Source organism: Collinsella sp. HCP3S3_E11 (genome assembly GCF_052067375.1).
GTDB lineage: Bacteria > Actinomycetota > Coriobacteriia > Coriobacteriales > Coriobacteriaceae > Collinsella.
In genome coordinates, this window is sequence record NZ_JBQHQI010000003.1 from 115,343 (window position 1) to 167,226 (window position 51,884).

A 51,884-nucleotide genomic window follows, 5' to 3' on the forward strand; every position below is an offset into this window, starting at 1 on the left:
GGTATCGACGAGCTGTTCGCCGTGATGCGCTCCACGCTGGCGGGCTATTGCACGTTTCCCAAGCCGCCCGAGAGCATTTTTTCGGGCACGGCGGCACTCGACGATGTCGAGCTGTCGATTTTGCGCCTTGCCTGCGAGGGCAAAAGCCGCCGCGAGATCGCGGCCGAGCTGTTTATGAGTGAGGGTACCATCAAGCGTCGCATCTCGGAGATTCTGAGCAAGACCGGCTACGACAACATCATGCGTCTTGCCGTGCGCGCGGTAACGGAGGGCAGCATCGTTCCCAACATGGAGCGCCCGTAATCGACGCGCTCGCCGTGTTCCGGCGCCGTAAAGATAGGCCGCCCGCCGTTTTGCATCAGAAAACGACGGGCGGCCTGCTTGTGCGGCTGTGCTGTCGGCATTAAAACGACGGGGCCGCAGGATCAACTCCTGCGGCCCCGCCTGGCAAGTGCGCGGATGTGTCCGCCAATCCGTGGCTGATGTTACGTGCCGCTACGCGATGGTTGCGGTGTAGGAGGCGACGTCCTCGTAGGAATCGGTCAGATAGGCGTCGATGCCGATGGTCGTGTTGACCAGGTCGTCAAGGCTGTCAAGCTCGCCGCTCGAGAATGTGAATTCCTCGGTGGCGTTGGTGCCGGGCATCAGGTTAGCCGAGAACCAGGGTTCCTTCATGGTGCCGTTGACGTTGGTCTTGCCGGAGGGAGCGTAGAAGGTCAGGTCCTTGTCGCTCTTGTTGGTGATGTTGACGACAAAGCCGATGTCGCCCCATTCGTCCTTGAACTTCTCGGTGATGGTGATGGTGCACAGATCGTCATCGGCGACGGTGACGGCGGGGGAGATTTCGACGCTCTGGACGTCGTCGTCTTCGACGGCCTCATCGATCTCCTCTTCCTTCTCGGCCGCCTCGCGATCCTTTTTTACCGTACCGGACAGATCCTTGTCGGACTTCGTAAAGATAAGCTTGTCGCCCTCCACCTCGAGGACGAGCTTGCCGTCCTTGAGTTTCATGTCCTGCGAATCGCCGTCGGCGGTGATGGTTGCAGTGGTGGCGTCCTTGGCCTCCCATTTCAGGTCGGCGACCTCAAGGAACATGTCGAGGACGCCCGTGCCGTCTTCGTCGAGGATCAGGATACAGTTGAGGCCCCACTCCTTGAGCATATCCATGTACTCATCGGTGAGCTCTTCGCCCTCCAGGGTTCCACCCGAGAGTTCCCAGCTGCCGACGAAGTTGGCCTTGGGGTCCTTGCCGCCGCCGCTGCAGCCCGTCAGGGCAAAGGCGAGCGCCAGGACGCATGTCAGAAATGCGAGTACGGACTTTTTGAACGTTGTCTTCATGGTGTCCTCCTTTATCGAACGAAACCCATAGAAGCAAATGCGGGGGTGGCGGACCCCCCGCCAATTACCAGATAGAGGGGTTAGGGCCTAGGCGTTCCGCAGTTGCTGCAGAACTTGCCGCCGTTTTCGCTGCCGCAGTTGGGGCAGAACCACTTGGCCGGTGCCGGGGCGGGTGCGGGACTGCCGCATTCGGGGCAGAACTTGCCGGTGTTGGTGGCACCGCAACTGCAGGTCCACGTGCCGGCCGCGGGGGCAGCGGCAGGAGCTGGTGCGGGGGCGGGTGCCGGAGCCGGCTGTGGGGCGGCCTGCTGCTGCGCCTGGCCGGCGGCGAACAGCTGGCTGGCGTTCATGCCGCCCATGCCGCCCGCCATGCCCATGCCCATAAAGCCGGCCATCGCGCCGTTGGGGTTGGCGGCTGCCGCGCGCATCGCATCGCTCTGGGCGCTGGCGATGTTGGCGGCTGCCATGGTGGGATCGCGCATGACTGCGGCCTTCTGCAGGTCCTTGATCATTTGCTCGTCTTCTTGCGAGGCGGCGATGGAGTTGACGCCAAAGCTCACGATCTCGACGCCGCGCAGGTCGCGCCAGTCGGCGGAGAGAACCTCGTTGAGCGCGCGGGCGAGCTCGGTGGTGTGGCCGGGGATAGCGCTGTAGCGGATGCCCATCTCCGAGATCTTGGCAAAGGCGGGTTGCAGAGCGGTGAGCAGCTCGGACTTAAGCTGGCTGTCGATCTTATCGCGCGTGTAGCTATCGGTCACGTTGCCGCACACGTTGGTGTAGAACAGCAGCGGGTTGGTGATGCGGTACGAATACTCGCCGTTGCAGCGAACGGAGATGTCGACATCCAGGCCAATGTTGTTATCGACCACGCGGAAGGGCACAGGCGAGGCGGTGCCGTACTTGTTGCCGATGATCTCCTTGGTGTTGATGAAGTAGACACGCTGGTCCTTGCCCGCGTCGCCGCCAAAGGCAAAACGGCTGCCGATATTGGCGAACGTCTCCTTGATGGAGTCGCCCAGGTTGCCGCTAAAGACGCTCGGCTCGCTGCCGGTGTCAAAGACAAACTCGCCGGGCTCCAGCGCGACCTCGATGATCTTGCCGTTTTGCACCACGAGCATGCCCTGGCCGTCGTTGACGGCGATGACGGAGCCGTTGGAGATGACGTTGTCCTCGCCGCGCGTGTTGGAGCTGCGGCCGCCGGTGCGCTTGCTGCCCTTGCAGGCCAAGACGTCAGCGGGCATCGATTCGCAATAGATATATTCCTTCCACTGGTCGGCCATGACGCCGCCGGCAGCTCCCAATCCAGCTTTCAAGAGTCCCATGGTGATCTTCCTTTCTCGTCAAAGGCCGGGTGGTATTGGTCAGAATGGCTAATCGTCCTTGTTGTCCTTCATGACAACGGTGGTCTCGGTGTGGCTGAAGGTGTCGTGCTTCTCGGTCAAGTCGAGCTCGCCGCAGTAGCAATCGGCGTGGGTGGCCTCGTTGGCCGTCTTGAGCTGGCCTACCAGCAGCACGTCTCCGATGATTACGATAATCAGCGGTGCGACGATGTTGATGAGGATGCCCTCGATATCAAAGGTGAGGTAGTCCGGATCGAAGGCGTTCTCGCCCATAAAGAGAATCTGGGAGAGGACAAACCCGATCACAAAGAACAGCACCGAGGCGATGGCGAGCTTGGGCTTGGAGCAGGGCAGCTCGCCGACCATGCGGCCGGTTTGGCCGTTCATGGCAAACAGGTAGCTCTTGCCGTTCCACGAGGTGGAAAGCATCCACACGGGGAACAGAGCGTAGTTGCTGTCTTCCCAGGTGTAGTCGAGCTGCTTGCTTTCGACCTTGGCATCGTCATATTCGTCGACGACGGTCTCGCGCAGGGCCGAAATCGTACTTTCTTCCATACGACGCTCGGCGCGCGCCTTGCAGGTCTCGCAATCCTCATCGTAGCGGTTGGCGATGTAGCCGGGCATATACGCGACCGAGAACGGGCGCAGCGCGTCGTAGTCAAACGGCTCGATAGCATCCATATGGCCGTCGGGCATCTTGGACGATCCGTCGACGGGCACGCGCTCAAACGAGATTTTGCCCTTACGGTAGGCGTCGTAGTGGTCGGTGGTCGTGACGGTGCGGTCGGATTCCTCGGTCACGGTCTCGTTGGTCGCATCGAAGTACACTTCGCCATCCACGCGGGCGCCGTAGAGCCAAAACGGCACGTAAACGCCTTGGACCTCGTCGATGTGGTTGCCGGTGACAAAGCTCTTGGGCAGCAGGATTTTGCCCTTGTAATGCTCTTTGAGTGCTGCCATGACATCATCGCGCCCGAGCTTAAACGGAATCACCAGGTCGGGTGAGAAGTCGCCCGAGAGCTGGCCGGGCGCCACGGCGGAGTTGCCGCAGTATGGGCAGGTGGTAACGGCGACGGTGCCGTCCGAGACCAGCTCGGCGCCGCACGACGAGCAGATGTAGCCGGCGTTTTGGGCCAGATCCTGCACGGCATCGTCGACAGCAGGTTTGGGGGCCGCGGCTGCGGCATCGGCTTTGGCATCTGCCTTGTCCTGGCGCTCGCGATAGAGGGCCTCGACTTCCTCGACTTCAAAACGCGAATCGCAGTAGTCGCAGACAAGCTTTTGTTCGGCACTGGCAAAGTGAAGGGGGCCGCCACACGCGGGGCACTGATAGTTGACACTCTCGAAGGCCATGATCGGTCCTTTCCGTGCCGGAGGCTATGCGCCGATGGCGCCGCCGCAGTATTCGCAGCGTCCGCTGGCATCGGGAATGGTGGTTGCACCGCAGAAGGGGCAGGTGACCGCGGTCTTGGGGGCCTTGGCGGCCACGACGCTGTCGCGTGTCTCCTGACGCAGCTGTACCAGCGCATCGCGGACTTCGGTTGCCTGGCGCTTGGCCTCGCGATATTCGATGGAGCCACGCTGATCGATGGTGGAGTCGTTCACGCGCAGGTTGATCTCGGTAAAGTACGGCGTGTTGACGTGAATGGTCAGGTTAAAGTCGTAATCCAGGTCGTAGCGCGGCGGGTTGTAGCTCTCGCGCTCGCCGTCCTTGGTCTCGCGATAGATCTCGGTGCGATGCTCGTCGATATCCATATCGCAGCCGAGTACCTGTGAGAACTCGATGATGTCGGGATTGGCGTCGCGCCAGCGGCTCTGCGAAGTGATGATCAGCAGACCCGCGTCTTCGTCGAGCATGATGTTGGTGCGCCCGGCAGAGAGCGTGCGCGTTGGGTTGAACGAGGCCAGGCGCTCGGCGTTGGCCTCGCGGTAGGCGAGTTGCTCGCGGATATCGTCCGCGGTGCTGGAGCGCCAACCACTAAAGAAGGGGGACAGCTTGCCTGCGCACTCTTTGCACAGGTAGCCTTCGTTGATCTTGGTCTTTCCCAAAATCCCCAGTTCGGTACCGCAAATCGCGCACTCTTTCTTCTCGAACATCTTGTCAAAGAAGCCCATGGCTGCCTCCCATCAACAGGTAGCGTGTGTCACTTTTGATGATGGGTGAGCGCTCGATCTTTCACGATACCCAGACGGCTCAACGAGTCTCCACAACTGGGACACATGGCCCATTTTCGGCCACTCATTGGCCACTCATTGGGGACGTACTTAAATGAGTGGCAGTTGGGGATGCTCCATGCCGAATGTGGGCGCCGCCCCTGCTACGCCACGGTCACGGCAACCTGGGCGTAGCGGCTGCAGGGGCGCTCGGCGCGGCACTCGTGATGTTTGTGGGTATTGCGATTACGCTGTTGGGACAGTTGGGGCAACGGGCCGATGATGCCGTGATGCAGGACGGGCTGGCGCTTGCTGCCGACAATCTTGGTGGAGATCTTGCGCCCGCATGTTCCGACCCCGCGCTTGTGGAGGCAGCGGAGCCCACGCCCGATGAACGCCTCGATGCCTTCGTCACCACCTTTGGGCTTACAGAGCGCGAGCGCGATATTCTTGAGGCCTTGGTCGTTTCGGATCAGAGCGTTCAGGACATTGCCGCAACGCTTTTCCTTTCGCGCTCTACGCTCTACCGCCACATTTCCTCGATCAACAGAAAGACCGGTACCGCCTCGCGTGTGGCCCTTATCAACTTCTTCTGGTCCTGGGCACCCAAGGACTAGCGTATGAGCCGCCGCCCAGTTCCTTACTCTAACGGGGGGGGGGATGTGGCTCCAAAGCGCACCCGCATCGACGCTTCGCCTGCGCTAAACTGGAGAGCACGTACGCGATTACGAGAGGAGCCCGCATGGAGGCTTACAAGCAAGAGTTCATCAAGTTTATGGTTGAGTCCGACGTCCTTAAGTTCGGCAGCTTTACGCTCAAGAGCGGCCGTCAGTCCCCGTTCTTTATGAACGCCGGCGCTTACGTGACGGGCTATCAGCTCAAGAAGCTGGGCGAGTATTACGCCCAGGCCATCCACGATAACTTTGGCGACGACTTTGATGTGCTGTTTGGACCGGCCTACAAGGGTATTCCGCTGGCCGTCGTGACCGCAATTGCCTACCACGAGCTGTACGGCAAGCAGGTCAAATACTGCTGCGACCGCAAGGAGGCCAAGGACCACGGTGCCGATAAGGGCAACCTGCTGGGTTATGAGCCCCAGGACGGCGACCGTGTGGTCATGGTCGAGGACGTTACCACCAGCGGCAAGTCCATCGACGAGACCTATCCCAAGGTTAAGGCTGCCGCCGACGTCGAAATCAAGGGCCTGATCGTGTCTCTCAACCGCATGGAGGTCGGCAAGGGTGGCGTGACCACCGCTCAGAAGGAGATCGAGGCAAAGTACGGTTTCCCCGTCGCGAGCATCGTCTCCATGGCCGAGGTCGTCGAGACCCTCTACAACCACGAGATCGATGGCAAGGTCGTCATCGATGACGAGCTTAAGGCCGCCATCGACGCCTACTACGAGCAGTATGGAGCACAGGAGTAGTTACGGCGTTGTACCAAACGCCGTAACCGGCCGACGCTGCGCGCCGCCCAGGGAGACAATTTGTCATTCAAAAGGCGAGGCATGACCAGAAGGTCAATGCCTCGCCTTTTTCATGCCAACTTGTTCTCCCTGGACGTCGCTCGCTGTCCGTCCTCTACTTGCGGCGTTGTCTTGCTCCGGATGCGGCCCGCTCGCTGCCGTTGCCAGAGTAGCCATTGGGGACGTTCTTAAACGACTAGTCGTTGGGGACATTCTTGTTTGACTAGTCGTTTAAGAACGTCCCCACCGACTGGGGCTGGCAGATCGATCCGCTGGGCCTGCGCATCGCCCTCAACGAGATTTACGCCCGCTACGAGATTCCGCTGATGGTGGTCGAGAACGGCATGGGCGCCTACGACGAGGTCGAGGAGGACGGCTCCATCCATGACCCGTATCGCATCGCCTACCTGCAGAGCCACATCAAGGCCATGGGCGAGGCCATTGCCGATGGCGTTGACCTGATAGCCTACACCTGGTGGGGTCCCATCGACCTGGTTTCCGCCGGCACTGGCGAGATGCGCAAGCGCTACGGCTTCATTCACGTCGATAAGTACGACGACGGCACCGGTACCTACGAGCGCCGCCGCAAGGACAGCTTCTTCGCATACCAGAAGATCATCAAGTCCAACGGCACCGAGGGCTTGGAATAATTGAGCCCCGGCGTTCCGCCGAACGCCGGACCGGCCGCCGACTACGTGACCACCGACGTCGATGACGACGGCATCTGGAACGCTTTTGTTCACCCGGGGCTTATCGAGGCTTAATCGACAATATGAGTGCCACTGGGGAAAAGGTTTTGGAAGGGCTTGGAAGGGCTTGGAAGGGCTTGTGATTCGGGCCCTTGCCTTAGCATTTTGGCCATTTGGCACTATAATCACCATAGGTATGCGCATAACGTTGCGCTTAATCAAGAGGAGAAAACGTATGGGTCTGTTTGATATGTTCAAGAAGAAGGCTGAGCCCGTGGCTGCCGCTGCTCCGGCCTCCATTTCTGCTTCTGCCGGCGCCGACGTGCTGTGTTCGCCCGTCAAGGGCAAGGTCATCAAGATGGCCGACGTGCCCGATCCCGTCTTTGCTGGCGAGGTTTTGGGCAAGGGCTGCGCCGTGTGGCCCGAGGACGACCTGGTCTACGCTCCCTCCGACGGCAAGGTGACCGTCACCATGGGTCACGCCGTGGGCCTGCAGTCCGATAGCGGCATCGAGGTTCTGGTGCACGTTGGCGTCGATACCGTCAACATGAATGGCGACGGCTTCGAGGGCTTCGTCAAGGCCGACGACGTCGTGAAGGCCGGCCAGCCCTTGCTCAAGATCGACCGCGCCAAGATCGCTGCCGCCGGTTACAAGGACTGCGTCGTCGTGGCCGTGTCCAACACCGCCGAGTTTGCCGATGTCGAGCTCGCCGTCGAGGCCGAGTCTGCCGTCGCCGCCGGTGACGCCATCGTTAAGGTCGTCCGCAAGTAGTCTGCGGCATCCAGAAGATGCACAAGGGTGGTCGGGTTATCCGGCCACCCTTTTTTAGTAGGCCGAGTAGGCGCATTTTATTGCAGGGGGCTTGCTTTATGGGCCATTCACTCGTCAAATTGAGCCGCCTACGCTTTTGCGACGTAGGGGGTTGAACGGAGCCGCTAATATGGACCTACTGTTACGACGTGCGCTGCGCGGGAAACGCAGCGCCGCTTGTTTGGAGGAATGTCATGAAAAAGAAGCTGCTGCTTGCGCCCCTGATGGCTGCCCTGGTCGCGTGCGTGGTTTTGCTTTCCGGCTGCGGAGGGCCTTCGGTGGAGGAGCTCATCACCGACGACCTTACGAGTCAGTTTGACGAGATCAAGAACGGCGGCGATGATTTCCTCTCCGGCCTGGAAGAGGCTTCGGGCGACGAGTTTGAGCAGCTGGGCATCGATCCCGAGGAGTATGCCAAGAGCTATCTCGAGGGTTTTGATTACAAGATCGGTGATGTGACGGTCGATGAGGACAAGGGCACCGCGACCGCCGAGGTCACCATCACCTGCAAGTCCATGAACAAGATCGTCGAAGATTTCGCCACCCAGTATCAGGAGAAGATCGCCGCACTCGATACGATGCCTTCCGAGGACGAGCTGTACAAGATGGCCGGCCAGGTGATGGTCGACGTGACCAAGGCCGCTAAGACCAAGGACACCAAGGTCACCTTTAAGTATTCCGCCAACGAGGATAACGAGTGGTCTGCCGACGATTCCGCAACCACCGAGATGATGAATGCGATGATGAACTAGTTCGTTGCGGCGTTTTACCAAACGCCGCAACTGCTCGACGCTGCGTGGGCACCAGAGCGACAACTTGTCATTCAAAGAGGACGGCATGACCAGAAGGTCTATGCCGTCCTCTTTTCATGCCAATTTGTTCGCTCTGGTGCCCGCTCGCTACTCGCCCAGCACCAGCGCCGCGAGCTCTGCCTGGCTGTCCACCACGTGGTCGGCGCCGGCGGCTTCCAGCTCTGCGCGGCCGCGGAAGCCCCAGCTGACGCCTGCGCTCTTAAGACCGGCGTTGTGGCCGGTCAGGATATCGACATTGGAATCGCCCACATAGAGCGTGGTCGCCGGGTCGGCGCCCAGCTCTTCCATCACATGCAGCGTGACGGGTGCCTCGGGCTTAGGCGGAAACGCATCGACACGGCCCTGTACCAGCGCAAAGCGCTCGGAACCAAAATACTTCTCGATAAGCGGGGCCGCCGAGACGTGGTCCTTGTTAGTGAGCACGGCAAGCTGCACACCCGCGGCACGCAAGCGGTCGAGCATCTCGATCGTGCCGGCATAGGGGGCGGTGTGGTCCTCCTTGTGCTCGCCGTAATAAGCCCTAAACTCGGCAAGCGTCTGCTCAAACATACGGCCGTCGCCCGCGTACTCGGCGGGCATAAAGCGCTCAACCAGCTTGAGCATGCCGTTTCCCACCTTGTAGCGGTACTCGTCAACGGCAAACGTGGGCCAGCCGTGCGCCTCGCAGGTATGGTTGCCGGCGGCTGCCAGGTCCTCGAGCGTGTTGAGGATGGTGCCGTCCAGATCAAAGATCACATGGGAAAAAGCTGCTGCCATGAAAGCTCCCGTCATTGGGTTTCAAAACGCACCCCATAATACTGGGCTTACGCGTTGGGTGTGCTTGGAATCTGAACATCTCCAGGGATATCAGGTGACATCGCGCCGACCGTGCGATTCCGCCCTAGCAAATCCTTGGCAGCTGCTCTCCCACGAGCATGTCGAGGATGCGGGTAGAGCCCCAGCCGGTGCGCACGCGCACGGCGGGACGGGAGCCCTCGGCAAGCGGCAGCACGCGGCCGATGATCGCGGCATTCTCGCCGTAGCGGGCGGCGCGCATGGCGCTCAGCGCGGCATCGGCCTGCTCGGCCGGCACCACGGCGACCATCTTGCCCTCGTTTGCCACCTGCAGCACATCGTAGCCGAGCATCTCGCATGCGGCCTGCACGTCGGGGCGCACGGGCACGGCATCCTCGTCGATCTCCATGGCAACACCGCTGGCCTGGGCAAACTCGTTGAGTGTGGATGCCAGGCCGCCGCGCGTGGGGTCGCGGAAGCAGCGCGTGCCGGGCGCTGCGGCCAAAACGTCGGCAATCAGGTGGTTGAGCGGCGCAGCATCGCTTTCGATCGTGCTCGAAAACGCCAGGCCCTCGCGTTGGCTCATGATGGCAATCCCGTGGTCGCCTAGTGTGCCTGACACCAGGATAACGTCGCCGGGGCGGCAGTTGGCGCCGCTGAGCGCCACGCCCGTGGGAACCTCGCCCACGCCGGCGGTATTGATGTAGACGCCGTCGGCCCCGCCGCGCTCGACCACCTTGGTGTCGCCCGTGATTATGGACACGCCCGCCTCGCGCGCCGTCTCGGCCATCGTCTGCACAATCTGGCGGAGCTTATCCATGGGATAGCCCTCTTCGAGGATAAAACCGCACGATAGGTAGCGCACGTTGGCGCCCGAGGTCGCGACATCGTTGACGGTTCCGCACACGGCGAGACGGCCGATGTTGCCACCGGGGAAGAACTGCGGCGAGACTACAAAGCTGTCGGTCGACATGGCGATGCGCCCGCTCGCGGGCAGCGCGGCGACGCCGGCGTCGTTGCCTTCGAGCAACTCGGGCGTCCCAAAGGCATCTAAAAAGACCTCATCGATGATGCGTTTCATCATCTGACCGCCGGAGCCATGGCCCAAAAGGACGGTGCTATCGGTGATGCTATGGGACATATCCAAAACTCCAATCGTGGGTGGAATTATATGGGTGAGGCGCAGCGTCGACCAGTCCGCCGCTCGTTAGAACGGCGGAACCTAATAGTCGCGGTAGCGGTAGTACGCCGCGCAGCTGCCTTCGGAGCTCACCATGCACGGGCCGATGGGGTGATCGGGCGTGCAAGTGCGGCCAAAGAGCGGGCAGTCGCTCGGCGTGATGGCACCGCGCAGTACGTCGCCGCAGCGGCACCCACGCGGCTCGACCGTCGCCTCAACGGGCACGTCAAAGCGAGCATGGGCATCAAAGCGCGAGAACTCAGGGCGGATGGAAAGGCCCGAGTTGGCAATTGGCCCCAGCCCGCGCCATGTGGTGTCGCATGGCTCAAACACCTGCTCGACCAGCTGTCGCGCCACGGGGTTGCCGCCTGCGTTGACGCCACGGCGGTAGGCGTTGTCGATCGTGGGCCTGTCCTCGGCAACCATCTGGACCAGCATGCAGATGCCTTGCAGGATATCGACCGGTTCAAATCCCGTGACCACGCCCGGGGTATCGAACTCGTCGACCAAAAAGCTAAAGGGCGCCAAGCCCGTGATAGTGGCGACGTGGCCCGGCAGGATAAAGCCGTCGATGGCGGTCTCGGGATCGTTGGCGATGGCGCGCAACGCCGGCGGCGTGGTCTTGTGGGCGCAATAGACCGAAAAGTTCAAAAGCCCGCGCGCCTCGGCCTCCAAGATGGCAGCGGCGATGGTGGGCGTCGTAGTCTCAAAGCCCACGCCCATAAAAATGACCGGGCGTTCGGGATTTTGCTCGGCAATGTCGAGCGCATCGAGCGGGGAGTAGACGATGCGGATATCGCGCCCTGCCGCCTTTTGCGCAGCGAGCGAGGTGGACGATCCGGGCACGCGCATCATGTCGCCAAAGGTGGTGATGATGGCGCCGTCTATGTTGGCGAGCGCGATCGCGTGGTCGATGTCACGGTTGGCGGTAACGCAGACGGGGCAGCCCGGGCCGCTCAGCAGCTTGAGCCCGGCCGGCATAATGGAGCGAAAGCCATAGCGGCCGATGCTCACGGTGTGCGTGCCGCAGACTTCCATAAGGTTGATGGTACGGTTGCCGACAAGACCGCGAATGCGTTCGATGAGCTCGCGAGCCAGCTTGGGGTCGCGAAATGCCGAAAAGTCGATACCGGAGCGCACCGGCTGTCCGGCCGCCACTAGTATGCCTCGGCCGGGTTGCTGGCCAGTTGGTCTTCTTCGGCCAGTTCGGTCATGGCGTTAACGAGCTCGAGCGTTTCTTGCGCTTCCTGCTCGTCGACGATTTGGATGCCAAAGCCGGCGTGCACGAGAATATAGTCGCCAACCTGCGCCGTCGGCACGAGTCGCAGCGACACCGGACGCTCGACGCCCATCATATCGACGGTGGCCTTGAGGCCGTCGTCGCGTTTGACTACTTTACCGGGGACGGCAAGGCACATATTGTTCCCCTTTTATACGTTTTGCGCTGGATAGGCGCTCAATAATCCATCAGTTGATGGTAGCGCTCGCGGGGTTCGCGGGCAAACGCGTTACGCCTGTGAGACGGCTGGGCACAGCGGTGTGCGAGAGCGAGCTACTGCGATGCGATCTGCGCAAGACGAGCGCTTGCGACCGCCGCCTGACCGTAGGCGATGCAGCCGTCATTGACGGGCACGGTATGGGGGATAAGGACAGTAAGACCTGCGCTTTTGAGCTCGCGGGTGAGGAGCTGGAGCAGAAGTCGGTTCATGAACACGCCGCCCGAGAGCGCGACGGTGTCGATGCTCTCGCACGCGCAGATCTCGCTGGCGATGCGTGCCGAGGAGCGCGCGACGGCGACATGGAAGTCGAGTGCGAGCCTGTCGGCGGGCACACTGGCTCTGGTTCCCTCCAAAAGCGCCGCAAAAAGTGAGCTGGGGCTCAGGACGAGAGACCTGCTCGAGGTAGCTTGGACAGTTAGTTCAGATTTGTACTTTTTAGAGTGGTAATGGGTGGTATAAATCGTCTGCGAGGGCCCCGAATGGGTTGATTTGGGGTATCCGGCGGGCGAATTAACCGCAAATGAGGTGCCTGGAGAGCCCTCTTCGGGGTAATCTGAGCCAAAACCGTTGGTTAAAGGGTCTGTTTTTAATACAAATCTGAACAAACTGTCCATTCGCAATGGGTCAGATGCGGAACAGCCGTCTTTATCGCCGGGAACATGGGTAATTTTGCTGCCGAGCGCGCGCCAGGCGGCGGCTTCGAGTTCGATGGCGGGCTCGCCTTCGTAGGTTGCCTGCCCGCAAATGCCCAAAACTGCAGCGGCGGCGTCAAAGAGACGCCCCATACTGCTCGTGCGTGGGCTGTTGATGTTCCGCTCGATCATCGTTGCCGTCACGCTGCGTGTTTGCTCGTCTAGGCCGTCCAAGAGCCGCTCGGCCCCCGGATGTTCAAGCAGGCCGAGCTCACTGAGCAGGGCAAAGGCGTTGCGGCGGGCGTCGTGCACGGAGGCCGCCCCGCCGGGGAGCGTCCAGGTGCGCAAATGCGCGGCGCGCTCAAAGCCGCCAAGGCTGGCAACAAGAAACTCGCCGCCCCAAATGGTCCCATCGGTGCCGGCGCCGGTGCCGTCAAAGGCGATGCCAAGGACGCGCGCGTCGGTTGTAAGCTGGCCCGCGGCAATCGCCTCTGCCATTACGCTCGCGATGTGCGCATGATGGTGCTGCACCTCGACGAGCGGCAGATTGCATTTTCGCGCCTGCTCGCGCGCCCACTGGCTCGATAGATAGCTGGGGTGTAGATCGCAGGCCAAGGCGGCGGGCGCCAAGTCAAAGAGATCTTCCAAGCGTGCGCGCGCGGCGTTCCAGGCATCGAAGGTCCCGCCGTTTTCAACATCGCCGATATGCTGCGACACAAAACAGGTTGCCTCGCCGTTCGTCCCTTCACGCGTGAGCGCAATCGTGGCCTTGTGTTGTGGCCCGCAGGCGAGCACGCAGGACGGAGCGCCGTCGAGCGCCGGCAACGGCAGCGGCTGGGGTGCATATCCGCGAGCGCGGCGAACGGGCATAACGGCGCCGTTCGCCGCGCGCACCACAGAGTCGTCGTAGCGCGAGAGAATCGCACGGTCGTTGCCAAGTAGCGCGTCAGCGATGCCGGCGGCAACAAGGTGCTCCCATGCAAGGGTATCATCGGTCTCGATAGGTTCCTCGCTCAGGTTTCCGCTGGTCATGACGAGCGCGTGCATGCCGCGGGCTTCTGCCGCGGCAAGCAGCAGATGCTGAAGCGGGGTGTAGGGGAGCATAACGCCGAGCTCGGGCAGATCGTGCGCGACGGATGGCGCGAGCGCGAGGGCGTTGGGGGAGCCGCCGCTCTCGCAAACGGCACGTCGGCGCAGCAGCACGATGGGGCGAATGCTGCCGGCCAGCAGGCCGCGCTCAACGTCGTTGACATGGCACAGGCGTTCAGTATCGGCAAGGCCGCGCACCATAACGGCAAGCGGTTTGTTGCTGCGGCGTTTGCGGCGGCGAAGCTCGGCTACCGTCTTCTCGTTGGAGGCGTCGCATACCAAGTGAAATCCGCCCAGACCCTTGATGGCGACGATACCGCCGTTGGCCAGCAGCTCAACACAGCGGTCGATAATGGCGTCGCTGGTCTTGCGCGTGGTGCCGACGGTCAGCGACGCGGCGGCTTCGCCGGCCTCGCGCCACGTAATGTGCGGCCCGCAATCAAAGCAGGCATCGGGCTGCGCGTGAAACCGCCGGTCAAGCGGGTTGCCATACTCTGCGGCACAGGTGGGGCACATGGGAAAGCAATCCATCGAGGTGGCCGTTCGGTCATAGGGCAGCGACCGGATGATGGTAAAGCGCGGTCCGCAGTTGGTGCAGTTGATAAAGGGATAGTGAAAGCGTCGGTCGGCGGGGTCGAACAGCTCGTGCAGGCAGTCGTCGCACGTGGCGATGTCGGGCGAGACGAGCGTCGTGTGGGCGGTTTGATCCTGCGATGCCACAATGCGAAAGCCCCGTTCGTTGGCGGCGTCCCAGTCGCCGGGCGCTAGGTCCATAACCTCGACATGCTCCACACGAGCTGCCGCAGGCGTATGCTCCGATAGCGCGGCGACAAAGCCGTCGAGCGCCTCGACCGAAGCGTGCGCCTCGATATGCACGCCATCGCCCGCGTTAAGCACCCAGCCGCAAATGCCGTGCGCCATGGCCTCGCGATACACAAATGGCCGCATGCCAACGCCCTGCACAATGCCCGTTACATGGATATGCACATGTCGCATGCGACCCTCCTTCATCGAGACCTGCCAAAAAGGGACAGGTTTATTTTGGTCGGTAAAACGTTAAACCTGCCAAAACAAACCTGTCCCTTTTTGGCAGGTGCGCCGCGCAAAGACCCGCTACAGCCCCAGGCTCTGCTCGGTGGCGGCGCAGGTGAGCTCGCCGTGTTTAACGCCGCGCAGGCCCAGCAGACGGTCAGCCAGCTCGTAGACACGCTCGCCGCGACCCTTGAGCGCCAGAATCTCCAAGCAGTTGTGGTGGTCCAGATGCACGTGCATGGTCGAGACAATCTCGTCGGTGTAGTCGTGCTGCACCTCGTCCAGACGGCGCGTCAGATCGCCGGTATGGTGGTCATAGATCATGGTGAGCGACCCGATGACCTGCTCGTCGGGCGTTCGCATCTGCTCCTTGGCAATGGAGGCGCGAATCAGGTCGCGCACGGCCTCGGAGCGGTTGGCAACGTCGCCGCGGCGCGCGATTTGCTCGTCAAAGCGGCGCAACAGGTCGTCGGGAGCGGTGACCGAAAAACGGACCAGCTCGGAGGCGGAGCCGCTGAGGCGGCAGCCCACGTCGCCGGTCGGCCCGTGCGGATGCTCGTGCTCGCAGGCGTGCTCGTGCTCGGCCACGCTACACCAGCTTTACGGAGCCAACGGAGTTATGGTCGGCCTCGATGGCCTCCTCGTAGCCCTCGAGTGCGTCGTGCGCCTCGTGGAGCGCCGCCATGGCGGCCTCGAGCTTGGCGCCAATGCGCTCCATGTCAAAGTTCTCGGTCGCATGCAGCAGCTGATGGCTCCACTCGTGGGCGAGCTCAATGGTGTCGTCGACCTGCTTGACGCTCATGGCAAGCTGGCTCATGTTCATTCCGACGTCATGCATGGGAATCTCCTTTTGTACGGGTCTAATCAGTGGTTCAGATTCTACTACGCCCGCTTTACGCATCGCCGCATAAGAAAACGGGTGCGAGTCCGTCTGACCCGCACCCGTTCACTGGGGGCTGTTTGTGATTACCATACTATCCGTGGTCGCGGGTGCAACACCCGGCTCTCCGGCGAGCGGCACAAAACCACTCATGGACGGCAACACATGACCGGCGCATTACAGGTGCTTCTCAAGCAGCGCCTGCAGCCTGGCCTTGGGCAGCGCACCGACGGAGCGGTCGATTTCCTCGCCGTTCTTAAAGACAACCAGCGTGGGGATGCTCATAACGCCAAACTTCATGGCCAGGTCCTGATTGTCGTCGACGTTGCATTTGGCGACGGTAATCTTGCCGGCCAGCTCGTCGGCCATTTCGTCAACAATGGGCGAGAGCGAACGGCAGGGACCGCACCACGGTGCCCAAAAATCAACCAGCACGGGAAGGCTGCCGTTAACGACGGAATCGAAATTCTCGGGGGTAATCTGCTTAATGTCAGCCATAGTGACCTCCATAATGCGACGCGGCTCTGCCGCGTAAAACTCAGTACGACTGTGCTTATACCCAACGGCCCGCAATGCAACCACTCGCGGGCGGCTCTTTTATATAATGGTGGGCATGCAAACGATTGGAGAGCGCATGCCCACGTCACAAAGCCAGAAAAAAGAAGCCATCGCCCAGGCGGCCGAGCAGGAGCTCGCATCGCTCGCGGGTCGCGGCGTGCGTATCGCGGGCAACGCGTGCTCGCCGATTGTGCTGGTAAAAGGAGATTTAGACGATGCCGAGCGTGCGGGTGGCGAGTTGGCTGCCGGTCCAGACGGCGCCGCGTTGCGTAAGGCGCTCGGCGCCATCGGTTACGCGCCCGAGGATTTCTGCGTGCTGGCAAGTGTTGCCGGCGCGGGCGACGGGGCGGTTGCGGCAGGCGAGGACCTGCCGTGCGAGCTGTTCCGCGAGGCGCTCGAGGCCTTGGATCCCGAGGCGGTCCTGCTGCTGGACGATCGCGCGGCCGATACCATGCGCGAGACCTACGCAGACATGCTCGTGGCGATCGACGACTTTGATACCGCCATGCTCAAGCCCGGCTTGGTCGCCCACGTGCAGGGTCGTCGCGTACTCGCGCTCGACGGCTTTGAGGCCGCGCTGACCGACAAGGCCGACAAGCAGCGCATGTGGGCCTACATCAAGCAGCTGACCCCGGCCGCCGCGCCGCTGTAGCGGACTGGCGCCGGCAAGGCGGTCCTGATGGGTCGAGCGCGGCGCCGACTTGTCGCGCCCTTACATCACTGCGCGAAACTCAAACCGATCGCCGTGAATGCGAAACTGGCAGTTGCCGTTCATGCGCTCGACGGCAAGCTTAATGCTCCTGGTTCCAAAGCCGTGTCCGGTGTGCTCGGCAACGGGCATGCCGTCGACCATGCGCGGCGGGCGCCCAAACGTGTTGGAAACCAAAAGTAGCAGTTGCCCGTCCTCGCAACGCAGGTCCAGATCGACAAATCGCTTGCCCTGGGGAGCGGCGCTTGCGGCGACGATGGCGTTGTCCAGGGCGTTCGAGAGTACGCTAAACAGATCGACGTCGGCTACATGGACGCTCTCGGGCACGGCGGCGCGCAAATCGGCGGTGATGCCGTTTCGGTTGATATCGGAGCTAAATGACGAAAGCACGATATTGACCGTGTCGTTGGCGCAGTAGCGGCGCACAGCGGTGCGGTCGTTTGTCTCGCAGAGCTCGTCGATGCGCTCGAGCGCCTCGTCGGTGCGGCCCTCCTCGATCAAAGCCGCAAGGCCGCGCAGGAAGTGCCGCATGTCGTGGCGGAGAACCGAAAGCTCACGTCCAGATTGGCGCCAGGCCTCGAGCTCCTTGATGGCTGCGCTGTCGCGGGTCGCGAGCATCCAGCGCTCGCGCTCGGCGATTTCCTTTGCCTCGTATTCGCGCAGATACACAGTAAGAAACATGAGGTAGAACGCGCAAAGCGCAAATGCCAAAAACTCAACCGTCACCACGGAGCCCGAGTGGAAGAGCGTGGTGTAGACGTTGGTGGCGTAGTCAAAGATGTAATAGACGAGCGGCAGGATGAGCAGAATCTCGAGCTCGGTGGGGGTTTTAACCGCCAGGCGCGGACCGATGTCGCTGGCCCAATGCAGCAGGATTGCAAAGACGACGGCCGTGGTGATAATGCGTGCCGCGTAGTACGCGATTTGCGAGTCGGTGGCGGCGAGCGCGGCGATGCCCATCCAGTTGCTGAACTGGCAGCTCAGATAAGCACTGGTGACGCCCAGCATAACGAGCAGCGGGCTCAGGCGATAGCGCGCGCACAGGTAGATGACGAGCGGCAGATGCACGACGAGCGGATATACCTGACGGGCGAAAAGCTCGCCGCCGACGGCATTGGCGAGGCCGAATGCGCATCCGGTTACGGCGCCGACCATCACCAGCTCAAGCGCATGACGCCGGTTGATCTCGATACCGCAGAGCGCCGCCGAGGCAAAAACGCCAAAAAGCAGGGTCGTTGCGTGGTGGATTGCCCAAAGTACCATCTCGGCCGCGGGGAGCATTAGCGCCTCCCGCTCTCGAACCGTGCCGCAAAGTAGGCATCCTGGAAACCCTGCTTGCAGCTGCGCGCCAGCGGGATGCAAGCGCCCGAGCGCATGACGATATCCGTACGGTTAAAGTGGTCGATATTGCGCAGGTTGACCTGGTAGCTACGGTGACATTTAAAGAAGTTCGCGTTTTTGGCCAGCTGGTCCTCGATGTTGCGGAACGGCTCGAGCGCTTCGATGTCGCGCCCGTCGCGCAGGTGGAATACCACGTGCTTGTTGCGGGCCTCGGCGTATTCGATATCGGACAGGCGCAGAGCATGGTATCCAAAGGACGTTTTGGTCACGAGCTCATCGGTCGCGTCAGGTCGCATGCTCGAAAGCTCGTCGAGCAGTTGCGCTAGGCGTTCGTACGTTACGGGCTTGAGCAGGTAGTCGAAGGCACGGACCTCATAGGACTCCAGCGCGAACTCGGGCGATGAGGTGAGGAACACCAGACGCACGGCTGTATCGGATTGGCGCAACTCCCGCGCGGTGTCCATGCCGTTGACGAGCGGCATAATCATGTCGAGCAGAATGATGTCGGCGCGCGATGCGGCATGGCGGGCCAGCAGGTCCTCGCCGCGCGTGACGAGTGCAACGTCGACCGCCGTGCCCGTCTCGGTCGACCAGCGGTCGATCATCCGGTGCAGTCTATCTAGAAAAGCGACGTCGTCGTCGCAGGCGATGATCTTGAGCATTCGGGCCCCCTTAGTAGTTCGATTTTGCCACATTGGGTGCGCACCGCCCGCGGGGGAACACCCCGTTTGCGCCCCACGGTGCGCAACTCGCGCCGAGCGGCAGGGCGTCAGTTTTGACGGCCGCACAATACTCCATGGATACACATGTCAATCGATGCCGGCGGTCGGACGGGGAGTCAGGCCGCCCGCCGGCGCCAAGCGATAGCGAACATTGCGAAAGCATAGGGGTAAGGGGAGCCGTGATGAGGGAGAAGAAGATGGGGATGCGCAGACTTGCTGCTTGCGTGCTGGCTGCAGCGCTGGCGCTTGGGGGCGTGGCGACGACGCTCGCCACGCCTACGGTAGCCGAGGCGTATCCGTCCGCCGCGATCAAACCGAAACACCTGAAAAGCGAGCTTTCGTATGGCGAAAGTGATGTAATCCAACTTTCCGGCGGCAAAGACTATCGGTTTGCCGGCACGGTTGATATCGACCACTATGAGGTCGAGGGTGGCACCAAGGAGAACCCGACCCGCCTATATTTCACTGACAGCTCGTCTCTGGGCGGTCCGCTGACCGTCGAGCGTGACCTTACATATTCGCAACACCCGCTCTTTGTGCTCAAGGGCGGTTATGTCGAGTTTATCGGTGATTCGGGTGTCCCGACCGAGGTACGCTGCGATGGAAAAACGTTTTTGAGCGATAGCAATGATTACGAAGCGCGTGGAGGTGTCGATAAACCGAATACGGGCAAGAGCCTCAACCTTTCCGTGGAAAACCTCAAGCTTGTTTCAAGGACCGAGAACAAAGATACCGATCGGGCAATCACGCTCTATGGAACCATGGGTGCGGGGGAGACGGCCAGCTTCACGAACGTGAGTGTCAGCGGTTGGAAATGCTGCAAGAACAGCGCATTCAAGGTTGACAAGGGTAATGAAATTTACGAAGCCTCGCCGGCGCCTGTAACTATCAGAGGCAGCCAGGTCGCGGTGGATGCAACGTTTGTCAACTGTACGTTTAAGAATAATAGTGATGACTGCGTCGGCGCCTTGAGCGTGGTCGGGCGGTCGAAGACTCCAAAAGTTACGTTGAACGGCTGCACGTTCGAAAACAACAGTCAGGGAATGATTGCGTGCGACGAGATGAAGGTTGAGAGCGGTCATGTGCATGCGGGCAATATTGGCGTCAAAAATGCCATAGTCGCCCTGAATAACTGCAGTATCCGTTCAACAAATAACACGTCATGGAATGGACCCTGCTCTTATATGTTCAATGTGTGGGGTATTCAATATCAGATGCACATGACGAGTGCCATTGCGGTGGCAAAGGATGCGTCGTGCACCATAAACGGTACGGTTATCGACGATTCGTTCGTGTTCCCCTCTGATAGATTCAACGGTCGCGACATAAGCGGTCAGGACGAGAAGCGCTGCGCGGTTTACGCCCTTGGTTCTGTGACGCTCGCCGGCAACACGAAGGTCACTACGGCCAAGGCGAAGGGCGTCGATGCGTCCGATGTCGCGTCCGATGTCGGTAGCTACGGTAAGGTTCACGTCGATGAGTCTTTTACGGGCACAGCCGTCCTGTCTATCGACGATACCAAGTTCGATCCCGAGTCCAATAAGCAGTATTACTACTATGAGTATGTGGACCTTGTCACGAGCGATCTTTCGCAGGAGGATCTCGCGAGCAGGCTCAAGCTCGCCAACGAAAACCTTGCATACGACGTTACCGATGGCAAGGTCAAGGTTATCCATCGCAAGCACGAGCACGAGTGGATCTATTCCACCAACAAGGATGGGTACAGCATCGCGGCTACGTGCAACGGACAGTATGAGGCCTCGCACTGTGTCTACTCCGGGGATGGCGAGAAGATCTCGCTGATGTCGTCCAAGAGCGGCGACCTGAGCTTTACCTACAACGGCAAGCCGCGCGATGCCGTGCTTGCTACGACTAAGCCGTCTCAAAAGGACAACGCTGTAGCCCAGGGCAAGGTAACGATTGTGAGCGCACGCTTTTACCGTTTCGTGGATGAGAATGACACCGTGGGCATCGAGATGGAAGGGTCGCAGCCGTGCGATGCGGGTACCTATCGCGTGGTGGCGACGGTTGCCATCGAGGGACAGAGCGATGTTACGCTCGAGCGCGTGTTCAAGATTAACCCCGCCTCGCTTGCGGAGAAGGACTCCAGCCGCAAGGATCTTTGCAAGGTCGAAATCATTGGCTACGACAAGTTGAAGGATAACGTCAGGTTCAGCAACGGTGACGTGCTCAACGACGTTCCGTCTTATGAGTGGACGGGTGAGGAGATAACGCCTCGCATTAAGGTGACGTATAAGCTTGGCGACGAATGGATTGAGCTTAAAGAGGGCGTCGATTTCGAACGCCTCGCTTGGGGCGAATCGGTTTCGGAGAAAGATCCAGGTGCGTACCGGAGCCAGCTCTGGGGCCTGGGAAACTTCTCATCCTACGAGTCAATTTACTCCTGCAAGTTTTTCTACTGGAGCATCTACGGCACGCAGTTCGAGAATGTTCAGGCCAAGGGCTTTGACGGCACCTATGATGGCAAGGATCACTCGCCGTCGGTGACGGTCGACAACGCCCCCGAGGGCATGCAGATCGAATATAGCGTCGATGGTGGCTTGCTGTACGAAGACCGAATCCCCTCCTATACCGATGTCACGCGCGATGTCTACGGCAACGTGTGCGCCGAGACGATTAAATATCGTATTACCGCACCCGACTACGTGCCGGTGGAGGGCGAGCTCGAGATAAAAATCACCCCCGCCGAACAGGCTGCTCCCAAGGACGTTAAGACGACGGCCGCGACCGGACATGCCTTGGCGGATGGCAGCATCGACGGGATTGATAACACCTACGAGTGGAAAGCCGAGGCCGCCGGCGACTATCAGTGGATTGCCGAAGGCGAGACGTCGGTTAAGGGCCTCGCCGCTGGCAAATACAGCGTTCGTCTTAAGGCCGACCGTAACCATAACGCCTCTGAGGCCCTGACGGTTGAGGTCAAGGACGGCCCCAAGAAGGCCGACGGTAGCGGTTGGAAGCACGACGACGCCGAGCACTGGAACACCTGCACCTGCGGCAAGGAGGACGTTGACCGCGCCCAGCACGACTTTGAGTGGGTCGTCGACCAGGACGCCACGGCCGATAAGCCCGGTTCCAAGCACGAGCGCTGCAAGACGTGCGGCTACGAGTGCGAGTCTGTCGAGATTCCCGCCTTCGGCATCAAGGGCTACTCCGACGAGTACGACGGTGCGTATCACACGGTTGATGCGACGAGTCTGCCCGAGGGCGCGACGGCCCAGTACAGCACCGACGGCAAGAAATGGTCCCTCGAGGCCCCCAAGATTAAGGACGTCGGCACGCTGACCGTTGCTTACCAGGTGACGATTGACGGTGCGACCGCCGAGGGCGAGGTCACGCTCGAGGTCAAGCCGCGCGCGATTACGGTCACCGCCCAGGCCGCTTCTAAGACCTACGGCGAGGCCGACCCCGTGTTTACGTGGGCGATCACATCCGGCGAACTCGTTGAGGGCGAGAGCCTTCAGGGTATTGAGATTGAGCGCGATGATGACGACAGCGTGCACGACGGTGGCTATGCTCTGCACCTGACGCAGCCTGAGGGCGCCAACTCCAACTACAAGATCACGTTCAAGGACGGCACCTTTACGATCGGTAAGCGCGAGCTTGCCGTAACGTGGGACACCACTACTGGGTTCACCTACGACGGCGAGGAGCACTGCCCCCAGGCGAAGCTCCACAATGTCATCGAAGGTGACGATATCTCCGCGTACGTCGACGGCGCCAAGGTCAAGGCCGGCACCTACACGGCGAAAATCACCGAGCTGACGGGCGACGACGCGGGTAACTACAAGCTTCCCGCCGAAGGCCTGACGTGCGAGTTCTCCATCAAGAAGGCGCCCCAGGGCGCGCCGGTGGTCCAGGCTGCGGCCGAGACCGTGAGCGGCAAGCGTGACGGCAAGATCACGGGCGTCGACGCGACGATGGAGTGGCGTGCCAAGGGTGCTGACGAGTATCAGGCGGTGGACGAGGGCACGGCCGAGCTTATGGGTCTTGCCGCCGGCACGTATGAGGTGCGCTACCAGGCCAAGGCCAACTACGACGCTTCTTCCGCCACCGAGGTTACCGTGGCGGCCGGTCCCAAGCTGGTCGTGACGCTGCCGAGCAATCAGGTGGGCTACGCGCTCACCGCGACGGCAACCGAGCTCGACTGGCACGGCGCCGCAACGCTCACCATGAGCATCGACAGCGCGTACTTTGCGGGCAAGGACTACGCCGTCAAGGTCAACGGCAAGGCCGTTAAGCTTTCCGCCAAGGGCACCTATGAGCTCAAGGACGTCGAGGGCGATGTGAACGTGACGGTCGAGGGCGTGCTTAAGCACGAGCCCGACGGCTCCGGCTGGGCACGCGATGCCAAGAACCACTGGCATAACTGCCGCTGCGACGACATCATCGACAAGGCCGAGCATACCTTTAAGTGGGTTGTCGACAAACCGGCGACTACCGAGGCCAAGGGCGAGAAGCACCAGGAGTGCACCGTCTGCGGCGATCAGGGCGCAACCGAGGAAATTGCGATTCTGGTACCCGAGATCATCGACGGTAAGGGCCAGACGATGGTGGTTGACGCCGCCAAGGACCTGAGCTTCCGTTCGAGCGCACCGCTCGCGTTCTTCCAGAAGGTGCTGGTCGACGACAAGGAGGTCGCCGCCGAGAACTACGTGCTCACCGAGGGTTCCACGATCGTGACGCTCAAGACGAGCTTCCTGAATACGCTCGGCGTGGGCGAACACAGGCTGAGCGTGGTTTCGACCACGGGCACGGCCGAGACGACCTTTACCGTTGCCGAGGCTGCCAAGCCCGCTCCTGGCCAGACCACTACGACTACTACGACCACGACTACGACTTCCAAGCCTAAGAAGAGGGCTAGCAAGGAGGCGTTGCCTGAGTCCGGCGACAGCACTTATGTCGTCGCGGGCGCCGTACTCGCTGCCGGTGTGGCAGTCCTGCTGCTGGCGTGGACCATCATGAAGCGCCGCGCTTAACCGCGCACCAGCTCCCAGCGGGTCCGGATCGAGCGATCCGGACCCGCTTTTATGCCCACCGCCTCTCGGACCAAGATAAAACGGGCCGCTCGAACCGTGTGGCGGATCCATTTTCGACTGTCCTCAGCTTGCCAGTTCGAAAATGGACCCGCCCCAAGATTGAATCCTTATTCCAACTTTACACCTGGCTTTACAGCTGTCTTGTCAGCTGTAAAGCCAGGTGTCATACTAAAGCCCCAAGATTCGCCAAAAGAGAGGGGCCTTGATGGCACAGAGCGCGAACATGGATGCATCGGAGCTTGCACGCGATATCGCGGCCGGCCTGGCATCGGCAACGACGGCAACGGAGCGCGCGGCACTGGTGCCCGCAGAGCTCGTCGAGGCCATTCATCAGCTAAAAACCCAACGTGACGCAGTGATCCTGGCGCACTATTATGTGGCGCCCGAGGTTCAGGCTGTGGCCGATTTCGTCGGCGACAGCTTCTACCTGGCAAAGCTTGCCAAGAGCCTGCCGCAGCAGACTATCGTGCTGTGCGGCGTGGAGTTTATGGGCGAGAGCGCCAAGCTGCTCAACCCCACCAAGACCGTGCTGCTGCCCGATCCGGGCGCGGACTGTCCCATGGCGCACATGGTCAAGCACGAGACGGTCGACGCGGCGCGCGCCGAATATGGCGACGACCTGGCCGTGGTGTGTTACGTCAACTCGACGGTCGAGATCAAGAGCTGGAGTGACGTGTGCGTTACCAGCTCTAACGCCGTCAAGATCGTCTCCGAGCTGCCGCAGCAGCACATCTTGTTCATTCCCGACCAGAACCTGGGCCGCTTTGTGGCCGAGCAGGTGCCCCAAAAGCACGTCATCCTCAACAACGGCTACTGCCCGCGCCATCACATCATCACCGTCGAGCAGATTGTCGACGCTCAGGAGGCGCACCCCGACGCGCTCGTGCTGGCGCACCCCGAGTGCAAGGCCGACGTCCTGGCCGAGGCCGACTACATCGGCTCCACTGCCGGCATCATCAAGTATGCCGAGGAGTCGGACGCGAGCGAGTTTATCATCGTGACGGTCCGCGGCGTGCTCTACGAGCTCGAGCGGCGCTGCCAGGGCACCGGCAAGAAGTTCTACTTCCCCGCGGTGCAGCCCACCTGCGTCAACATGGATCTCATCACGCTCGAAAAGCTCGTGCGCTGCCTGGAGACGGGCGAGGGCGAGGTGCAGATCGGCGTGTCGGATGAAGCCGCCGACCAGGCCAAGCTCACGCTCGACCGCATGCTCGAATACGCGGCGCGCTAGAACGATGTGACATGAGGGACCATCCCTTATGCCACATTACAAGGGAGAGGATTCCTGTGGAAACCAAACAATGCCCCGACATGGAGTGCGATGTCGTCATTGCCGGTTGCGGCGTGGCGGGCCTATACGCGGCCCTCAATCTGCCGACGAGCACGCGCGTGATCATGCTCTCCAAGGGCGCTGTTGACGAGTGCGATTCGATGCTCGCGCAGGGCGGTATCTGCGTGCTTCCCGAAGGCTCTGACTACGACGCCTTCTTTGAGGACACCATGCACGCCGGCCACTACGATAACCGCCGCGAGAGCGTCGACATCATGATCCGCTCGAGCCGTTCGGTCATCAACGACCTGCTGGCCATGGGCGTGGACTTTGAGCGCAAGGCCGACGGCAGCCTCGATTTTACCCGCGAGGGTGCGCACAGCCGCCCGCGCATCGCCTTCCATGCCGACATTACGGGCAAGGAGATCACGACCAAGCTCCTCCAGGCCGTTCGCAAGCTGGATAACGTGCAGATTTTGGAGCACGTGGCCATGACCGACATCCTGACGGGCGAGCGTGATGGCGCCACGGCGTGCATCGGCGTCGTCGCCGTTCCCGTGGACGAGGACAACTCGGTTCGCCCCGCCGACGAGCTGGCAAATGCCGCCGAGGGCGTGCATGCCGGCGAGCCGTTTAAGATCCATGCCCGCCACACGCTGTGGGCGACAGGCGGCATCGGCGGTGTATACGACCACTCGACCAACTACCCGCAGCTCACCGGCGATGCCTGCTACATTGCCCAGGAGCATGGCATTAAGATGGAGCACCTGGACTACGTGCAGATTCACCCCACGGGACTGTTCTCGCCGCAGCCGGGCCGCACCTTCCTGATCAGCGAGAGCTGCCGCGGCGAGGGCGCGATTTTGCTCAACGCCGCCGGCGAGCGTTTTACCGATGAGCTTCAGCCGCGCGATGTGGTCGCTGCCGCTATTCGCGAGCAGATGAAGCAGGATGGTACCGAGCACGAGTGGCTGAGCTTTGCCCCCGTTGAGCGCGACGTGGTGACCGGACACTTTGCCAACATTCGCGCACGCTGCCTGGAGGACGGCCGCGACATCTTGGACGAGCCCATCCCCGTCACACCCACGCAGCACTACTTTATGGGCGGCGTGTGGGTCGACAAGGACGGCCGCACCTCGATGCCCGAGCTCTACGCCGCCGGCGAGACGGCCTGCAACGGCGTTCACGGCAAGAACCGCCTTGCATCAAACAGCCTGCTCGAGGCGCTGGTCTGGGGTCGTCGCGCCGCGTGGCACATGCGTACCGGCGAGTCGCTCGCCGTGGAGCAGGCGGGCGAGCCCGCGCTCGATGGCCGTCATCGCGCCCTGAGCGCCGACACCCTGGCAATCGATGATTTGGCCCGTGCCGCCGGCACGCAGGCCGTGGAGGAGTAGACCATGAACCCCATTACCATGAAGCTCGTCGTCGATGATCTGATTCTGCAGGCTCTGCGCGAGGACATTACGTTTGAGGATGTGAGCACGGCGAGCGTGTGCCCCACGGCGCGTCCCGCCACGGTGGAGCTCATCGCCAAGGCCGATGGCATCATCGCGGGCCTGGATGTGTTCGCTCGTACCTTTGAGCTGCTGGATTCGCAGAGCTCGGTGCTGTTTGACGTTGCCGATGGCGACGAGGTGCACGCCGGCGACCATGTGGGCCAGGTACGCGGCGATGCGCGCGTGCTGCTTTCGGGCGAGCGCGTGGCGCTCAACTACCTGCAGCGCATGAGCGGTATCGCTACCTATACGCACCAGATGGCTGCGGCGCTCGAGGGCACCAAGACCGTGCTCGTCGACACGCGCAAGACCACGCCGGGTATGCGCGTCTTCGAGAAGGCCGCGGTCGAGATCGGCGGCGGCAGCAACCACCGCTACAATCTGTCGACGGCCGTCATGCTCAAGGACAACCACATCGACGCCGCCGGCGGCGTGACGCGTGCGATCGAGATGGCGCGCGCCCATGCATCGTTTACCGCGACGGTCGAGATCGAGTGCGAGAACCTGGACATGGTGCGCGAGGCCGTGGAGGCCGGTGCCGACATCATCATGCTCGACAACATGACCCACGATGACATGGCTGCCGCGATTGAGTTTATTGCCGGTCGCGCCAAGACCGAGTGTTCGGGCAACGTGGATGCCAGCAATATCCGTGCGCTTGCCGACCTGGGCGTTGACTTTATTAGCTCGGGGGCGTTGACGCACTCTGCGCCGATTCTCGACCTCTCGCTTAAGCACCTGCGTCTGCTGGACGGTAAATAATGGACGCCCGCGAGCGTCGCCGTGCCATCATGGGCGTGCTCGAGCGAGCCAAAGACCCCGTCTCCGGCAGTACGCTTGCTCGCGAGGTGGGTGTGAGCCGCCAGGTTGTCGTGCAAGACATCGCCCTGCTGCGCGCCGATGGGCACGATATCGTGGCGACCAATCGCGGCTACGTGCTGCAGGAGGCCCCCAGCAGCCCCGCCGTGCCCACGCGCCTGGTCAAGGTTCGCCATAGCATGGAGCAGGCAGGCGATGAGCTCACGAGTATCGTCGACGCCGGAGGCGCCGTGCTCAACGTGATCGTCAATCACCGCGTGTACGGTAAGATCACGGCCGACCTGGACATCCGCAATCGTCGCGATGTTGAGCGCTACCTGCACGATATCGAGAGCGGCAAAAGCTTTCCACTACTAACGGTGACGAGCGGCTATCACTTCCATCGCATCGCGGCAGAGGATGAGCAAACCCTCGACGAGATCGAGGCTATGCTCAAGGAGAAGGGCTATCTGGCAGACCTGATGCCCTACGAAGACGATCTGTCGTAGCCGATGCTGCAAACGCCCCTAAGCGGCAATCTGACGTTCAATCGTCGGTCGCGTACAAAAGTACGCTTCCCTCCTCTTTCACGTCACCTTGCTCGCTTAGGGGCGTTTTCGCTGACTTATGCTCAACCTGCGACGGTGCCAAATTAGCTATCCGTACAAAAAAGAGGCCTCTGCGGCGATGCGGAGGCCTCCTTTTTTGTGCACGGTGTACTTGTGAGTGTGCAAGTGGGGGAGTTGTTACTCCTCGACGATCTCGGTGATCGCGCCGGCGGGGCAAGCGTCCTGGCAAGCGCCACAGGCGACGCAGGAGTCCTCGTCAGCAACGGTAGCGACGTCCTGGAGCTCCAGAACGCCAGCGGGGCAGGAGTCGACGCAAACGCCACAAGCGATGCACTCGTCGGCATCAATTACGGGATGAGCCATGGTAGTTTCCTCTCTGTTGACCGACGCTACAGGCGATGCGCGCCGGTTTGATTCGGGCAAAAACATACCACGTGAGCGACCGTTTGCAATACCCTCTGGCCGGCATCTTCATACCATTCGCCGAGTATGCCACGGCTTACTAAGAAACGCACAGGTGAGGCTGGTGAGCTGTGCAAATGTTAGCTAAAGGTGACTCGAATTATTGAGCAATTGAGTGGGCTTTCGGAAAGCGCATCCCGTTATCTGGTCGAAAAACGGGTCGCAGTTTCCGGTTGGGCCCGCTAGCGGAAACTGCGACCCGGTATCAGCTCTCAAAACGGGATATGGTTTCCGGTTGAGCCTTCAGACGGAAACTACGACCCGGAATCCACACTCAAACCGGGACGAGCTTTCCGTAAAGCAGCCCCAGGCACCCCCGGCCCAAACCTCAGCCATCTCTACATAGATCTCGAGAGATTTGCCGAGAACTCAATCAGCGCATCTACCTGCGCATTCGAGAACCTAAACTCTAAGTGATAAGAAATCTTATATGAATTGACTTAGATTTTGTATATTCCGGTCCATAAGGGGATACACTACATCCTGAAAGACAAACCGAAAGACCGCTTGGCAGACCGCCGAGTCGGTGCAAACGCACAAGAGAGAGGGAATTTCTAATGGGCAAGATTCTTGGTATCGACCTTGGTACTACTAACTCCGCAATGGCCGTTCTCGAGGGCGGTTCTCCGACCATCATCGTGAACGCCGAGGGCGACCGCACCACCCCGTCTGTCGTGGGCTTCCGTGCCGACGGCGACCGCGTCGTGGGCAAGGCCGCTAAGAACCAGGCGGTCACCAACCCCAAGAACACCGTGTTCTCCATCAAGCGCTTCATGGGCCGCAAGTACTCCGAGTGCACCTCCGAGCTCAAGACCGTGCCGTATGAGGTCAAGGAGGGCCAGGGTGGCCGTGCCGTCGTCGACATCGAGGGCAAGGAATACACCGCCGAGCAGGTGAGCGCCATGACGCTCGCAAAGATGAAGGCCGACGCCGAGAAGTATCTGGGCGAGACCGTCACCGACGCCGTCATCACCGTCCCGGCCTACTTCAACGATGCCCAGCGCCAGGCCACCAAGGACGCCGGTAAGATCGCCGGCCTCAACGTTAAGCGTATCGTCAACGAGCCGACCGCTGCCGCTTTGGCCTATGGCCTGGACAAGCAGGGCTCCGACCAGCGCATCCTGGTCTTCGACCTGGGCGGCGGTACCTTCGACGTCTCCATCCTCGACCTCGCCGACGGCGTGTTTGAGGTTCTGTCCACCTCGGGCGACAACCACCTGGGCGGCGACGACTGGGATCAGCGCGTCATCGACTGGATGGCCGATAAGTTCCAGCAGGAGAACGGTGTCGACTTGCGTCAGGACCCCATGGCCCTGCAGCGTCTGAAGGAGGCCGCCGAGAACGCCAAGAAGGAGCTCTCCGCCGCCCAGCAGTCCACTATCAACCTGCCGTTCATCACCATGAACCAGTCCGGCCCGCTGCACCTCAACTACACGCTGACCCGCGCCGAGTTCGAGAAGATCACCCGCGACCTGCTCGAGCGCTGCAAGCAGCCTGTCACCAACGCCCTGCGCGACGCTAACCTTAAGCTCTCCGATCTGACCGAGGTCATCCTCGTCGGCGGCTCCACCCGTATGCCCGCCGTCCAGGAGCTCGTCAAGACCATGACCGGCAAGCAGCCCAACATGTCCGTGAACCCCGACGAGGTCGTTGCCGACGGCGCTGCCGTCCAGGGCGGCGTGCTCACCGGCGACGTCGAGGGCATCCTGCTGCTCGACGTTACCCCGCTGTCGCTGGGCGTCGAGACCATGGGCGGCATCATGACCAAGATGATCGACCGCAACACCACGATTCCGACCTCCAAGACCGAGGTCTACTCCACCGCTGCCGACAACCAGACCAGCGTCGAGATCAACGTGCTCCAGGGCGAGCGCGAACTTGCCCGCGACAACAAGTCGCTCGGTAAGTTCCAGCTGACCGGTATCCCGGCTGCCCGCCGCGGCGTGCCGCAGATCGAGGTCACCTTCGACATCGACGCCAACGGCATCGTCAAGGTCTCCGCTAAGGACAAGGGCACCGGCAAGGAGCAGCAGATCACCATCTCCGGCTCCACCGCTCTGTCCGACGAAGAAGTCGATCGTATGGTCAAGGACGCCGAGGCTCATGCCGAGGAGGACAAGAAGCAGAAGGAAGAGGTCGAGGTCCGCAACCAGACCGACAGCCTGTGCTACTCCACCGAGCAGACCCTCAACGAGCTGGGCGACAAGGTTTCCGCCGACGTGAAGTCCAAGGCCGAGGCCGCTATCGCCGATGCCAAGAAGGCGCTCGAGGGCTCTGACGTCGAGGCCATCAAGGCCGCTGGCGAGTCCCTGCAGTCCGTGGCCTACGAGCTGGCTCAGGTTGTCTACGCCGACGCTCAGCAGCAGACCGACGGTGCCGCCGGCGCCCAGCCTGCCGACGATGACGTCGTCGACGCCGACTACGAGGTTGTGGACGACGAGGACAAGTAATCATGTCCGCCCGTAAAGCTCGCACGGAGGCGGCTGCCGTTGGAGCCGCCCCCGTTGACTCTGAGGAGAAGGACGTGAAGATTCCCGTAGAGGCCGTCGACGATACCGAGGCCAACGAGGCCGAGGCCGCCGAGGCTGTCGAGAACCAGGTAGAGGATTCCAACAAGGAGGCGACGATGACCGAGGACGAGATGGTGGAAGCCGCTATCCGCGCCGGTGAGGAAGCCGCCGACAACGACTTTAAGCTCAAGTTCGAGCAGGCCCAGAAGGAGCTTGCCGACGTGCGCAATGAGCTCGATGCTGCGGCAGAGGCTCAGAAGGCTGCCGAGGACAAGGCGAAGGACGCCACCGAGCGCACTGCCCGTCTGCAGGCCGACTGGGAGAACTTCCGTCGCCGCACCGCCAGCGAGCGTATCGCCGAGCGTGAGCGCGCGACAGAGAAGCTTGTCACTGCGCTGCTGCCGGTGGTCGACGATATCGAGCGCGCGATCGACCATGCCCGCAGCCAAGAGCTTGCCGACGACTTTAAGCAGTTCGTCGACGGCGTCGACGCGGTGCATGCCAAGCTACTCGATGTGTTTGCGCACGAGGGCGTTGAGCCCATCGACCCCAAGGGCGAGGCGTTCGATCCGCTCGAGCACCAGGCTGTGGGTCGCGTCGAGGACTCGTCGCAGTACGACGAGACCGTCAACGACGTGTACCAGAAGGGCTACCGCATGGCGGACCGCATCCTGCGTTCCGCGATGGTGACGGTGACCTACGGTGGCGAAAAGCGCCCCGCACCGGAGCCCGAAGCGGCGCCCGAGGATGCTGCGGCCGATACGGCCGAGAGCACCGAGGAGTAATTGAGAAGGGCCCCGGGGCAACACCCGGGGCCCTTTCTGGCCTAGTGCCATATGAAAGCATGAACCGCCGCCCGCTGGGCGACGGATAAAACAGGAGAGGAGCTACGATGGCTGCAGGCAAAACCTTCTATGACATCCTGGGCGTATCCAAGAGCGCCTCCGACAAAGAGATCAAGAGCGCGTTTCGCAAGCTCGCGCAAAAATATCACCCCGACGCCGGCGGCGACGAGGCCAAGTTCAAGGAGATCAGCGAGGCCTACGAGACGCTTTCGGACGAGAAGAAGCGCAAAGAGTACGACCAGATGCTCATGTTTGGCGGCATGCCGGGCGCAGGCGGCGCGTATGGCGGCGGCTACGGTGCCGGCGCGGGTGCCAGCGGCTGGGGCGACATCTTCGACAGCATCTTTAGCGGCAACGGTGCCTGGGGCAGCGATTGGGGCTCGGGCTTTGCCGGGGCTGCGGGCGCTGCCGGTGCCGGCGCGGGTCGCAGCCGCGCTCGCAAGGGCGGCGACCTGTCGCTGACCGTCGATGTGACGGCCGAGGACGCGTTTCGCGGCGTGACGCACAAGGTCACCTATCGCATTCCCTCGACAGGCGAGCAGCAGACCATTACGGTCTCGGTGCCCGCGGGCGCGGTCGACGGCGGCAAGCTGCGCTACAAGCGTCGCGGCGAGTATGGCGTCGCCGGTGGCGAGCGCGGCGACCTGGTCGTGACCACGCATGTGGAGGAACACCCGCTGTTTAAGCGCAAAGGCGCCGACGTGACCATGGAGGTACCGGTCTCGGTCTACGAGGCGGCGCTCGGCTGCACGGTGGACGTGCCCACGCCCGGCGGTGCGACGGTCCGTTTGAAAGTGCCTGCGGGTACCCAGACGGGCAAGAAGTTCCGCTTTAAGGAGATGGGGGCGCCCGACGTTAAGCACCGTGGCCGTACGGGCGCGCTGCTCGTCGAGATCAAGGTACAGGTTCCCACGAACCTATCCGATGACGAGCGCGATGCCATGACCAAGCTGCGCGAGGCCGACACGCGCGACTACCGCGAGAAGGTCAACCGTTACAAGGCGACGTTCTAGGGCGGTCGCGGTACACGCCCACGCCTGCGGGCTTATGATGGACGATAACGAGACGGAAAGGGGTCAGGTAGCATGGCCGAGGACAATAGGAACAAACCGCTGTACATGATCAGCGTGGCGGCCGAGCTGACCGGCATGCATCCGCAGACTCTGCGCGTCTACGAGTCCAAGGGCCTGGTGAACCCCCAGCGCTCGGGCGGCAACACGCGCCTGTATTCGCGTGCCGATATCGAGCGCCTGGAGCTCATCAACCAGCTGACCGACGAGGGCATCAACCTTGCCGGTGTGGTGCGCATCCTCGATATGAAGGAGCGTGCCGAGGAGCGCGAGCGCGAGAACGAAAAGCTCCGCGCCCGCATGCGCCAGCTCGAGGACGAGCTGCACGAGTACAAGATGCAGAAGAAGATCACCTCCCTGGCCCCGCGCGATGGCTCGGTTAATCCCGAACAGGTCATGCGCAAGCTACTGGGAGCCGGCGGGGATCTCTAGGTTCCGCCGTTCTAACGAACGGCGGACCGGTCGACGCTGCGCGCCGCCCAGAGCGACAATTTGTCATTCAAAAGGCAAGGCATGACCAGAAGGTCTATGCCTTGCCTTTTTCATGCCAACTTGTTCGCTCTGGACGTCGCTCGCTGTCCGTCCTCTACCTGCGGCGTTGCCATGGTCCGGATGCGGCACTTGGGGACGTTCCTCACTTTGGAAATGCGGCCCGCTCTCTGTCCGTCCTCGACCTGCGGCGTTGCCTTGCTCCGGATGCGGTAGTCGTTGGTAGTCATTGGGGCCCGCTCGCTGTCGTTGCCAAAACATCGGTGTTGTTATGGGTAGTCATTGGGGACGTTCTTAAATGACTAGTCGAAAGGGACACTCTTGCACCAAATCTGCTGACCCACATCAGGCTCGTCCTGTACTTTACCGAGATAAAGTGAACGTGCAGATTCGTAACCCATTCGCAACCGTTCTATGGCACGATATTGAACGAATGCATGCTATGCGCCCAAATCTTTTGGGCAGAGTGGGAGACAGTATGGTCAAGCTGTACGAGGACGGCATCTACCTGCGCGGCGGCAGCGAGGTTGTGCCTGCGGCCGAGGCTGCCGAGCGCGGTATTACGCAGACGCCCGAGGATGCCAAGCGCGGTACCATCGCGTATTCGATCCTCCAGGCACACAATACGTCCGGCGACCCCGAGGCGCTCAAGATTCGCTTCGATGCCATGGCGAGCCACGACATCACCTTTGTCGGCATCATCCAGACGGCGCGCGCCTCGGGCATGGAGCAGTTCCCGCTGCCCTACGTGCTCACCAACTGCCATAACTCGCTGTGCGCCGTGGGCGGCACCATCAACGAGGACGACCACGTCTTTGGCCTTTCCGCGGCCAAAAAGTACGGCGGCATCTTCGTTCCGCCGCACATCGCCGTCATCCACTCCTTTATGCGCGAGAACTTCGCCGGTTGCGGCAAGATGATCCTGGGCTCCGACTCGCACACCCGCTATGGCGCCCTGGGCACCATGGCCGTGGGCGAGGGCGGCGGCGAGCTGGCAAAGCAGTTGCTGCGCGACACCTACGACGTTGCCTATCCCGGCGTCGTCGCTATCTACCTCACGGGCGCCCCGCGTCCCGGCGTCGGCCCGCACGACGTGGCGCTCGCCATCATCCGTGCCGTCTTTGCCAAGGGCTATGTCAAGAACAAGGTCATGGAGTTTGTGGGCCCGGGTATCGCGAGCATGACGACCGATTACCGCAACGGCGTCGACGTCATGACCACCGAGACCACCTGCCTGTCGAGCATCTGGGCCACCGACGAGGACACGCACGCGTTTTTGGCCATGCACGGTCGCGGCGACGACTACCGCGAGCTCAAGCCCGCCGATGTCGCCTACTACGACGGTTGCGTCGAGGTCGATCTGTCGAGCATCAAGCCCATGATCGCGCTGCCATTCCATCCTTCCAACGGCTTTGAGATCGAGGAGCTCAACGAGAACCTCGAGGACATCCTGCATGAGGTGGAGCTCGAGGCCGCCAAGATCGGCGAGGGCAAGACGCACTTTAGCCTGCTCGACAAGATCGTCGACGGCAAGCTGCACGTGCAACAGGGCGTTATCGCCGGCTGCTCGGGCGGCAACTACGACTCCGTGGTCCAGGCTGCCCGCGTGCTCAAGGGCGCCAACACCGGCTGCGGCGAGTTCTCGCTATCGGTCTATCCCACGAGCCAGCCCGTGGCACTCGAACTTACGCGCCGTGGCTATATCTACGACCTTATGGAGGCCGGCGCGATCGTGCGCACGGCGTTCTGCGGTCCGTGCTTTGGTGCCGGCGACACGCCTGCCAACAACGGCCTGTCCATCCGCCACACCACGCGCAACTTCCCCAACCGCGAGGGTTCCAAGCCGGGCAATGGTCAGCTGAGCGCCGTGGCCCTAATGGACGCTCGCTCCATTGCGGCGACGGCTGCCAACGGCGGCGTCCTGACGCCGGCGACCGACCTGCCCGAGGAGACTTGGGACGAGGCCTGCGAGTACACCTTTGACGACGCGCCGTATAAAAAGCGCGTGTACTGGGGCTTTGGCAAGGCCGAGCCTGCCGACGAGCTGGTCGAAGGCCCCAACATCAAGCCGTGGCCCGCGATGGAGCCTCTCGGCGACGATATCCTGCTCAAGGTGTGCTCCAAGATCATGGACCCGGTCACCACGACCGACGAGCTCATTCCCTCGGGCGAGACGAGCTCCTTCCGCTCCAACCCGCTGGGCCTGGCAGAGTTTACGCTCAGCCGCCGCGATCCGGCCTACGTGGGTCGTTCCAAGGAGGTCGACGCCGTGGAGAAGCGCCGCGTTGCCGGCGAGGCGGCGGGCGATCTGGCGGCACTCGATGCCGAGCTTGCCGGCGTGTTTGAGGCACTGGCCGGCGCCGGCGTCGCGGCAGATGCCAAGGCGACCGAGTACGGCTCCATGCTCTATGCCAAGAAGCCCGGTGACGGTTCTGCCCGCGAGCAGGCCGCGAGCTGCCAGCGCGTGATTGGCGGTCTGGCCAACATCGTCCACGAGTACGCCACCAAGCGCTATCGCTCCAATGTGATGAACTGGGGCATGGTGCCCTTCCAGATGGAGGCCGAGCCCAACTTTGAGGTGGGCGACTACGTCTTCGTGCCGGGTATCCGTGCCGCGCTCGATGGCGACCTGCAGAACATCGCCGCCTACGTGGTGCGCGCCGACGGCACGGTCGAGCAGATTGAGCTCTACATTGCCGATATGACGGCTGAGGAGCGTGCCATCGTCAAGGCCGGCTGCCTGATCAACTACAACAAGTTCAAGGCCGCTGCCGAGTAACGCACTTAATTGTCCGCCCGGGGCTTATCCTTTCCCGCCCGCTCACGCGCTTCGCGAGGGTCGCGTTCGGGAAAGGTTTGTCCGGGGCTACCGCGACGTTCTCGTTGGGTCTTGAGGGACGCTAATAAATAGACTTGCTTGATGCCGCCTCTGTTAATGGGGCGGTTTCTTTTTGTCGAAAACCGCCACAAAGGGGACAGGCACCTTTGTGGCGGTTCTCGGTTTGTCTCGACCTGTAACATCTTGGCCGCTAAAAGTGGGCCTGGTGTTACAGATTTAGATTTTCGATTCGGGTGTCTTCTGTTCGTCTCGATTTGTAACAGATAGAGCTCTATTTGCCGAGTAGATGTTACAGATTGAGACAAACGGGTGCCGCTGGCCATTTCATCTTGATTTGTAACATCTGGAGCCATAAACAGCCGCTAGATGTTACAGATTGAGATAAACGGTTGCCGCTGGCCATTTCATCTTGATTTGTAACATATGGAGCCATAAACAGCTGCTAGATGTTACAGATTGAGATAGTAAGGGGACGAGACCGCAGCGGGTGAGCGTGCCTGCTCCCTATCTCTTAATCACTCAGAAAATCTTATATATAGAGACTTAGATTTGTGTATAAGATCGTACAAAGCTGGCAACAATACTTCTCGGACAACGTGAAGCCGCCCCGTAGGGCGGCCGCCCCAAGAGAGGTGATTCCATGAGAATCGATAAGCTAGCAATGACGTCGCGCGAGGCGTTGCAGACCGCCATGAGCACGGCTGCCGACGCACAGGCCGGCGCGGTGGAGCCGATTCACTTGCTGTCCGCCCTGCTCGGTGCCGGCGAGCGCAATATCTCCGTGATTATCGAGCGCATCGGCGCCGACCCAGCCCAGCTTGCACACTCCACACAAGATGCCATCGACCGCGCACCCAAGGTTTCGGGCGAGGGCCAGCAGATGGGCCTGTCCAACGAGCTCGTCCGTGTCATCGAGAAGGCCGAGAAAAAGGCCACCAAGATGGGCGACAGCTTTGTAGTGACCGAGCATCTGCTGATGGCGCTTGCCGAGGACAAAGGTGAGGCGGGCCGCGTGCTGCGCGACGCCGGCGTTACCAAGGAGCGTATCGAGCAGGTCTACGAGGAGCTGCGCGGCGATGACCGCGTGACGTCCGCCGAGGACAAGACCCAGTTTGAGGCACTGGAGCAGTACGGCCGCAACATCTGCGACCTGGCCCGTGCCGGCAAGCTCGATCCGGTTATCGGCCGTACTGACGAGATCCGTCGTACTATCCAGGTCCTGTCCCGTCGCACCAAGAACAACCCTGTGCTCATCGGTGAGCCGGGTGTCGGTAAAACGGCCATCGTCGAGGGCATCGCCCAGCGTATCGTGGCCGGCGACGTGCCGAGCACGCTGCGCGACCGCGACCTCATCGAGCTCGACATGAGCGCGCTGGTCGCCGGTGCCAAGTACCGCGGCGAGTTCGAGGACCGCTTGAAGGCCGTGCTCAAGGAGGTTCAAAAATCCGAAGGCAAGGTCATCCTGTTCATCGATGAGCTCCACACCATTGTGGGCGCGGGCGCCACCGAGGGCTCCATGGACGCCGGCAACATCCTCAAGCCTGCGCTCGCCCGCGGCGACCTGCACGCGATCGGTGCGACCACGCTCGACGAATACCGCAAGTACATCGAGAAGGACGCGGCGCTCGCCCGTCGTTTCCAGACCGTTATGGTGAGCGAGCCTACCGTCGAGGACACCATCTCGATTCTGCGTGGCCTCAAGGAGAAGTACGAGATCTTCCACGGCGTGCACATTACCGATAGCGCGCTCGTGGCCGCCGCCGACCTCTCCGATCGTTACATCGCCGACCGCTTCCTGCCCGACAAGGCCATCGACCTGGTCGATGAGGCCGCAAGCCGCCTGCGCATGGAGCTCGACAGCATGCCGGTCGAGATTGACGCCACCACGCGTCAGCTCACCCAGTTGCAGATTGAGGAGCAGGCACTCATGAAGGAGACCGACGACGCCTCCAAGGAGCGTCTGGAGACCCTGCGCCAGGAAATCGCCGAGATCCAGGAAAAGCTCAACGTGCAAAAGGCCGGTTGGCTCAACCAAAAGAACGCCATTGACCATGTGCAGGAGCTCAAGGGCCAGCTCGATGAGGCCAAGAGCGAAGAGGAACGTGCGACGCGCAACGGAGACTTGGGCCGTGCGTCCGAGCTGCGTTACTCCGTGATTCCGGGTTTGCAGCAGCAGATTCAGGATTCCGAGGCCGCGCTCGAGGCACAAAAGCAGCAGGACGGTGAAGGCCTCAACGAGCAGGTGACCTCCGACGAGATCGCCGAGGTCGTAAGCGCCTGGACCGGTGTGCCCGTCTCCAAGATGATGCAGGGTGAGCTCGACAAGCTGAAGGGCTTGGAAGGCGAGCTGCATAAGCGCGTCATCGGCCAGGATGAGGCCGTCTCCGCCGTCGCCGCGGCCGTGCGCCGTAGCCGTGCGGGCCTCTCCGATCCGGACAAGCCCATCGGCAGCTTCTTCTTCCTGGGCCCCACCGGTGTGGGCAAGACCGAACTCGCCAAGGCGCTGGCCGAGTGCCTGTTCGATGACGAGCGCGCGCTCGTGCGTATCGACATGTCCGAGTACATGGAGAAGTTCAGCGTTCAGCGTCTGATCGGTGCGCCCCCGGGATACGTGGGCTACGACGAGGGTGGACAGCTCACCGAGGCCGTGCGCCGTCGTCCGTACTCCGTGATCTTGCTCGACGAGATGGAGAAGGCTCATCCGGATGTCTTCAACGTGCTGCTGCAGGTGCTCGACGACGGTCGTCTGACCGATGGTCAGGGTCGTCAGGTGTCCTTCAAGAACACGATCATCATCATGACGTCCAACGTGGGCTCCAAGGCCATCGCCGATCTTTCGGGCAAGGACGAGGAGGAGATGCGCCATCAGGTCGACGCGGCCATGGCTCAGACTTTCCGCCCCGAGTTCCTCAACCGTATCGACGATATCGTGGTGTTCCATCCGCTCGGCATGGCGCAGATCGAAAAGATCGTCGATATTCAGCTCGCCGACGTCCGCGCACGTCTGGCCAAGGAGCGCATGACGCTTGCCATCACCCCGGCGGCCAAGCAGATGCTCGCCGTGGGCGGTCTGGACCCGGTCTTTGGTGCCCGTCCGCTCAAGCGTCTGGTGCAGCGCGAGGTCGTGGACGCCATCGCCGCCGCTATCATCGACGGTACGGTGCGCGAGGGCGATCAGGTGACGGTTGACGTCGACAAGGACGGTGCCTTTACCGTCGTGTGCGATAACACGCCGTCTGCCACCTACGAGGTGCCCGACGCCGAGTAGATTGTTGGGCCATGCCTTAAAATCTACCTTTTGAGCCAAACGCCAAGGGCGGCGGATCCAATTGGGTCCGCCGCCCTTTTTCGTGCGACAATCGATGGTGTTGAACATGAGTACATGACAAGGAGCTATGCAGATGAAAGACGAGAACGAGACGAACGCACCGGCGCCTGAGTCAGCGCCCGCCGCACCCAAGCCTGAGCCTAAGCCGGCACCCAAGCCGCGCGACCCCTACATCCGTGCCGAGAACGAGGACGACGACGGCTACGATCCCTACAGCGATCGCCGCCCCGAGCGCGAGCCGATGTTCGAAGCCGATCCGTGGCGCTAACTCCTGCAGGGTAGCTAATTTGGGACGGGGCTTTTTTAGCTGCCCCGGCTGGTAATGTGCCGGTTTAGTCGATTAACGGTCGGGGCAGCTAAAAAAGCCCCGTCCCAAATTAGCTACCCTCGCTGCGGCCGGCTAGTCTTGGGCCTTGATGCTTGGCATCAGAATCTGGGCGAGGTAGTCGGTCTCGAGTTTGGTGGCAGCGTCGGCCTTGCCGTCCTTGTCGACCAGTACGTTCTTGATCTGGCTATAGGTATAGCGGTTGCCGGTTGTAAGCTCGACAAGATCGATGGCCGTGTCCATGGGGTAGGTCGACACGGGGTCTTGCGTGCGCCCGTTGATGGTCTGGGGCACCACATACGGATAGACGGGGCCGCTGGCGTAGACCGTGTAGCCGTTGCCAAGGCTTGCCGCACCTAAAACCGTATCGCCCTTATCGGGCGTAAAGCTCTCGCCGTCGCGCACTGCGACAAGCGTCACGATCGGCGTATTGCTGTCGCTGGCAAGATAGATGCACAGCGTATTGCCGTTTTGCCAAGTCGCGACTTTGCCGTACCACTCAACGGGAATATCGAGCTGATACAGGTTCGTTGCCTTATGCCGAGCATCGGCGTCGCGGGCCGCCTGCGCCTCGCGGGAACTCATGGCATTGACGGCGGCGTCACGGCGCGCGGTTGCCGCCTGCTGGAGCACCTTTGCGACCGCGGCAGAGCTCGCGCCACCCTCCTCGGCGTACTTGGCCGCGGCATCGATCTGGTCGTCGGTCACCGTGTCTGCCGAAGGTACCTTAAGCTTAAAGGATGCCTGAGCGCTCAGGTCCTGCCCGTCGCTCTTTACGCTAACCTGCGCCTTGGTGGTCGGCACGGTGTAAATGGTACCGTCAGCTGCGATGGGGGACCCAGCGATGGAGAGCGTATAGTCGCCAGGCAGCAGCTTAATACCGCGACCGTGCTCATCAACATAGAGCGTCTCGCTCACGGAGGAGCCGTCAGAGTCTTGCCCGCTCACCTGCACGGGAATCTTGGAGCCGGTGGAACAGTCGAGCCCTGCGGCATGTACGCCAATCTGCACCGACATCATGGTGTGGGCGTTGACGGCAGCGATGGCGGCCTGTTCTTGTTGGTATCCGTTCCAAGCGGCATAGCCCGCGCCGCCGGCAACGAGCGCGGCGGCAACGACGCCGGCAACCATCAAATTGCGTCGCTTGGGCGACATCTTGTGATGGCGAGCCTTGGCTTCGCGTGCCGAGGGAACGGACGGCAGGGGAATATCGCCCATGGCGATGGTCTCGTCGACGGCCGGCGCAGAACCCAGGCCAGGAAGCTCGCGGGTGAGCGAGTCATCGGCAGGCAAGCTGCCAAGCAGGGCGGTCTCTTCTCCCGAGGCGGATTCCGACTGGACGCCGTCCTTGCTATCGTCCTCTTCGGCCTCGGCCTCGTCAGAAGCGTCTTTGGCGTCGCTGCCTTCGTCCTCAGTGCCTTCGCGCACCTCGTCCTGCGCGTCGACGGCCAAATCGCTCAACGAGAGCTCGTCTAGCGCAATCCGGTCAAGGCTCTCCAAGGCCTCGGCACATGCTTCCGCATCCTGGGTCGCATCCTCGCGGCCACGTGTCTCATCGCTCATATATCCCCCAATGCAATATCGGCTCAACACTGTACCCAAAAATGGAGTCATATAAAGCGCATGCGAAATTTAAGATCCGATTTAACCCGAGCGAATCGTTCGGCCGTATCCTCACGGTAGCAAAAGGCCCCCGGAACGCGAGCGAATCACGTTTCGGGGGCTCTGCAGTGCGTTGAGTTGCGCGGAGCCGGCTATGCCGCTTCGTGCTCAAGCGGTGTTTGCGTCAGGCGCGTTACTCGGCGTGCGCGTAATCAACCTTGGCGCGACGGGCAGTGGCCTTCTCCCAATCGCTGGTGCCCTCAAAGACATCCTGCTTGTAGGGGTTGCGGCCGAGCTTCTTGGCACGGTAGGCGACGTAGATGATCGCGGCGATGTTGGCGACCAGTGCGACGATCGAGACCGCGGTGGCGGCGTTGGGGTCGAGCGTGGAGTGCGTCACAAAGATGGACTCCTCCTGGAAGTAGGGGAACACCTGGGCAAACATGCACCAAATGGCCAGCGTAAAGGCGCGGTTCTGGATCCAGCCGCCCTTGTTCCAGATAAAGGCGGCGACGGTGGGCGCCAGCAGCAGCGCAAAGCCGCAGAACCAGGAGTGGGTGGGCAGGCAGTTGTAGGTGTAGCAGAAGTTCCAGATGTCGTAGGCGATGATGTAGACCCAGGTCATGTCGGGCCACAGCATGTCGGTCTTGTCCTCGGAGGCGTAGACGCTCCACCAACCGGTCATGCAGAAGATGTTGATAATGCCCGCGATGCCGTTGAACACGTTGTTCCAGCCGGCCAGCTGCGTAGCACCTTCGGAGGTGACCCAGGTGGACTCGCCCAGGACAAAGAAGTGATAGGCGCTCTCAAAGTCGGACACGACGGCGATCAAGATGTTGATGGCGACGATCACAAACGGCCATGCGCGGAACCAATGCGCCTTGCCGATCTTGCCCCACTGGTACTTAATGGCAATGAAGCCCCAGCAGCCGGCCAGCGCCGCGTATACCTTGGCGTAATGGAACCAGCTGTTCTGGTATACATGGGTGGGGTTGGTGAGCGCCCACTCGGCACCCTGCGAAACGCCGACGGCGATGGCGATGCAGTAGATGGTCATGGCCAGCGGAGCCACGCCAAAGATGATGGCCGCGCCGAGCTTGGTACGGCGGCCGACCTCGTTGAGTACGATCAAGCCGATAAAGACCATCGCCCAGCCGGCCCAGTGGATAAGGGTATCGCTACCCCAAACATCGAACAGCATGCTGCTCTCCTTTCATACGCCCGCGGCCCCTCTTCCGTCGCGGGCAGTTTGGCCAAATGTCATCAGTTCCTGGGCTTGCGCTCGGAATACTTGGCGGTGTAGCCCTCGATGTGGAGTGTCGAGGCGATAATCTCCTTAACCGTCTCGTCGGGCACATCGGGGTGCGTGCGGATGTACATCAACAGCCCCATGATGAGGGTGTAAACCGTCTCGTAGACATGGTCGATGCGCAGGTCATGATGGGCGACAAAGTCCACCACGGTGGTGTCGCAGATGTATTGCGCCACGCGCTGGACCACGTTGTGCAGAAAGCCGCCGTAGAGCGCGCCGCTGCTCGAGGTGAGCGTGCTCGGCAGCTCGTGGCCGCTCACAACCAGGCGCTTAAAGAGCGGGGCGACGGTGTCGAGTGCGCCCTCGATATCACCGACGATGCGGCTGGCATTCCACTGCTCGAGCTCGGAGATAAAACCGTCGATTGCCTCGTCCATGACGGCGGTGACGGCGGCGTCCATGTCGACGAAGTAGTGGTAGAACAGCGAGCGCGTGCAGCCGGCTCGCTTGGTCACGGCCGAGACGGATAGATGGGACACGCCCAGCTCGGAGCTCACGGCGCGCACGGCGGCGAGAATCTCGCGACGGCGCTCGTCACCTGTCAGGCGCTTTGCCACGCTGTCGGGCGTGGGGACGGCGTCGGCCACAGGGGTGCTCGCTGCGTTATCGCTCATGCGCTTGCCGCCTTTCATCCGTTTGGGCCCGACCGTTCGCCTAATAGTCTTGAATAGTGTTGACGGTTCGTCAATACTATTTTTGACATAATGTCCACAATGGCGGGTGAACGGCATGGGGGCATGCCCGGCCTGCAAAAAAGAGGGGCGCTGCGGCCTCGTCGGGCTGCGGCAAGAGAAGGGACAACCATGATTCTCAACGGACCGGGAATTAGCTACACCGAGCCCGACATCGGTTCGGAGTTCGTGCCGCCGCTGCCGGAGCATCCGCGCGAGGCCATTGTCAAGCTGTGCGAGCATTGCACCAACCGTCTGCTGCATCGCGACGAGCTGCTGGGCTACGAGTACTGGTCGTTTGCCGAGGCCGCAACCGACGAGCAGGCCGAAGTGCTCTGCAAGATGAAGATGCGCCGTCCCTATACGCTGCCCGAGATGGCCAAGCTCACCGGCATGCCCGAGGCCCAGATCGAGAAGATGCTCGACGACATGAGCTACACGGGTCTGCTCGAGTACAACTGGGAAAATCCCGAGCGCGCCAAGCAGTGGGTGCTGCCCATGCTGGTACCGGGTTCCGCCGAGTTCCTCAACATGCGCGTGAACCAGCTCGAGGAGCATCCGGTCTATGCCAAGTTCTTTGAGCAGGCGTCCAAGGGGCCGCTGTCCAAAGCCACGCCGATGGTGCCGCCCGGAGGCGCCGGCATCGGCATGCACGTCATTCCGGTCGAGAAGGCTATCGATGCTTCGAGCACCTCGGTGCCGATCGAGCATATCGAGCATTGGCTCGACAAATACGAGGGCAAATATGCCGCCAGCACCTGCAGCTGCCGCGCGAGCCGTCGTGTGATGGGCGAGGGCTGCGCCGACGACCCCGCCGACTGGTGCATTGCCGTGGGCGATATGGCCGACTATGTGGTTGAGACCGACCGCGGCCATTATGTGACGCGTGAGGAGGTCTATGACATCTTGCGCCAGGCCGAGGACAACGGCTTTGTGCACCAGATCACCAATATCGACGGCGAGAACAAGATCTTCGCCATCTGCAACTGCAACGTCAACGTGTGCTACGCCCTGCGCACCTCGCAGCTGTTCAACACGCCCAACCTGTCGCGCTCGGCCTATGTCGCCAAGGTCGAGAAGGACAAGTGCGTGGCCTGCGGTCGCTGCGTTGAGGTGTGCCCGGCCGGTGCCGTCAAGCTCGGCCAGAAGCTCTGCAGCAAAAAGGCCGGCGGACAGGTGCCCGAGTATCCGCGCCAGGAGCTGCCCGATGCCACCAAGTGGGACCACACCAAGTGGTCGCCCAACTACCGCAACGACAACCGCATCGAGACACACGATTCCGGCACCGCGCCCTGCAAGACGGCCTGCCCCGCGCACATTGCCGTTCAGGGCTATCTGAAGCTCGCGGCGCAGGGCCGCTATGACGAGGCGCTAGCGCTCATCAAGCGCGAGAACCCGCTGCCCGCTATCTGCGGCCGTGTGTGCAATCGCCGCTGCGAGGATGCCTGCACCCGCGGTCGCGTGGATGAGGCCGTGGCCATCGACGAGGTCAAGAAGTTTATCGCCCAGCGCGATCTGGATGCCGCGACCCGCTATGTCCCACCTGTGGTGACCCCGACGCGCGCCGGCGGCTTCGACCAGAAGATCGCCATCATCGGTGCCGGTCCGGCCGGCCTGTCCTGCGCTTTCTACCTGGCCGAGAAGGGCTACAAGCCCGTCGTGTTCGAGAAGAATGAGCGCCCGGGCGGCATGCTCACCTATGGCATTCCCAGCTTTAAGCTGCAGAAGGATGTTGTCGAGGCCGAGGTCGAGGTCATTCGCCTGATGGGCGCCGAGTTCCGCTATGGTGTGGAGGTCGGTCGCGACGTGACGCTCGACGAGCTGCGCGAGCAGGGCTTTAAGGCCTTTTATGTTGCCATTGGCTGCCAGGGCGGCCGCCTCGCCGGTATTCCGGGCGAGGATGCCGAGGACGTGACCGTGGCTGTCGACTTTTTGCGCAAGGTCAACAGTGGCAAGATCGACGCGCTGTCCGGCCGCACCATCGTGGTGGGCGGCGGCAACGTGGCTATCGACGTCGCGCGCAACGCCTGCCGTCTGGGTTCCGAGCACGTTGAGATATTCTGCCTGGAGAGCGAGGCCCAGATGCCCGCCAGCGAGGAGGAGCGTCGCGAGGCCGTTGAGGACGGCGCCCACATCAGCTGCGGCTGGGGCCCCAAGGAGGTCCATCTGGACGAGGCCGGTCGTGTGTGTGGTATCACCTTCAAGCGCTGCACGCGTGTCTTTGACGACGAGGGCCGTTTTGCGCCCGAGTACGACGAGAACGACCTGCGTCGTGTCGACGCCGACCGCGTGGTCATGTCGATCGGTCAGTCCATCGTGTGGGGCGACCTGCTGGCTGGCTCCAAGGTGGAGCTTGGCCGTGGCCAGGGTGCCCTTGCCGATCCTCAGACCTACCAGACCGCCGAGCCCGACATCTTTGTGGGCGGCGACGTCTACACCGGTCCGAGCTTTGCCATCAACGCCATCGCTGCCGGTCACGAGGCCGCCGTGTCCATCCACCGCTTTGTGCAACCGGGCTCCACGCTCACCATCGGCCGTAACCAGCGCCGCTACATCGCGCTCGACCGCGACGATGTCGTGATCGAGAGCTATGACAACGCGAGCCGCGAGGTGGCACATGTCGACCGCGAGCACGAGAAGGCCTCGCCGTTTAGCGAGTACGTCGAGACCTTTACCGAAGAGCAGGTGCGCGCCGAGACCGCCCGTTGTCTGGGTTGCGGCGCCTCGATCGTCGACCCCAACAAGTGCATCGGCTGCGGTCTGTGCACCACCAAGTGCGCGTTCGACGCCATCCATCTGAATCGCGACCGCCCCGAGTGCTCCACGATGGTTAAATACGAGCAAAAGCTCCCCAGCTTGGGCAAGTACGCGCTCAAGCGTGCCATCAAGATCAAATTCGGGAAGAAGTAATGAGGTTCCGCCGTTCTAACGAACGGCGGCACTGCCGACGCTGCGCGGCGCCCAGATACCCCATCTTGCCCCTCAACTGCGGCGCCGCGGGCAAAAGCCCAGCGGATGCCTTGTTTCGGGGCAACCTGGGGCACCTGGATCGCCGCTCGCTGACGTTTGGCTGACATCGCATCAACCGTTGCTGAAAGGTTTCTACCTTGCATGAATTGGGAATCGTCTATCACATTATTCGCGATGTCGAGAACGTGGCGCGCGCCAATGGCGTGAGTCGCGTTTCGAGCGTCACGCTGCTGCTGGGCGAGGTCTCGGGCGTCGTTCCCGACTTGCTGCTCGACGCTTGGCGCTGGGCGGCAGATAAAAAGCCTATCACCGAGGGCACGGAGCTTATTGTGGAGCCTGTCGAGGCCGTGACGCATTGCGAGGCGTGCGGCCGCGACTATGCGACAGTCGAGCACGGCAAGATCTGCCCCCATTGCGGTAGCGGCGAGACATACCTGCTGCAGGGCCAGGAGGTCATGATCAAGCAGATTGAGACCCCCGACGAGGACCCGCCAGATGCTGCTCCCGACGGCCTCTCCGACGCCCCCGATGCCGTCGACGCTGCCAACCCCCTCCACATCGTCTAGCCCCTAGTCGTTGGGGACGTTCTTGTTTGACTAGTCGTTTAAGAACGTCCCCAATGACTACTTACGTTAGTGCATAAGTCACGCTAATAGTCAAGTTATGTCTGTTTAAACAAAAAAGCTGCAGTACAAGCGCATTCGCGCTTGCCTAAAATCGATATTAATGAACAGTCTGCTTGTATCTGTAAAATGAATGGCTTGATAAGTGACGCCTTGGCGTGTAATCCGTCAAAAAGCAGTAACGTAATCAACTTGTAACAAACCTAGACGTTTAAACAAATTATCCAACCATTCGCATTTTTCTCTATAATTTTACAGGACGAACAGGTATACTCCTTTCATGTCGTGTAGGAAATACGTAGACAAAGAGGAGGTTATGTGATGGTAAGTATTGTTCTTGCTAGCCACGGGGACTTGGCAGCCGGAATCAAGCAGACGGGCTCGATGGTCTTTGGCGATCAGCCGTCTGTGGCCGTGGTCTCGCTCGAGCCGAGCATGGGCCCCGACGACTTCCGTGCCAAGGTCGAGGAAGCAATCGCTTCCTTCGAGGACCAGGAGCAGGTGCTCTTCCTCGTTGATCTGTGGGGCGGCACGCCGTTCAACCAGATCAGCGGTCTCATCGAGGGCCACGATTCCTGGGCTATCGTCACCGGTGTCAACCTGCCTATGCTCATCGAGGCATATTCGCAGCGCTTTGACGCAAAGAACACTGCACATGCGATCGCAAAACATCTCGTGACTGAGGCTAAGGCTGGCGTGCGCGTCAAGCCCGAGTCTCTGGAGCCCGAGGAGAAGAAGCCGGCCACGGCCGCCGCTGCTCCTGCAGGCGCCATCCCTCCGGGAACAGTCATCGGCGATGGGCACATCAAGATCGCCCACGTCCGTATCGACACCCGTCTGCTGCATGGTCAGGTGGCCACCACGTGGACCAAGCAGATCAACCCCAACCGCATCATCGTGGTTTCCGACGGCGTTGCTCACGACGAGCTCCGCAAGACCATGATCGAGCAGGCTGCCCCTCCGGGAGTCCATGCCAACGTCGTGCCCATCAAGAAGATGGCCGAGGTTGTCAAGGACACGCGCTTTGGTGACACCAAGGCCATGCTGCTCTTTGAGAACCCGCAGGATCTGCTCAAGGCTATCGAGGCCGGCGTCGACATCAAGGAAGTCAACATCGGTTCCATGGCTCACTCCAAGGGCAAGGTCGTCGTCACCAACGCCGTCGCTATGGGCGATGACGACGTTAAGACTCTCGAGGCCCTCAAGGCCAAGGGCGTCAAGTTCGAGGTCCGCAAGGTTCCTTCGGATTCCTCCGAGGATCTCGACGCCATGTTGAAGAAAGCTAAGGCCGAACTGGCCGCTCAAGCATAGTAAAGGAGGGTCCGATACATGTCTGCAATCACTATTCTGCTTGTTGCGATTGTCGCGTTGCTTGCCGGTATGGAAGGCATTCTGGATGAGTTCCAGTTCCATCAGCCGCTCGTGGCATGCACGCTTATCGGTCTCGTAACCGGTCACCTTCAGGAGGGCATCCTCCTGGGCGGTTCGCTCCAGATGATGGCCCTTGGCTGGGCTAACGTCGGCGCTGCCGTCGCGCCTGACGCCGCTCTGGCCTCGGTCGCTTCTTCGATTATCATGGTGCTCGCCCTCAACGGTGGCGCCACCGATTCGGCCAAGGCCGTTACCGCCGCCATCGCCGTCGCCGTCCCGCTGTCGGTCGCTGGTCTGTTCCTGACCATGATCTGCCGTACCCTGGCTACCGCTATCGCTCACGCCATGGACGGTTGCGCCGAGAAGGGCGACTTCTCCGGCATCGAGCGCTGGCAGTACGCCGCCATCCTCATGCAGGGCCTTCGTATCGCCATCCCGGCAGTACTTCTGTGCATCATCCCGGCCGAGGCGGTTACCAACGCGCTTAACGCTATGCCCGACTGGCTGTCCGGCGGCATGGCTGTCGGCGGCGGCATGGTCGCCTCCGTCGGTTACGCCATGGTCATCAACATGATGGCCACCAAGGAGACCTGGCCGTTCTTCATCCTCGGCTTTGTCCTTGCTGCCATCCCTCAGCTCACGCTGATCGCTCTTGGCCTCATCGGCATCTCCCTTGCCCTCATCTACCTTGGCCTCAAGGATCTGGCCAAGCAGGGTGGCGGCATGGGCGGTGGCTCCGGTGACCCGCTCGGCGACATTCTGAACGATTACGAGTAGGAGGGGAGTGATACATATGGCAGAGAACAAGATTCAGCTCACCAAGGCTGACCGCAAGAAGGTTTGCTTCCGTCATCAGTTCCTTCAGGGCTCGTGGAACTACGAGCGTATGCAGAATGGCGGCTGGTGCTTCGCAATGATCCCTGCGATCAAGAAGCTCTACACCAGCAAGGACGACCAGATTTCCGCGCTTAAGCGCCACCTGGAGTTCTATAACACCCATCCCTATGTTTCCGCCCCCGTCATTGGCGTTACCCTCGCTCTCGAGGAGGAGCGCGCCAACGGTGCACCGATCGATGACGTCGCCATTCAGGGCGTCAAGGTCGGTATGATGGGCCCGCTCGCCGGCGTCGGCGACCCCGCCTTCTGGTTCACCCTTCGCCCGATCCTGGGCGCTCTGGGCGCTTCCCTGGCCCTGTCCGGCAGCATCGCCGGTCCGCTGCTGTTCTTCTTCGCGTGGAACATCATCCGTTACGCCTTCCTGTGGTACACGCAGGAGTTTGGCTATAAGGTCGGCTCCTCCATCGCCAAGGACCTCTCCGGCGGTCTGATGGGCAAGGTCACCGAGGGTGCTTCCATCCTGGGTATGTTCATCATCGGCGCCCTGGTCGAGCGCTGGGTGTCCATCTCCTTCACCCCGGTCGTCTCCAAGGTCACGCAGTCTGCCGGCGCCTTCATTGACTGGGCTAACCTGCCTTCCGGTGCCGAGGGCATCAAGGAAGCGCTGACGATGTACAACTCCGTCGGTGCTACCGCCCTTGATCAGGTGAAGGTCACCACGCTTCAGGCTAACCTCGATCAGCTCATCCCCGGCCTTGCTGCCGTGTGCCTGACGCTGTTCGTCTGCAAGCTGCTCAAGAAGAAGGTCAGCCCGATCGTCATCATCCTGGCTCTCTTCGCCGTCGGTATCATCGGTCGCGTTTGCGGCTTCATGTAATCGCGCTTCGGCTTAAGACCGAGAGTTGCTAGGCAAGGGCTTTTGAGCCATTGAAACGGACCGCACCCGGTGGGTACACTGGATGCGGTCCGATTGTTTTATTTGGAGGGCGAGGCGCGCATGGCGCAATCTCAGAACAGCACGGTCGATCTGGCAACACCGGCAACCTGCCTGATGGGGCTTACCAGCCACGGCAACGTGATGGTGGGCAATAAGGCGTTCGAGTATTACAACGAGCGCAATCCCGAGGATTTTATTCAAATTCCGTGGGACGAGGTCGACTATATTGCCGCCGAGGTTTTGCGCGGCACTAAGAAGATCACGCGTTTTGCTATCTTTACCAAGGATAACGGCCACTTTACGTTTTCGACGCGCGACGACAAAGAGACGCTTCGTGCAGTTCGCAAGTACGTCGACGAGGATAAGCTTGTGCGCTCGCCCGACTTTATCGATGTGACGGCCAAGGGCGCCAAGAGCATACCCTCCGTTATCAAAGGCCTTTTCCACAAAGGCAACTAGTCGCCTGCGACGTTCTTATACGACTAGTCATTTAAGAACGTCCCCAATGACTACCTGTAGCTCTTCGCGGGATTCGCTGGGGAAATATCATCCCAGTTTGAGCGCCTATTCTGGGATGCGGTTGGGACTGCGGACGATTTCTTGGACCGTTACGCGGCCCTTCCCAGCGCGGCGCGGAACTCGGCCGGCGTGCGGCCGCCGAGCGCATCGCTGCGCCTCTCCGTATTGTATCGGCCGATCCAGCCCCCGAGCTCCTCGATGAAGCGGGCAGGGGTCCAGCCCGACCAGTCCCTGCCGTGCCAGAACTCCCTCTTGAGCAGGCCGAAGAAGCCCTCCATCGCCGCGTTGTCCGGGCTGCAGCCCTTGGCGGACATGCTCCTGGCGAGGCCGTGCCCCTCGCAGATCGAGATCCAGCCGGGCCAGCGGTAGTGGCCGCCGCGGTCGGAGTGGATGACGGGGCGCTCGTGTTAGCGCTAATCTAAAATTGACCACTTTCGCAAACGCATCTCGCCGAATGCGCTAACGCGCTTTCGCCGACCCCGCTAACGTACTTTCACCAACTGCGCTAACGGAACTATGCTCCGATCGGGTATCCGACCCGGGAGGAGCGGGATATGGAGCGAAACGTAATGGGAGAGCTGAACGTCTACAGGGGGTCCGGCGCGAAGCCGAACTTCAGCGAGATCGCGAGGAGGCACGGCATGGACCGGCACACGGTCGCCAAGTACTGGCGGGAGGGCGAGTCCGCCGCCGACGGCAGGTCCGCGAGGGGCAGCGCCTTCGACCCGCTCGAGGAGGTGATCCGCTCGAAGGCCCAGCTGCCCGGGATGACCAAGATGGCCGTCTACGCGTTCCTGCGCGAGAGCCGCGGGGAGGGGCTGCCCGGGTACGGCGCCTTCACCGCCTGGTGCCGGGCCCGCGACGTGCCCTTCGGGGGCGCGGGCGGCCGCGAGCCGCACCCGCGGTTCGAGACGCCCCCGGGCAGGCAGCTGCAGTTCGACTGGAAGGAGGGCATG

The 51,884-nt window shown here is 61.5% G+C and carries 42 protein-coding genes and 3 pseudogenes (1 of these 45 cut by a window edge); 26 read left to right on the forward strand and 19 right to left on the reverse strand.

Annotated elements, in window-relative coordinates:
- Positions 1-303, forward strand: partial view of a response regulator transcription factor gene (locus tag ACTM86_RS03545; RefSeq protein ID WP_418825693.1) — the final stretch only. It extends 321 nt beyond the left edge of the window; only the last 303 of its 624 coding nucleotides appear in the window; the start codon falls outside the window, past its left edge; the stop codon is at positions 301-303.
- Positions 304-495: 192 nt separating this feature from the next.
- Here ACTM86_RS03545 and ACTM86_RS03550 read toward each other — a convergent pair whose 3' ends face one another.
- From ACTM86_RS03550 to ACTM86_RS03565, 4 genes are all read right to left on the reverse strand, one after another.
- On the reverse strand, positions 496-1,338 hold the full coding sequence (locus tag ACTM86_RS03550; RefSeq protein ID WP_441015338.1) for a hypothetical protein: 843 nt from the start codon (positions 1,336-1,338) through the stop codon (positions 496-498).
- An 80-nt stretch (positions 1,339-1,418) separates the two neighbouring features.
- Complete coding sequence (locus ACTM86_RS03555; RefSeq protein ID WP_441015340.1) at positions 1,419-2,660, reverse strand: SPFH domain-containing protein; 1,242 nt, start codon at positions 2,658-2,660, stop codon at positions 1,419-1,421.
- 48 nt (positions 2,661-2,708) lie between these two features.
- Positions 2,709-4,031: a hypothetical protein gene (locus ACTM86_RS03560; RefSeq protein ID WP_441015342.1), complete on the reverse strand. Its 1,323-nt coding sequence runs from the start codon at positions 4,029-4,031 to the stop codon at positions 2,709-2,711.
- A gap of 24 nt (positions 4,032-4,055) precedes the next feature.
- Complete coding sequence (locus tag ACTM86_RS03565; protein WP_154518194.1) at positions 4,056-4,793, reverse strand: DUF4428 domain-containing protein; 738 nt, start codon at positions 4,791-4,793, stop codon at positions 4,056-4,058.
- Between the two features lie 185 nt (positions 4,794-4,978).
- Between ACTM86_RS03565 and ACTM86_RS03570 the strand changes: the two genes are divergently transcribed.
- From ACTM86_RS03570 to ACTM86_RS03590, 5 genes and pseudogenes are all read left to right on the forward strand, one after another.
- Positions 4,979-5,449 carry a LuxR C-terminal-related transcriptional regulator gene (locus ACTM86_RS03570; protein WP_441015344.1) on the forward strand — a complete coding sequence of 157 codons (471 nt, stop codon included), beginning with the start codon at positions 4,979-4,981 and terminating at the stop codon, positions 5,447-5,449.
- 125 nt (positions 5,450-5,574) lie between these two features.
- Positions 5,575-6,258 carry an orotate phosphoribosyltransferase gene (gene pyrE / locus ACTM86_RS03575; protein WP_441015346.1) on the forward strand — a complete coding sequence of 228 codons (684 nt, stop codon included), beginning with the start codon at positions 5,575-5,577 and terminating at the stop codon, positions 6,256-6,258.
- A gap of 284 nt (positions 6,259-6,542) precedes the next feature.
- Positions 6,543-6,947, forward strand: a pseudogene (locus tag ACTM86_RS03580) (family 1 glycosylhydrolase); the annotation flags it as partial.
- Between the two features lie 274 nt (positions 6,948-7,221).
- Positions 7,222-7,758 carry a PTS sugar transporter subunit IIA gene (locus ACTM86_RS03585; protein WP_441015348.1) on the forward strand — a complete coding sequence of 179 codons (537 nt, stop codon included), beginning with the start codon at positions 7,222-7,224 and terminating at the stop codon, positions 7,756-7,758.
- Between the two features lie 233 nt (positions 7,759-7,991).
- A complete protein-coding gene (locus ACTM86_RS03590) occupies positions 7,992-8,549 on the forward strand; it encodes a hypothetical protein (RefSeq protein ID WP_441015350.1) in 558 nt (185 codons plus the stop codon).
- Between the two features lie 147 nt (positions 8,550-8,696).
- Here the strand turns inward: ACTM86_RS03590 and ACTM86_RS03595 are convergent, their stop codons facing one another.
- The 8 genes from ACTM86_RS03595 to trxA all read right to left on the reverse strand — a co-directional run bounded on the left by ACTM86_RS03595 (position 8,697) and on the right by trxA (position 16,193).
- The gene (locus ACTM86_RS03595) at positions 8,697-9,365 is read right to left on the reverse strand and encodes an HAD family hydrolase (RefSeq protein WP_441015352.1); all 669 of its coding nucleotides are present in this window, start codon (positions 9,363-9,365) and stop codon (positions 8,697-8,699) included.
- A gap of 124 nt (positions 9,366-9,489) precedes the next feature.
- Complete coding sequence (gene hypE, locus ACTM86_RS03600) at positions 9,490-10,524, reverse strand: hydrogenase expression/formation protein HypE (RefSeq protein ID WP_441015354.1); 1,035 nt, start codon at positions 10,522-10,524, stop codon at positions 9,490-9,492.
- Between the two features lie 81 nt (positions 10,525-10,605).
- Positions 10,606-11,721, reverse strand: a complete 1,116-nt coding sequence (gene hypD, locus ACTM86_RS03605) for a hydrogenase formation protein HypD (RefSeq protein WP_441015356.1) — start codon at positions 11,719-11,721, stop codon at positions 10,606-10,608.
- Complete coding sequence (locus ACTM86_RS03610; RefSeq protein WP_427727316.1) at positions 11,721-11,981, reverse strand: HypC/HybG/HupF family hydrogenase formation chaperone; 261 nt, start codon at positions 11,979-11,981, stop codon at positions 11,721-11,723. The genes hypD and ACTM86_RS03610 overlap by 1 nt, the downstream gene beginning before the upstream one ends.
- Before the next feature lie 134 nt (positions 11,982-12,115).
- Complete coding sequence (gene hypF, locus ACTM86_RS03615; protein WP_441015358.1) at positions 12,116-14,779, reverse strand: carbamoyltransferase HypF; 2,664 nt, start codon at positions 14,777-14,779, stop codon at positions 12,116-12,118.
- A gap of 117 nt (positions 14,780-14,896) precedes the next feature.
- The gene (nikR, locus tag ACTM86_RS03620; RefSeq protein ID WP_370450671.1) at positions 14,897-15,403 is read right to left on the reverse strand and encodes a nickel-responsive transcriptional regulator NikR; all 507 of its coding nucleotides are present in this window, start codon (positions 15,401-15,403) and stop codon (positions 14,897-14,899) included.
- Position 15,404: 1 nt separating this feature from the next.
- On the reverse strand, positions 15,405-15,653 hold the full coding sequence (locus ACTM86_RS03625; RefSeq protein ID WP_006235225.1) for a hypothetical protein: 249 nt from the start codon (positions 15,651-15,653) through the stop codon (positions 15,405-15,407).
- Between the two features lie 219 nt (positions 15,654-15,872).
- Positions 15,873-16,193, reverse strand: coding sequence for a thioredoxin (gene trxA / locus ACTM86_RS03630; RefSeq protein WP_441015360.1), 321 nt, complete (start codon positions 16,191-16,193; stop codon positions 15,873-15,875).
- A 136-nt stretch (positions 16,194-16,329) separates the two neighbouring features.
- Here trxA and ACTM86_RS03635 point away from each other — a divergent pair, with 136 nt between their 5' ends.
- Complete coding sequence (locus tag ACTM86_RS03635; protein WP_441015362.1) at positions 16,330-16,905, forward strand: hypothetical protein; 576 nt, start codon at positions 16,330-16,332, stop codon at positions 16,903-16,905.
- A gap of 60 nt (positions 16,906-16,965) precedes the next feature.
- Here the strand turns inward: ACTM86_RS03635 and ACTM86_RS03640 are convergent, their stop codons facing one another.
- Both ACTM86_RS03640 and ACTM86_RS03645 read right to left on the reverse strand, forming a co-directional pair.
- Positions 16,966-18,243, reverse strand: a complete 1,278-nt coding sequence (locus tag ACTM86_RS03640) for a sensor histidine kinase (protein ID WP_441015364.1) — start codon at positions 18,241-18,243, stop codon at positions 16,966-16,968.
- Positions 18,243-18,965, reverse strand: a complete 723-nt coding sequence (locus ACTM86_RS03645; protein WP_427727330.1) for a LytR/AlgR family response regulator transcription factor — start codon at positions 18,963-18,965, stop codon at positions 18,243-18,245. Before ACTM86_RS03645 ends, ACTM86_RS03640 begins: the two co-directional genes overlap by 1 nt.
- Positions 18,966-19,207: 242 nt before the next feature.
- Between ACTM86_RS03645 and ACTM86_RS03650 the strand changes: the two genes are divergently transcribed.
- The 5 genes from ACTM86_RS03650 (at position 19,208) to ACTM86_RS03670 (ending at position 28,158) form a co-directional block, all read left to right on the forward strand.
- Positions 19,208-24,025, forward strand: a complete 4,818-nt coding sequence (locus ACTM86_RS03650; RefSeq protein WP_441015366.1) for an MBG domain-containing protein — start codon at positions 19,208-19,210, stop codon at positions 24,023-24,025.
- Positions 24,026-24,290: 265 nt separating this feature from the next.
- On the forward strand, positions 24,291-25,316 hold the full coding sequence (gene nadA / locus ACTM86_RS03655) for a quinolinate synthase NadA (protein ID WP_441015368.1): 1,026 nt from the start codon (positions 24,291-24,293) through the stop codon (positions 25,314-25,316).
- Between the two features lie 56 nt (positions 25,317-25,372).
- On the forward strand, positions 25,373-26,749 hold the full coding sequence (locus ACTM86_RS03660) for an L-aspartate oxidase (RefSeq protein WP_441015370.1): 1,377 nt from the start codon (positions 25,373-25,375) through the stop codon (positions 26,747-26,749).
- A gap of 3 nt (positions 26,750-26,752) precedes the next feature.
- On the forward strand, positions 26,753-27,613 hold the full coding sequence (gene nadC, locus ACTM86_RS03665) for a carboxylating nicotinate-nucleotide diphosphorylase (RefSeq protein ID WP_441015372.1): 861 nt from the start codon (positions 26,753-26,755) through the stop codon (positions 27,611-27,613).
- Positions 27,613-28,158 (forward strand): transcription repressor NadR, encoded by a 546-nt coding sequence (locus ACTM86_RS03670; protein WP_441015374.1) that lies wholly within the window; start codon positions 27,613-27,615, stop codon positions 28,156-28,158. Before nadC ends, ACTM86_RS03670 begins: the two co-directional genes overlap by 1 nt.
- Positions 28,159-28,395: 237 nt before the next feature.
- Here the strand turns inward: ACTM86_RS03670 and ACTM86_RS03675 are convergent, their stop codons facing one another.
- Positions 28,396-28,647, reverse strand: coding sequence for an indolepyruvate ferredoxin oxidoreductase subunit alpha (locus tag ACTM86_RS03675; protein ID WP_158564522.1), 252 nt, complete (start codon positions 28,645-28,647; stop codon positions 28,396-28,398).
- A 590-nt stretch (positions 28,648-29,237) separates the two neighbouring features.
- Between ACTM86_RS03675 and dnaK the strand changes: the two genes are divergently transcribed.
- The 7 genes from dnaK (at position 29,238) to ACTM86_RS03710 (ending at position 40,029) form a co-directional block, all read left to right on the forward strand.
- Positions 29,238-31,130, forward strand: a complete 1,893-nt coding sequence (gene dnaK / locus ACTM86_RS03680) for a molecular chaperone DnaK (protein ID WP_154518137.1) — start codon at positions 29,238-29,240, stop codon at positions 31,128-31,130.
- Positions 31,131-31,132: 2 nt separating this feature from the next.
- Positions 31,133-31,975: a nucleotide exchange factor GrpE gene (locus ACTM86_RS03685; RefSeq protein WP_427727348.1), complete on the forward strand. Its 843-nt coding sequence runs from the start codon at positions 31,133-31,135 to the stop codon at positions 31,973-31,975.
- A gap of 107 nt (positions 31,976-32,082) precedes the next feature.
- Entirely contained in the window at positions 32,083-33,048 is a 966-nt protein-coding gene (locus ACTM86_RS03690; RefSeq protein WP_154518131.1) for a DnaJ C-terminal domain-containing protein, read from the forward strand.
- A gap of 72 nt (positions 33,049-33,120) precedes the next feature.
- Entirely contained in the window at positions 33,121-33,537 is a 417-nt protein-coding gene (locus ACTM86_RS03695; protein ID WP_427719306.1) for a heat shock protein transcriptional repressor HspR, read from the forward strand.
- Between the two features lie 535 nt (positions 33,538-34,072).
- The gene (locus tag ACTM86_RS03700) at positions 34,073-36,373 is read left to right on the forward strand and encodes a hydratase (RefSeq protein WP_441015376.1); all 2,301 of its coding nucleotides are present in this window, start codon (positions 34,073-34,075) and stop codon (positions 36,371-36,373) included.
- Between the two features lie 700 nt (positions 36,374-37,073).
- Complete coding sequence (clpB, locus tag ACTM86_RS03705; protein ID WP_441015378.1) at positions 37,074-39,701, forward strand: ATP-dependent chaperone ClpB; 2,628 nt, start codon at positions 37,074-37,076, stop codon at positions 39,699-39,701.
- 133 nt (positions 39,702-39,834) lie between these two features.
- Positions 39,835-40,029 (forward strand): hypothetical protein, encoded by a 195-nt coding sequence (locus ACTM86_RS03710; protein ID WP_441015380.1) that lies wholly within the window; start codon positions 39,835-39,837, stop codon positions 40,027-40,029.
- A gap of 132 nt (positions 40,030-40,161) precedes the next feature.
- Here the strand turns inward: ACTM86_RS03710 and ACTM86_RS03715 are convergent, their stop codons facing one another.
- The 3 genes from ACTM86_RS03715 to ACTM86_RS03725 all read right to left on the reverse strand — a co-directional run bounded on the left by ACTM86_RS03715 (position 40,162) and on the right by ACTM86_RS03725 (position 43,614).
- On the reverse strand, positions 40,162-41,649 hold the full coding sequence (locus ACTM86_RS03715; RefSeq protein WP_441015382.1) for a hypothetical protein: 1,488 nt from the start codon (positions 41,647-41,649) through the stop codon (positions 40,162-40,164).
- Positions 41,650-41,881: 232 nt separating this feature from the next.
- Positions 41,882-42,889, reverse strand: coding sequence for a DUF5692 family protein (locus ACTM86_RS03720; RefSeq protein WP_427794084.1), 1,008 nt, complete (start codon positions 42,887-42,889; stop codon positions 41,882-41,884).
- A 62-nt stretch (positions 42,890-42,951) separates the two neighbouring features.
- Positions 42,952-43,614 (reverse strand): TetR/AcrR family transcriptional regulator, encoded by a 663-nt coding sequence (locus tag ACTM86_RS03725; protein ID WP_441015384.1) that lies wholly within the window; start codon positions 43,612-43,614, stop codon positions 42,952-42,954.
- Between the two features lie 189 nt (positions 43,615-43,803).
- On the opposite strand from ACTM86_RS03725, the gene ACTM86_RS03730 reads away from it, so the two are divergent.
- The 6 genes from ACTM86_RS03730 to ACTM86_RS03755 all read left to right on the forward strand — a co-directional run bounded on the left by ACTM86_RS03730 (position 43,804) and on the right by ACTM86_RS03755 (position 50,868).
- Positions 43,804-46,581, forward strand: a complete 2,778-nt coding sequence (locus ACTM86_RS03730; RefSeq protein ID WP_441015386.1) for an FAD-dependent oxidoreductase — start codon at positions 43,804-43,806, stop codon at positions 46,579-46,581.
- A 197-nt stretch (positions 46,582-46,778) separates the two neighbouring features.
- Positions 46,779-47,207, forward strand: coding sequence for a hydrogenase maturation nickel metallochaperone HypA/HybF (locus tag ACTM86_RS03735; RefSeq protein WP_441015388.1), 429 nt, complete (start codon positions 46,779-46,781; stop codon positions 47,205-47,207).
- Between the two features lie 378 nt (positions 47,208-47,585).
- A complete protein-coding gene (locus ACTM86_RS03740) occupies positions 47,586-48,575 on the forward strand; it encodes a PTS sugar transporter subunit IIB (protein ID WP_154518426.1) in 990 nt (329 codons plus the stop codon).
- 18 nt (positions 48,576-48,593) lie between these two features.
- Entirely contained in the window at positions 48,594-49,412 is an 819-nt protein-coding gene (locus ACTM86_RS03745; RefSeq protein ID WP_055285302.1) for a PTS mannose/fructose/sorbose transporter subunit IIC, read from the forward strand.
- A gap of 16 nt (positions 49,413-49,428) precedes the next feature.
- A complete protein-coding gene (locus ACTM86_RS03750) occupies positions 49,429-50,349 on the forward strand; it encodes a PTS system mannose/fructose/sorbose family transporter subunit IID (RefSeq protein WP_154518429.1) in 921 nt (306 codons plus the stop codon).
- 120 nt (positions 50,350-50,469) lie between these two features.
- The gene (locus ACTM86_RS03755; protein ID WP_427719318.1) at positions 50,470-50,868 is read left to right on the forward strand and encodes a DUF956 family protein; all 399 of its coding nucleotides are present in this window, start codon (positions 50,470-50,472) and stop codon (positions 50,866-50,868) included.
- A 149-nt stretch (positions 50,869-51,017) separates the two neighbouring features.
- On the opposite strand, the pseudogene ACTM86_RS03760 reads toward ACTM86_RS03755, so the two are convergent.
- Positions 51,018-51,332, reverse strand: a pseudogene (locus ACTM86_RS03760) (transposase); the annotation flags it as partial.
- Between the two features lie 150 nt (positions 51,333-51,482).
- Between ACTM86_RS03760 and ACTM86_RS03765 the strand changes: the two are divergent.
- Positions 51,483-51,884: pseudogene (locus ACTM86_RS03765) on the forward strand (IS21 family transposase); the annotation flags it as partial.

What these genes read in the sequence shown, in the direction of transcription:
- ACTM86_RS03700 (WP_441015376.1), top strand. Translation starts at nt 34,073, where the DNA reads ATGGTCAAGCTGTACGAGGACGGCATCTACCTGCGCGGCGGCAGCGAG.
- ACTM86_RS03720 (WP_427794084.1), bottom strand. Translation starts at nt 42,889, where the DNA reads ATGCTGTTCGATGTTTGGGGTAGCGATACCCTTATCCACTGGGCCGGC.
- ACTM86_RS03570 (WP_441015344.1), top strand. Translation starts at nt 4,979, where the DNA reads ATGTGGGCGCCGCCCCTGCTACGCCACGGTCACGGCAACCTGGGCGTA.
- ACTM86_RS03755 (WP_427719318.1), top strand. Translation starts at nt 50,470, where the DNA reads ATGGCGCAATCTCAGAACAGCACGGTCGATCTGGCAACACCGGCAACC.
- pyrE (WP_441015346.1), top strand. Translation starts at nt 5,575, where the DNA reads ATGGAGGCTTACAAGCAAGAGTTCATCAAGTTTATGGTTGAGTCCGAC.
- ACTM86_RS03670 (WP_441015374.1), top strand. Translation starts at nt 27,613, where the DNA reads ATGGACGCCCGCGAGCGTCGCCGTGCCATCATGGGCGTGCTCGAGCGA.
- ACTM86_RS03715 (WP_441015382.1), bottom strand. Translation starts at nt 41,649, where the DNA reads ATGAGCGATGAGACACGTGGCCGCGAGGATGCGACCCAGGATGCGGAA.
- ACTM86_RS03565 (WP_154518194.1), bottom strand. Translation starts at nt 4,793, where the DNA reads ATGGGCTTCTTTGACAAGATGTTCGAGAAGAAAGAGTGCGCGATTTGC.
- ACTM86_RS03740 (WP_154518426.1), top strand. Translation starts at nt 47,586, where the DNA reads ATGGTAAGTATTGTTCTTGCTAGCCACGGGGACTTGGCAGCCGGAATC.
- dnaK (WP_154518137.1), top strand. Translation starts at nt 29,238, where the DNA reads ATGGGCAAGATTCTTGGTATCGACCTTGGTACTACTAACTCCGCAATG.
- ACTM86_RS03595 (WP_441015352.1), bottom strand. Translation starts at nt 9,365, where the DNA reads ATGGCAGCAGCTTTTTCCCATGTGATCTTTGATCTGGACGGCACCATC.
- nadA (WP_441015368.1), top strand. Translation starts at nt 24,291, where the DNA reads ATGGCACAGAGCGCGAACATGGATGCATCGGAGCTTGCACGCGATATC.
- ACTM86_RS03710 (WP_441015380.1), top strand. Translation starts at nt 39,835, where the DNA reads ATGAAAGACGAGAACGAGACGAACGCACCGGCGCCTGAGTCAGCGCCC.
- ACTM86_RS03590 (WP_441015350.1), top strand. Translation starts at nt 7,992, where the DNA reads ATGAAAAAGAAGCTGCTGCTTGCGCCCCTGATGGCTGCCCTGGTCGCG.
- ACTM86_RS03730 (WP_441015386.1), top strand. Translation starts at nt 43,804, where the DNA reads ATGATTCTCAACGGACCGGGAATTAGCTACACCGAGCCCGACATCGGT.
- clpB (WP_441015378.1), top strand. Translation starts at nt 37,074, where the DNA reads ATGAGAATCGATAAGCTAGCAATGACGTCGCGCGAGGCGTTGCAGACC.
- ACTM86_RS03555 (WP_441015340.1), bottom strand. Translation starts at nt 2,660, where the DNA reads ATGGGACTCTTGAAAGCTGGATTGGGAGCTGCCGGCGGCGTCATGGCC.
- ACTM86_RS03635 (WP_441015362.1), top strand. Translation starts at nt 16,330, where the DNA reads ATGCCCACGTCACAAAGCCAGAAAAAAGAAGCCATCGCCCAGGCGGCC.
- ACTM86_RS03725 (WP_441015384.1), bottom strand. Translation starts at nt 43,614, where the DNA reads ATGAGCGATAACGCAGCGAGCACCCCTGTGGCCGACGCCGTCCCCACG.
- nadC (WP_441015372.1), top strand. Translation starts at nt 26,753, where the DNA reads ATGAACCCCATTACCATGAAGCTCGTCGTCGATGATCTGATTCTGCAG.
- ACTM86_RS03645 (WP_427727330.1), bottom strand. Translation starts at nt 18,965, where the DNA reads ATGCTCAAGATCATCGCCTGCGACGACGACGTCGCTTTTCTAGATAGA.
- ACTM86_RS03640 (WP_441015364.1), bottom strand. Translation starts at nt 18,243, where the DNA reads ATGCTCCCCGCGGCCGAGATGGTACTTTGGGCAATCCACCACGCAACG.
- ACTM86_RS03610 (WP_427727316.1), bottom strand. Translation starts at nt 11,981, where the DNA reads ATGTGCCTTGCCGTCCCCGGTAAAGTAGTCAAACGCGACGACGGCCTC.
- ACTM86_RS03745 (WP_055285302.1), top strand. Translation starts at nt 48,594, where the DNA reads ATGTCTGCAATCACTATTCTGCTTGTTGCGATTGTCGCGTTGCTTGCC.
- ACTM86_RS03585 (WP_441015348.1), top strand. Translation starts at nt 7,222, where the DNA reads ATGGGTCTGTTTGATATGTTCAAGAAGAAGGCTGAGCCCGTGGCTGCC.
- ACTM86_RS03550 (WP_441015338.1), bottom strand. Translation starts at nt 1,338, where the DNA reads ATGAAGACAACGTTCAAAAAGTCCGTACTCGCATTTCTGACATGCGTC.
- ACTM86_RS03675 (WP_158564522.1), bottom strand. Translation starts at nt 28,647, where the DNA reads ATGTTTTTGCCCGAATCAAACCGGCGCGCATCGCCTGTAGCGTCGGTC.
- hypE (WP_441015354.1), bottom strand. Translation starts at nt 10,524, where the DNA reads ATGTCCCATAGCATCACCGATAGCACCGTCCTTTTGGGCCATGGCTCC.
- ACTM86_RS03750 (WP_154518429.1), top strand. Translation starts at nt 49,429, where the DNA reads ATGGCAGAGAACAAGATTCAGCTCACCAAGGCTGACCGCAAGAAGGTT.
- ACTM86_RS03690 (WP_154518131.1), top strand. Translation starts at nt 32,083, where the DNA reads ATGGCTGCAGGCAAAACCTTCTATGACATCCTGGGCGTATCCAAGAGC.
- ACTM86_RS03650 (WP_441015366.1), top strand. Translation starts at nt 19,208, where the DNA reads ATGAGGGAGAAGAAGATGGGGATGCGCAGACTTGCTGCTTGCGTGCTG.
- hypF (WP_441015358.1), bottom strand. Translation starts at nt 14,779, where the DNA reads ATGCGACATGTGCATATCCATGTAACGGGCATTGTGCAGGGCGTTGGC.
- trxA (WP_441015360.1), bottom strand. Translation starts at nt 16,193, where the DNA reads ATGGCTGACATTAAGCAGATTACCCCCGAGAATTTCGATTCCGTCGTT.
- ACTM86_RS03560 (WP_441015342.1), bottom strand. Translation starts at nt 4,031, where the DNA reads ATGGCCTTCGAGAGTGTCAACTATCAGTGCCCCGCGTGTGGCGGCCCC.
- ACTM86_RS03695 (WP_427719306.1), top strand. Translation starts at nt 33,121, where the DNA reads ATGGCCGAGGACAATAGGAACAAACCGCTGTACATGATCAGCGTGGCG.
- ACTM86_RS03685 (WP_427727348.1), top strand. Translation starts at nt 31,133, where the DNA reads ATGTCCGCCCGTAAAGCTCGCACGGAGGCGGCTGCCGTTGGAGCCGCC.
- ACTM86_RS03625 (WP_006235225.1), bottom strand. Translation starts at nt 15,653, where the DNA reads ATGCATGACGTCGGAATGAACATGAGCCAGCTTGCCATGAGCGTCAAG.